Below are 56,898 nucleotides of genomic sequence, written 5' to 3'. Positions count from 1 at the left end.
GGGGAGAGTTCCGCCAAGTACCTGCGTGGTGAGTCCATGACGGACGTTATCTTCAATGGCTCCAGCGCCCGCAAGCCAGTGGGCCAGGCGTCCATCGAGCTGATCTTTGACAACTCTGACGGCTCGGCCCCCGGGGAGTTTGCCCGCTTCAATGAAATCTCGGTGCGTCGCCGTGTCTCCCGGGAAGGGCAGTCTGATTACTTCATGAATGGCGCCAAGTGCCGCCGGCGGGATATTACCGATCTTTTCCTGGGTACCGGTCTGGGCCCTCGCAGCTACGCCATTATCGAGCAGGGCATGATCTCCCGCCTGATCGAAGCCAAGCCGGAAGAGTTGCGGGTCTATATCGAAGAAGCCGCCGGGATATCCAGGTACAAGGAGCGGCGACGGGAGACGGAGAATCGCATTCGTCGGACCCAGGAAAACCTGGAGCGGCTGACTGACCTGCGGGACGAACTCGGCCGCCAGCTACAGCACCTGCAACGCCAGGCGCAGTCTGCCGAACGTTACAAGGAACTCAAGGCCAGCGAACGGCAGTACCGGGCGGAGCTGGCGGCGTTGAAATGGCAGGGGCTGGACCAGGAACTTGCCCAGCGGCGGGAGCAGTTGCGGGAGACCGAGCTGGAGCTGGAAAAACACCTGACCGATCGGGTCAACCTTGAAACAGCGCTTGAGCGCTTGCGGGATGACCACCAGCAGCGTACCGATGACTTCAACCGTAACCAGGCCCGTTATTACGAGGCGGGCGCGGACATTGCCCGGGTAGAGCAGAGCCTGGAGCACCAGCGGGAACGCAGTCGCCAGGTGGCCACCGAGCTTGACCAGGCCCTGGCCAGCCGCTCGGAGATCTCCCGGGAACTGGCCCAGGACGAAGACAAGCTGGAGGCCATCAACGACGAGCTGGCGGCCATCGAACCCGAACAGGAAAGCCTTGCTGCCCAGGCTGAAGAGTCTGCCTTGCAGCTACAGGCTGCCGAAGAGGCTATGGGTGACTGGCAGCACCAGTGGGAGGCTTTCAGCGCACGTTCCTCCGACACCAAGCGGGAAGCTGAGCTGGCTCAGAACCGCATCCGTAACCTGGAGCAGGAGATCGAAAGCCTGATTGCCCGTCAACGACGCCTCCAGGATGAACGGGATTTGCTGGACGGGCAGCTGGACCGGGACGAGCTCGACGAATTACTGGCAAGGCAAGAGGAGCTGAACCTGCGCCGGGAGGAGGCCGTAGAAGCGATCGAAGACGCCGGTGACCGGCTCCAGGATATCCGGGGCGACCTTCGCGAACATGAGCAACAGGTCAATGAATTGAGCCAGCGGGACCAGTCCCTCAGGGCTTCGCTGGAGTCTCAGCAGGCCATGCTCGATGAGCAGCTGGGGGCGGATGACGAAGCCCTGCAGCAATGGCTCGGCCAATCAGACCTCCACCAGGCACCTCGTATAGCGCGCCAGCTGCAGACGGAGCCCGGGTGGGAATTCGCCGTAGAGGAAGTGCTGGGGAACCTGCTGCAGGCGGTGCAGGTTAACAGCCTGGAGGCCCTGACCCGCGAGCTGGCAGAGGCCCCGAAGGGCCTTGCGCTGGTACAGGCTGGCTCTGAATCGGCCAGCCCTGTGGCAGGCAGCCTCGCCGCCAGGGTAAGCAATGCCGGTGGGCTGACCCACTGGCTGGGACAAATTCGTACCGCCGGGAGCCTCGCTGAGGCCCTGGCGATGCAGGACAGCCTCGCGGAGCAGCATTCCGTCATCACTCCGGATGGCATCTGGCTGGGCCGGGGCTGGCTGAGAATGCCGGCGTCAGATCGCTCCCGCACCGGGGTTATCGAACGCCAACAAAAGGTGGAAGAGCTTGCGGCAGCCCTGGATGACGCCGAAACACGACTGGCAGAAGGTCGGGAGAGGCTTGCAGAGTTGCAGGAGCGGACCTCGGAAGCAGAGCTCCGGCGGGATCAGGCACAACAGGCCGCCAGTGATGTCCAGGGAGAGCTGTCGTCCCTGACTTCCCGAGTCAGCGGCCTGAAAGCCCGGGCTGATCAGATCAATGAGCGCCTGCAGCGGATTGAGGAAGATACCGGTGACCTGCGCGAGCAGCTGGCCATGAAGCAGGAAGAGCTGGAAGAGGCGCGCATGCAGTGGGACCAGTCCCTGGCGGAGAACGAGGGTGCGGAAGATGAACGAGAGCGCCTCCTGGGTCAGCGGGACGAGCTGCGTGGACGTCTCGACCATCTGCGCCACCAGGCCCGCAGCGATCGCGACCATGCTCACCAGCTGCAACTGCAGATTCAGTCCCTGACCAGCCAGCAGGATGGCCTGCGCCAGACCCTTGATCGCACCCGGCTGCAGGACCAGCGGCTGGAGGAACGGCTCGAAATCCTCCGCGAAAACCGGGAAGGCGCCGAAGCGCCTATCGAAGACCTGGAAATGCAGCTTGAGGGATTGCTGGATCGGCGCCTGGCAGAGGAGGAAAAGCTCTCGATGGCGCGGGATGCCCTGGAAGACATCGATCGCCAGGTCAGGGAGAAGGAGCAGTTCCGCAGCCAGGCTGAGCACCGTGCCCAGGAAATCCGTGGTCAGCTGGAGAAGCTTCGGATGGAATCCCAGGCCCTGGAGATCCGTTCCACCAACCATCTGGAGCAGCTTGAAGAGCTGGAGGTGAAACTTGCCGATATCCTCGGGCAGTTGCCAGAGGAAGCGACCGAGCAGGCGTGGTCAGAGGAGCTGGAACGGATCGGCAACCGGATCCAGCGACTTGGTGCCATCAACCTGGCTGCGATCGAGGAATACCAGGTCCAGAGCGAACGAAAGACCTACCTGGACAGCCAGCACGAAGACCTGATGGAAGCCCTGGAAACCCTGGACAGTGCGATTCGCCGAATCGACCGGGAGACACGCCAGCGCTTCAAGGAAACCTTCGACAAGGTCAACGGTGGTCTGCAGGCGCTGTTCCCGAAAGTATTCGGTGGTGGTACCGCCTATCTTGAGCTTACTGGTGAGGACCTGCTGGAAACCGGGGTTGCCATCATGGCTCGCCCACCAGGCAAGAAGAACAGCACCATTCACCTGTTGTCCGGGGGCGAAAAGGCGCTCACCGCCATTGCCCTGGTATTCTCCATTTTCCAGCTGAATCCTGCGCCGTTTTGTATGCTGGACGAAGTGGATGCGCCACTGGACGATGCCAACGTGGGCCGTTACGCCAATATGGTGAAAGAGATGTCATCTCAGGTTCAGTTCATCTACATTACCCATAACAAGATAGCCATGGAAATGGCCGACCAGTTGATGGGCGTCACCATGCATGAGCCGGGTTGCTCGCGACTGGTGTCGGTGGATGTGGATGAAGCCGCCGCCCTTGCGGAAGCGTAATCACGGGTCTGATTTGTCGCGCGACATGAAAAATCCGCCACCTGGTCGTCCATTGCGTTGTATTCACGCCGGTCTTTTCATAGAGTTACCGCTTTAAGGACCACAGACAGGATCAGGTTGTTATGTCGCTTCGGGAATGGTTGATTGCCATTGGTGCCCTGATTATCATCGCCATCGTTGTTGATGGCCTGCGCCGGATGCGGCGTGCCCGCAAGGACGCCATCACTATTTCGAAGGGGATGGGTGCCGACGATATTGAGGGCACTCCCCTGGATGACGACTTCAATCCTGAGCTCCCCAACGGCGGCGCTCGCCCGGTGTCCCGTAACACCCTTGAGGAGAGGGGATACTTTACCTCCGCCCCGGCCGCCGATGAACCATCTGCGGAAGCAGGGGATGAACCGAGCGACCACGACCTGCGTCCTGCAGCGGGGCAAAAGGCCCATGACACCGAGTCCGAGCCGGACATTCCCTCGTTCACTGCCGACCCGGAGCCCGAGCCGGAACCGGAGCCCTTCCGGGAGCCCGACCCCGAATTCCATACCAGCGACCTCCCGGGTCAGCATCACGAAGAGTTGCCCGGGGAGGCCCGAACCGTCCGTGCACCACGCCGGCCGGAAAAGAAAAAGCCCTTCTTCCGCAAGAAGCCTGAGCCTCCGACTGTCACAGAAGTAGAGGAAGACACGGCAAGCAGGGGAGACCGTGCCGAGCCGCCCGCAGCCGATCAGCCCAAAGCCGGTGCCAATCGCCCTCCGGCCGAAGAAGTGGTTGTCATTAATGTACTGGCCTCCTCAGAGCAGGGGGATTTTTCCGGTGCAGCCCTGAAGAAACTGTTTGAGGCCTGTGGCCTGGAACATGGTGACCTGGATATCTACCACCGCCACGAGACAGAGGAAACCACCAGTCCGGTCCAGTTCAGCGTAGCCAGCGCGGTCGAGCCTGGCACCTTTGTTCCCGGTGAGATGGAAAAAATGTCGACGCCAGGGATCAGCTTTTTTATGAGCCTTCCCGGGCCCACCAATTCCATGCAGGCGTTCGACTTTATGCTGGAAACCGCCCAGACGGTGGTACGCAACCTCGGGGGTGAGCTCAAGGATGAACGCCGCAGTGTGATGACGGCCCAGACCATTGAGCACTGCCGCCAGCGCATCCGTGAATACGAGCGCAAGCGCCGCTTCAAACGCTGACTGCAGGTCCGGTTTTCTGCCCGTTCGCGCCCGGGGCGGAACATCGGCGCCTTGAGTCCCGGAACCAGAGACCATGAGCCAGAACTCATCCCCTGAACGTCGCATCCAGGAACTTCGCCAGGTCATTGACGACCACAATTATCGTTACTACGTGCTGGACGAGCCCGCCATTCCTGATGCGGAATACGATCGTCTGATGCGGGAACTGCAAACCCTGGAATCCGCACATCCCGAGCTCGTGACACCGGATTCCCCCACCCAGCGTGTGGGTGCCAGCGGTGACAACACCTTTGCCGAGGTGGTCCATCGCCTGCCCATGCTTTCGCTGGATAACGCCTTTTCTGACGATGAACTGCGGGATTTTGACCGACGGGTACGGGACCGACTGGGGCGTGATGAATCGGTGGAATACGTTTGTGAGCCCAAACTCGACGGCCTTGCGGTCAGTCTGCATTACGAAAAGGGTGTGCTAACCCAGGCAGCAACTCGTGGCGACGGCTATTCCGGCGAGGACATCACTGCCAATATCCGTACCATCGAGTCCGTACCTTTACGGCTACGAGGTAAGGATCTGCCGGAGGTGGTAGAAATTCGCGGTGAGGTGTACATGCCCAGCGCCGGCTTTGAAGCCCTGAACCGGAGACTGGCCGACCAGGGTGAAAAAACCTTCGTTAACCCACGCAACGCCGCCGCCGGCAGCCTTAGGCAGAAGAATCCCCGTATAACCGCCAGGCGGCCGCTGGAAATGTGTGCCTACAGCGTTGCGGTTCCGGACGAGGGCATACTGCCCGATAGCCATTACGAGGCCTTGCAGATGGTTCACGAATGGGGCTTCCGTATCAACCCGGAAATGAGCCTGGCTACCGGCCCGGAAGAATGCCTGAAGGCCTATCAGGATCTGTTGGAAAAGCGGGACAGCCTGCCCTATGAAATTGATGGCATCGTGTTCAAGGTCAATCAGATCGACCTGCAGCAGCAACTTGGCTTTGTCTCTCGCGCCCCCCGCTGGGCCATCGCCCACAAGTTTCCGGCCCAGGAAGAACTGACGGTGCTTGAGGCGGTAGAGTGGCAGGTTGGTCGAACCGGCGCGGTCACCCCGGTTGCGCGCCTGAAACCGGTGTTCGTCGGCGGGGTGACCGTCAGCAACGCCACACTGCACAACATGGACGAGATACGGCGGCTGGATGTCCGCATCGGTGACACGGTATTCGTGCGCAGGGCGGGAGACGTCATCCCACAGGTGGTCAAGGTGGTCAGGGACAAGCGACCGGAACAGGCTCCCGAGGTGAAGTTGCCGGCGCATTGCCCGGTGTGTGGCTCTGATGTTATCCAGATTGAAGGCGAGGCGGTGGCCCGTTGCAGCGGTGGGCTTTATTGTCCGGCCCAGCGCAAGGAGGCCATTCGCCACTATGCTTCCCGCAAGGCCATGGACATCGAGGGGCTGGGTGAAAAGTGGATTGATATGCTGGTGGAGCGGGAGATGGTCCGCACTGTGGCGGACCTGTACCAATTGCGTAAGGCCGACCTGGTGCGGCTCGACCGGATGGGGGACAAGTCAGCGGACAACCTGCTGAAGGCCATCAACGACTCCCGTGAGCCTGAGCTCTGGCGCTTTCTCTATGCCCTGGGTATCCGGGAAGTAGGTGAGGCCACGGCCAAGGCGCTGGCGATGCACTTCGGGACCCTTGAGAAGATCACTGAAGCGTCGGAAGAGGAACTGCAGGAGGTTCCAGATGTGGGGCCCATAGTGGCGGGCCATATCTACAGCTTCTTCCGGCAGTCCCATAACCAGGAGACCATCGATGCGTTGTCGAAGCAGGGCGTTCGCTGGCAGTCGGTGGACGTCCCCGAGCCTGAGCAGATGCCTCTGAAGGGAGAAACCTGGGTATTGACGGGCACCCTGTCCGACATGACCCGGGACGAAGCCAGGGACAAGCTGGAGCGACTTGGGGCGAAGGTGGCCGGTAGCGTTTCGAAAAAGACCAGCTGTGTGGTGGCCGGAGAGGCTGCGGGGTCTAAGTTGGCGAAGGCTGAATCGCTGGGTATTCGGGTTATGAACGAAGAAGAGTTTAACTCTTTTCTAAGTAAAGCAGGAAGTTAGTATTAAGTGCTGTGACGCGGCTCTACTAGCGGGCACCTCTGAAGGTAGAAGCACGTGGGGTGGGGACCTTTTCCGGGACCTTCAAAAACAGGGACGTTTTTGAAGAGCCTCCATGGAAGGATTCACGGCGTGTCCCGGAAAAGGTTCCCGCCTCGCGTGCCAGGCAGTGAGTCTGGGTCTTACAGGACTGTGACAACGGAGTAGGGCCCGGAAGGCGATAGCTTTTTCCAGGACACGCCCGCGAGTACATCCCTGTAGGGCTCGACGAGCGCCGTCCCTGGCGCTCGACGGTCCTGGAAAAAGCTCTCATCCCCCGTGCCGGAACCTGGTTGCATCTCGCTTAAGAGAGCCTTGTTTGGCCGAGTTTCCTAGACTTCGCCTTCCTGGCGACTAAGACTCGCATAAAGCCTCAGATAGTCCGTACTCGTGATAATGCCGGACGGAGTACCGTCTGCCTCCACCACCAATGCCGCATCAAGCTGGTGGGCCAGCATCAGCCGGGCCAGTTGGTGGGCATCCGTTTCCGGGGATGCGGTCAGAAAGGCTGGCAACTCGATGTTCAGGAAGCTCCGTGAGGCATCCTGGTCCTGGTTTTCATGGAGCCAGTTCAGGATCCAGCGCATATCCACCAGGCCTCCGACAACCCCGCCCGAGGTAATAACCAGGTGATGAACACCATGTTCATCCATCACCGCCAGGCCCTCCGCCAGGGAAGATTCGGCCGCGAGGGTGTGAATCCATGGACTGCAGACGCGGCTGACCGGCAGGTAGACCCGTTCTGGCTCTGGCCGTGCGTCCTCTGCCTGGCTGTACCGGGCAACTGCACGACGAGCGGTTACCTCCCGCGCCTGCTGGTACTCGCCGTCAGAAATTTCTTCACTGCTTTCTCGTAAAGCGTGGGATTCTGCCATCTCGTCGAGGCTGCCTACGCGGCGGTTCCGGAATATTTCCGGTAGCCGGGTTCCGGTCGGGCGTCCGGGTTCACTTACGTGTATCGACATGGCTGCTCCGGGGCTCAGGGACAACGAAAAACGGTTGGGCGCCCATTGGAAATTGCTGGTATTGGCAGGCGTCCGTTAGATAGTTATACCTGTTTATCGGCTACCCGTGCCAGAACTGGAGCCCATATCAGGCCGGGGACTCACTTGTTCTGGCTGCAGCAAGGCACCGTGCCGGGTGGACACGACGGGTCAGGGAGTGGGGAAGGGCCAGCGGCTCACCGGTAATAAGGTCGGCCAGGTATTCAGCCATCAGTGGCGTCCACATCAGCCCCTTGCTGCCAAGGCCGGTGAAGAGCCACGCGCCACCCAGGGTGTTACCCTCGCCGTTAACAAGCGGTCCGACAATGGGTTGGTAATCGTGGGTGGTGCAGCGGAAGGAAACCCGGCCAGTGATATCGTCTGTCGGCTTAATGCGCGGGGCCAGCAGGCCCGGTAGCATCGAGTCCAGGCCTTCAAGGTTTTCCTGGTGGCTGTTGGTTCGGACCAGGGGATCATTGTCCCTCAGATCGAAGGTGGCGCCGGTAACCAACTGTCCGTCAGCAGGCGGGTTAAGGTATCGGGCGCCGGTGACCACGGCCCTGGGGGCTGCGGTAAGCCTGTCCGAAGGAATCCCGGTGATCTGCCCACGAATGGCCTTTATCCGGAACTCGCCGGTGACCGGCATGAGCTGGCGGGTAAGGTGTCCGGCGGCGAGTATAACGGTATCCGCCACCAGGTCCTGGCGGCCTTCACCGGACAGGCACCAGCGGTTGTTGCACGGAAGCAGCCGGGTTGCGCGGAACTGGAACTCGGTGCGGATGTTGGGGTGCTCGAGCAGTGACTGGCATACCCTGGCCGGCTCCAGCCAGCCGGAGCGGGGAAACCACAGCCCGCCCTGAGGACAGGCTATGCCGGTCAGGTCGCTGGCTTTTTGGTCGTCAACCGGGTACAGCACGGTCCGTGGGTAGGTATTGGCTCGAAGGAATTTTTGCTGGCGCTCCCGCTCGTGCTCGGAGTAGCCCATCATCAGCAGGCCGGTCGGGTGCCATTGCTCGGGGGTTTCCGCAGGGTAGAAGCGCTGGGCGTGGAGCAGGGCGGCCAGTGCCAGCCGGACCTGGTCGTTCAGCTGTACTCCGAGCTTTGCGTAAAGGGCGCCCTGGGGGTTTCCGGAGGCCCCGGCACCGGGGCTTTCACCCTGGTCAGCTACCGTCACCTGGTAGCCGCGCACGGCCAGGTTGCGCGCAACCATGGCACCGGCGATGCCGGCTCCCACCACCAGTATCTGCCCGGTTGGTTCGGCACTGCGGTGCGAACCCTGTTCCAGGACACCCCGTAGCATATCCCGTTTTGGGCCGAACCCGGCCACGCGTTCCATCCGGAAACCGACGTCAGACAGTGCTCGCCGGACCCTGCCTACGGCGGTGAAGGTTGCCAGTGTGGTTCCCCGGTGGCTGTGTTCGCGCACCTGGCGGATCAGCCGGTCCTGCCACAGGCCGGGGTTGCAGGCGGGGGCAAACCCGTCAAGGAACCAGGCGTCGGCGCTGAACTCCAGCGAGTCAAAGGCTTCCACGGCGTCACCGAAATAAAGGGTCAGACGCACCCGTGCCTGGTCCATTACCAGCCGGTGGCAGCCGGATAACGGCTGCGGGTAGTTATGGGCCAGCTCCCGGGCAAGGGGCGCAAGCTCGGGCCAGAGTGCCAGGGCCCGTTCCAGGTCTGCCGAGCCAAGGGGGTATCGTTCTACCGAAACAAAGTGCAACCGGGCGCTTGCCGGCGCGTACTGGCGGAATGCCTGCCAGGCCGCAAGAAAGTTGAGGCCGGTGCCAAATCCGGTTTCTGCAATGACAAAGGTATCTTTGTCGCTCAGTTCACGGAATCGCTCTGGGAGATGATTGTGGTGCAGGAAAACGTAGCGGGTCTCCTCCAGGCCGTTTTCGCGGCTGAAATAGACGTCGCCGAACTGTTCGGACACGGGCTGTCCGTCCCGCCAGGCTAACCGGGCGGTTTCAATCAGTGGTCCACCAGTCGTTCCGTCCATGGATCATTGGCCGTTATCAATACGCCTGACCGATTCGATCACGACCGGTTCGACGGGTACGTCACCCATGCCATTGCGACGGGTGGTGGAGACCTTGCCGATGGCATCGACAACGCCCATGCCTTCAGTCACTGAACCAAACACCGTATAGCCAGGCCTGGCCCGGGTAGCATCTAGGTGGGGGTTGTCCACCAGGTTGATGAAAAACTGGGCAGTGGCCGAGTCCGGGTTTGCTGTGCGCGCCATGGCAATCGTACCCCGCAGGTTTTTGGCGGTCTGGCGGGACTCGTTTTCCACCGGGTCACGGGTGTCCTTGCGGTTCATGTCCTGGTCAAAACCGCCAGCCTGCACCATGAAGCCGGGAATTACCCGGTGGAACAGGGTGCCATCGTAAAATCCGTCGTCCACGTACTGGAGGAAGTTAGCCACGGTTTTCGGCGCGAAATCTGGGCGCAGGCGGATGTTGAAGGCACCCTCAGTGGTCGAAACACGGACCTCCGGCAGCGCTTTGTCGCTGACACCGGACTGCTGGGCGTGGGCGGGAAACGTTGTCACCAGGGCGACCATCGCAGCAAAGACCAGGTACAGGGCGCTGGAAAACAAGGGGAAACACTTGGGGCGCGGGCAGAAATCCATGACAGGCTCCGGTTCGTGAGAGGTTGCACGGGAGTCTAACAGAACCTGCCGGGAAGAGGGTCGTCAACTGCTCCGAATTAGTACTCGGTGGTAACAACGGTACCGGACTGCGCCAGGGGACGGTGCCGTCCGGATAACCTGGACTACAGGTGCGTTGCCCCGCCTGGTGTCCCATGAAGGGATACCGGGTCGGGACTCTAGGCACTGGCCAGTATATTCCGTTGGCCAACGGAGGTTTGTTGGCCGGTGGCACCGTACAGTTTTTGCTGTCCGGAGCTGCCCCGGAAAATGTCAGTGAGACGGGACAGGCGGCTCTGCAGGTGGGCTACAACCTTGCTGTTCTGCTGGTTCAGGGAGTGACACCGGGCCAGGACCGACTGGGCGGCCTCCCAGCTCTGATAGAGCTCGGTCAGTCCGGCACTGCGGATAAAACGGGAGGGGTGGCCCTGATCCGGGCGGAACCCCATCTCCACCAGCAGGTGGACTTTCTGGCGGGCCCGTTCGCGGATGTCCCCGAGCAGGGCGTTCTTGCGGCTGGTCACTGGCTCTATAGCCCGAACGTCGGCATCGCCCAGCAGGGCTTGTTCTTCTTCCAGCAGGGTTTCAAGCTGCCGGAGCTGCTCCAGGTCCTGGTTCAGCAACGCCTGGAGTTTGTCTGTGGTGGACATGGTCTACCTCACCCAAAAATGCTTTCATCCATCTCAAGCATTTTCTGGGCCACTTTTTCGGCATCCACTTTGTAAGAACCATCGGCCAGGGCAGCACGGATCTGTTCAACCCGGCTGTCGTCCACTTCCGGGGTGCTCTCCAGCCTTTCACCCATCTGGCGAATTTCCCTGGCCTGCTTGCTCAGGTTGACGTTTTCGCCCCGGGCCGCTGGCGCCTGGGCCTTGGCCTGTTCTGCGGGCGCTGGCTGAGCAGGCTGCTTGGCTGCACCTTTATCCGCAGAGGTGCGCGGGCTGTTAACCTGACTGTTGCCGATTCCGTTGAAGTCAACTGTCATGACGATTACCTTCTTTGTCTCATGCCGCTCCATGGCGGTCGAAATGTGTCTCTGACCCTTTATCGGCCGGGCTTACTGCAACTTTAGTTAAAACTTTCTTCATGTTTGGCCAGTCAGAAAGCGCACTGTGGCATGACGCTGCCGCTGGCCGGCAATGCACTGCCGGTACGTCACATGGTGATTTCAACCTGCCCAGGCCCCGTAACCCTGGCGCGGATTTTTCGGGCAGAGGAAAGATTTTCCACCAGTACCTGCTCACCCACCCGGGCGTTCGCGAGGGCCTTCCCCCGGGTTTTAACCGCGAACGAACCGCTTCTGGCGGTAATCATAACATGGTCCCCCCGGGCCACCGCATCCGGTGAGGTCACCAGGTCCGGGGTAAAGGGGGTGCCCGCATTAACCGAGCGTTTCAGTTCCAGGCCCAGCAGCTGTTCACGGTCCGTAATGGTGCCACGGCGAATGGCATTAACCACAACCCGATCGGTCGCCACCATCGCTGCCGTCAGCCGGTCACCACGGCTCAGTGGTCGGGCGGCGATCAGGGCATCGCCGTAGATATCGAGTGAAACCGACAGATACATGCGCCATGGACGTTTGCCCTGGCAGGACACCATCAGGGAAGGCTGCGTGGTTTGCCAGGGATCGCTGCTGAACGAGACATCAATGCCGTCTTCCGGGCAGGGTGCCAGCGCCAGTCGCGGGTCCAGGTTGCCGAGGGTGTACTCTGCGTCAAAGCCTTGGCTGGCATGGGTCTCCACGAACTCCTCCATAAACAGCTGACCCGCTGCCAGGATGTCACTGGCCTCGGTCTTTTCAGAGCCGAGGGTGGTGGCGCTGTAAAACAGGATGAGCGTAAGCGTTATCAGAATGCGCATTTACCCGGCATTGTCCTATGCTGTTGAAGGGCAGGGGAATATGTGACCTGCCTGACACGAATGATGTGATCGTTTGCGCAGCCCGTTAAACTAATCCGGATACCAGCCGTTACATACGCCATGGGAAAGCGGCGTTACAATGCCCCAACTGCGGGTGGAAAGCAGTCACCGGCACCGCGGCGGAATTCCGTCACTGGCTTGTTCAAACTGCTGCTTGACGACAATAAAGCAACTACCGTGCCCAGCTGGCAATCCGACATTCCGGAAGCCGTGGGTCTCAGTACAGGTTTCGGAGACTATTTCGATGGCAGGCGTCCTTGACAGTGTTAACCAACGCACCCAGCTGGTAGGGGAAAACCGTCTGGAGCTGTTGCTTTTCCGCCTACGTGGGCGGCAGATGTATGGCATCAATGTCTTCAAGGTCAAGGAAGTGCTGCAGTGCCCGAGGCTGACATCCATTCCCAACAGTCGGTCAGTGGTTCGTGGCGTGGCCCATATCCGGGGCGAGACCATTCCGATCATCGACCTTTCCATGGCGATCAGGGGGCCGGGCATCCCTGCCGAGGAGCTTGCTACCAGTTTCGTGATTATCACCGAGTATAACCGGCGTACCCAGGGCTTTCTGGTGACCGGGGTGGACCGAATCGTAAACATGAACTGGGAAGACATTATGCCGCCGCCCAAGGGCGCAGGTAAGGATGTCTACCTCACTGCGGTTACCCGCATGGACGACGCCCTGGTGGAAGTGATCGATGTGGAGAAGATCCTGTCGGAGGTTTCACCACTGAGCGAGGACGTGACCGAGGCGGTTCTCTCGAAGAACACCCGGGATCGCAGTGCTTCAAGGCCGGTGCTTGTCGTGGATGACTCTTCCGTTGCCCGTCGTCAGATGATTCGGTGCCTTACGGCTATCGGGCTTGAGGTGGAGTCAAGGAACGATGGCAAACAGGCGTTGGAGTATCTTCAGGGGCTGGTGGCGGACGGCAGCAGCATTACTGACCATGTTTCCCTGGTGATCTCGGATGTTGAGATGCCCGAGATGGATGGTTACACGCTGGTGGCGCGCCTGAAGAATGACCCTGCCCTGAAAGACCTGTACATTATGCTTCACACGTCCCTTAGCGGCATATTCAACCGTGCCATGGTACAGAAGGTGGGTGCTGACGATTTCATGGCCAAGTTCAGCCCGGACGAACTCGCTGAGCGGGTCATGGAAATTCTGGATCGTGGGTAAGACAGTCGGCAAATCCCATGGTTTGACCTATAGGGCAACTGCAGAGATTCGATGAAAGCTGATATCACGCCACAGGAATATGAGGCCTTCAAGAAGTTCCTGCAGGATGCCTCTGGCATTTTGTTGGGCGATAACAAACAGTACCTGGTCAAGAGCCGGCTGCGTCGTCTGCTGGAGGATAATGGGATGGGTTCGCTGGGGGACCTGCTCGGTCGCCTGCAGCGTCCCGGATCGGCCCAGCTCAGGGAAACCGTCATCGATGCGATGACCACCAACGAAACCCTGTGGTTTCGGGATACCCACCCGTTTCGCATCCTTTCCGAAAAACTCATGCCGGAGTTGGCTGCACGTAACAGCACCCAGCCCCTGAGAATCTGGTCCGCTGCCTGTTCCACAGGGCAGGAACCCTATTCCATCGCCATGGTCATCGAGGAATACAAGCGTTTCCAGCCCGGGCGGTTGAAAAGCGACGTACGAATCGTTGCCACGGATATTTCACGGCCGGTACTGGAAACGGCCAAGCGGGGTGAATACGAAATGCTCGCGTTGGGCAGGGGGTTGTCGCCGGAACGCCAGAGGCATTTTTTCTCCTCCCTGCCCAGCGGGGGCTGGAAGGTCAAGCCACAGGTCCAGCGCATGGTCGAGTTTCGTGAAATGAACCTGCTGGAGCGGTACCTGCTCGGGAAGTTCGACCTGGTTTTCTGTCGGAACGTATTGATCTATTTCTCTGCTGACCACAAGAAAGACATCCTCACCCGTATGCACGCCTGCCTGAACCCGGGTGGTTACCTTATCCTGGGCGCTTCCGAATCATTGAACGGGCTTTCCCACCTCTACGAAATGGTGCAGTGCCATCCGGGTATTATTTACCGCAAAAAGTGATCCGGATAGCGAGTCAGAAATCAGCTGGCACCTCAGCCTCAGTAAGGGAATCCTGCCCAGGCAGGATAAAACGACAGGTGTTTCTTCCGGCCACCTTGCTTTCATACAGCGCTTTATCCGCAAGGGAGTACACCTGCTCGGCTGACAGCTGTTCATCCGGAGGGATAATGGCAACCCCCGCGGACACTGTCAGTCCCCTCTCGCCAGCCGGACCCGTAAGTGACTCTGACAGACTGGAACTCAGTGAGCTCAGCTTATCCCTGAGGTACGCCGCCGGGGTCTTACTGACGACAATGCCAAACTCTTCACCGCCAAGCCGATAGAGCTGGTCTGTGGTGCGCTGCCAGTGTTTACGGATAAGGGTCGCAACCTGTTGGAGCACGCGGTCGCCTTCCGGATGTCCATAGAGGTCGTTTACTTTCTTGAAATGGTCAATATCCAGAACGATTAACGCCGTTTTGCATCCAGTGCGATTGCCATGTTTCAGCTGATTGCCCAGCGATTCGAGAAATGTCCGGCGATTGAGCAGGCCAGTGAGTGAATCCGTGACGGAGTCCTGTGCCAGTCGGCGATTGACTTCACGGAGCTCCCTTGTCTGTTGGTCAACCTGCTTTTGGAGTTCCTCTTTCAGTTCCCGTTCCCTGCGGATGAGGGAGGTTTTGTCTTCAAGCTGCTGTCGTTCCAATTGTTTGATTCGGTCAGCCAGTGCAAGGGCCAGTACAAGCATCTCGACCAGCGACCCGATGTTGAGCGCATTCTCGGTAAGCCACGTGGATGGCAGCAGGTCCAGTACCCTGGCGTAGTAAGCAAATGCAGAGAGAATCAAGAGTGTCCATGCGAGCAGGAATATTCTTGCACTGCGATTCCCTTGCAGGGAGAGGCGTGTAGCCGCGAGGAGGATCAGCACCATGTTGATCATGGCAATTGGAATCAGGACTGCGAAGGTGGTGCTGTAGACTCCGATTATCGCCAGCCAAAGCGGGTACAACATGAGTCCGCACGCGAGAAGCAGACCTTTCCGAAGCCAGGGCGCATTGTGTGTGAGCTGGAGAAAACGCAGGGTGAACGCGTTCAGGGTTAGGAATAGACAAACGGAGAACACACCAACCGCTGCGTTATTCCACCAGGTGCCGCCCGGCAGGCTGAAATACGACGCGTAACCCCGGAACGGAAGATTCCACAGCAGAAACATCGCGAGGTAAAGGCTATAACTCAGGAAGTTGCCTGAACGGGTGACGAGCCCAATGATGAGGTTGTAGAGCAGCAGAACCACGATGGCTCCGTAACAGAATCCGAACCAGAGATTCTCGATTTGCCGCTTGTTATGGAATTCAAGGTAGGACGTTAATGAGAGCGGAAGAGAGTCGTAGAGCCCGTCGTGGGTATCAAGGCCCAGGTAAAGTGTGCGAGCGTCGTGCCCCGGAATCTGCAGGGGAAAGGCGAATCCACGATAAGCTAGCGGTCGGGCTTCGGCTGGACGACGGTCGCCGGTTTGCCAATAGTCAAGCACGTCGCCGGCTGACGAGATATACCAGGCGTCAATATAGTCCTGCAGCGGCTGCTCCAGGTCCAGCACCAGTTGCCGTGGTTCCTCACCCTTGTTGGTGAGCTCAAGTTTTATCCAGTAACGACTGTTACTGAAACTGAAGTTGGGTGCCAGATTGACCAGAGGTTGCCAGTCTGCAACTGGCCTTTGTCTGACCTGCTGTATCGTCAGATCCTGGCCCGGGTCTTCCAGCAGATAATAACTGGCCTCAATTGGCGGGTTGCCCGAGGTGCCATGACTGGCCGCAGGAACTAGCAACAACAGAATGCACACCGGTATCAGTTTCGACAGCAATGACATTATGAATACTTTATGGATCAGGTTGGTTTGATGCTCTCTGAGGCCGGGCCATGGAGGCAGGTTCCCGGTTAAATCCGGTTGCCTGGGGTGGGCAGATGGCCGCTGGTCGAGAGTATAGCCGGATATAGGCCAGTTAGGACTGGACATTGCAAAGTATTACAATCCTGCTCCACTGGAGCCGTTGTTATTTGACCGGGTAGCGCTATGAAAGACCTTAACTTCCGCCATCTCTATCATTTCTGGATGATTGCCCGGGAAGGTGGGTTGAACCGCGCTGCGGAGCAACTGGACCTTACGGCCCAGACCCTGAGCGGACAGCTGGCTTCATTGGAAAACCAGCTAGGCGGGGCCCTGTTCCACCGTCGCAATCGTCGCCTGGTGTTAACGGACTTTGGTGAAACCATCTTCCGGTACGCTGACGAGATGTTCACCACTGCGGAGTCTTTGTCGGAACTGCTGCAGCAGCCACCGGAGCATCGACCGCTGACACTGTCAGCGGGGCTTTCTGCGTCCATTCACAAACTGATCGGTTATCACCTCCTCGCGCCGGCGCTTGGCCTGAGCCGGGAAGTGCGTCTGCATTGCCAGACCGGTGATACCGATAACCTCCTGGACCGGCTCGCTCGCAAGGAGCTGGATGTGGTGCTGACGGACAGGCAGCCCCCCTCGGAGCGGGCCGGGGCGTTCCAGGCCCATCGCCTGGCGAGTTCATCGATTTCGCTTTTTGCCGAGCCAGCACTGGCCAGTGAGTTGCGTGACGGCTTCCCTGGCAGCCTCGACGGTGCGCCTTTCCTGGCCACCTCCCTGGACGCTCCGTACTTTACTGAATTGATGAACTGGTTCGCCGGTAACCGGGTTCGGGTGCGGGTGACCGCACAGGTGGATGACAGTGCCCTGATCAAGGTCTTTGGCCGGCAGGGGGTGGGGTATTTCGCCGCCCCTACCGCCATTTCCTCCGAGGTTTGCCGACAGTACCAGGTGGAAGCCATCGCCAGTATTGAAGAAGTCCGTGATGTGCTCTTTGCGGTCACCCGCGCTGGACAGATCCACCATCCGGCGGTTGACGCGATCATCAAGCCGAGGGGGTCTATCGGCCAGGAATGAGCCGGGAACCGCTGGCGAGGTCTGCGCGGAACCAAATAGTTCGATAAAACCGAACTTTCAATCTTGTTAAATATGATTTATTGAGGTGCCTGGCCACGGGATACTGGCAGCGTGTTCCACAGAGGAGGACCTGCCATGAAAACCATTCACAAGTTCCGTATCGACCTCTCCCGGGAGCCGACCCGGCTGACACTGAAGCAGGGCTTCCGGGTTGTCCGCTGCGAGTACCTGGTGCCGGACAAGGGGGTTTACCTGTGGGTCGAGCAGCCCCTGAACATTACGACCCCTACCGTGGAGCGCCAGTTTGCCCTGGCCTTCTCCGGTGACCCGGTACCAGACAGTTATGGTTACCTCGATACCGCCCTGGATCCCTTCGGGCCCGAGGCTTACCACGTGTTCGAGGTGCCGGTGGAATCAGAAGCGCCGTTACTCCGGGGCGCAGCCCAGAGCCAAGTGGATTCCCCATTGCTTGGCGAGGCCAGGTATCAACGAGCTACAGCCAACTGACCAGATAGTTGTGCACTCTCTTGGGCCCTTCGGGGCCCTTTTTTGTTTGGATTCCCGGATCCATCAATGATTGTGTCGAAAATGGACAGTAGCTGTGTCAGGCTCTGTTCCTGCTTTGGTGCTTATCGGCATCGTGATTTGCCAAACCAGGCGGGGCAGGATTGAATAGGTAAAGGCAGCGCTTTGGGCCTGCGGCCAAGGCGCTGCACGAGACCTTGCCACCAGGAGATGTTATGACAGGACTCATACTGCTCGGACTGGCACTTTTACTGGTGACTGTTACTGTTCTCGGCAAGGTACCGGTGCATGATTGGTGGGTGAGGGCCTGCGAGTTCCCCAGGATACAGATTGCGGTCTTTGCGCTGCTCCTTGCAGTGGTCTCACCGTTGGCTGGTGAGTGGTTTGCCTGGGTCCTTCCGGCATCGGTGCTGGTTCTGGTCGTCCAGTTCTTTCGCATCCTGCCCTGGACCCGTCTGTGGCCGCTGCAGGTTCAGTCCGCTGAATCGGGGCAGGACGAACGGTGCTTCACCCTGATGGTGGCCAATGTGCTAACCCCGAACCGGGACAGCGACGGACTGATCCGCCAGGTTAAAGACCAGCAACCGGACCTGCTGTTGACGCTTGAATCGGATCAGTGGTGGGGAGATCGCCTGGACGAGGCCTTCGGAGAATGGCCCTGCATAATCCGCATCCCCCTGGATAACCTGTACGGTATGCACCTGTACTCCCGGCTGCCGCTGGAAGACGCCGAGGTTAAATACCTGATCCAGGACGATATTCCGTCTATTCACGGCTGGCTGCGCCTGCCTCAGGGGAGCCGTTTCCGGTTTCACGCGTTGCACCCTCGGCCGCCGGCCCCCAGCGAGAGTGAAGAATCGTTGTGGCGGGATGCGGAGTTGTTACTGGTCGGGCAGGAAATCCGTGAATCGGGCTTGCCCTCGGTTGTGGCAGGCGACCTGAATGATGTGGCCTGGTCAAGGACCACCCGCCTGTTCTGCAAGGTCAGCGGAATGCTGGATCCACGACGGGGCCGGGGCATGTTCAGCACATTCCACGCTGGCCACTGGTTTCTCCGTTGGCCTCTGGACCACGTGTTCACCAGTGAGCATTTCACCGTAAAGCAGGTTCGACGCCTGGCGTACTTCGGTTCCGACCATTTCCCGATGCTGGTTACCCTGTGCTACCGCCCGGCCCGCGCGGGCGAGCATGAAACACCAGAGGCGGATGCGGAGGAACACCAGGAAGCGCGGGAGACCATCCGGGAAGGTAAGATCCGGGACCAGGAAACCTGATGGGAAAAGTCGTCGTATTTGCCAGCATTCACTTTGTCAGCAGGGTATAGATATGGGTATCAGAACTGTCATTGTAAGTGTACTCGGCCTGTCCCTGGCGGGGTGTACCAGCCTGCCCGAGGGCATAGAGCCGGTGCAGGGATTTGATGTGGACCGCTATCTGGGCACCTGGTACGAGATCGCCCGGTATGACCATTCCTTCGAGGAGGGGCTTGAAAGCGTCACCGCCGAATACGAACTGAACGAGGATGGCAGCATTAAGGTTATCAACCGGGGCTATTCACCAGAAGATGGCGAATGGCAGGAAGCCGAAGGCAAGGCCCGGTTCGTGGAGGGCGAGACAACAGCTCACCTTAAGGTATCGTTTTTCGGTCCTTTCTACGCATCTTACGTAGTGTTTGGCCTGGACCATGACAATTACCGGTACGCCTATGTCACCGGATATGACCGGGACTACCTCTGGTTCCTGTCGCGAACGCCCACGGTAAGCGACCAGGCCATGGAAAGGTTTCGAGAGGCCGCCCGTGCCAATGGCTTTGACCTGGACGAACTCATTATGGTGGATCAGGGCCGTAATGAGTGATCGAGGCTGAGTATGGCACGCTGGTTTGTTATTGCAGGCATTATCCTGCTGGTTATCGGCCTGGTGCTCCACTTTGCTCCCGGACTGGTTCAATGGTTCGGCAAGCTGCCCGGCGATCTGCACTGGCGCTCGGAGCGAACCCAGGTATTTGTGCCGATTACCTCCATGATCATTATCAGCATCGTGCTGACTATCCTGCTTAACCTGTTTAACCGGTAACCCTATGACCTCAGAGTGGCAGATTGGCGTAGATCTGGGTGGGACCAAGACCGAAGTTATCCTGCTGGACTCCGCCAGTCGTGAGCACTTCAGGATGCGCCTGCCTACCCCACACGGAGATTATCAGGGAACCCTCGCGACCATTGAGCGGCTGGTGCACGAGGCTGAATTCCATGCGGGCTGTTCCGGATTGCCGGTGGGGGTGGGGATCCCCGGTTCAGTCTCCCGGCTGACGGGAAGGGTAAAGAACGGCAATTCCACGTGGCTGAACGGTCAGCCCATGGCGGAGGACCTTGCCCGGATACTGTGCCGCCCGGTGACCCTGACCAATGATGCCAACTGCCTTGCCCTCTCGGAAGCGACCGATGGTGCTGGTGCAGATTCTCCGGTCGTTTTCGCGGCCATTCTGGGGACAGGGTGTGGTTCGGGGATCAGTATCGGGGGGCAGCTACTTACCGGGCCCAATGGGTTAGCGGGGGAGTGGGGCCACAATCCCTTGCCATGGACCAGTCAGCGGGAACTGGACGAGCGCCCCTGTTTCTGTGGGCGTCGGGGTTGTAACGAAACCTTCCTCTCCGGTACCGGCATGGCGCTGACCCATCAGTTGCGATGGCAAGAAACGTGCACCAGCCAGCAGGTCGTCGCTGCTGCGGCCAAGGGCGATATCCGGGCACAGGAAACCCTCGACCTATACCTGGACCACCTGGCCCGGGGGCTCGCATCCGTTATCAACCTGCTGGATCCGGATGTCATTGTGCTCGGTGGCGGGTTGTCCAATCTTGAAGCCGTTTATCAGCAATTACCCCGCCGTCTTCCGGACTACGTGTTTGGTGGCGAGTGCGATACGCCTGTGGTTCGAGCGATTCATGGCGATTCGAGTGGGGTGAGGGGGGCCGCCTGGCTGGCTGTGAAACCGGCCTGAGCAATCCCCTGTCAGATCAAGCCTGCGCTCTGCAGGATAAAGACGCCAAGGGTTACCGTCACACTGGCCAGCAGCGTGGTGATGGCGACGATATTGGCCGCCATCCGTGCATTCCCTCCCAGAGCCTTGACCATCACAAAGCTGGCGGCTGCCGTTGGGCTGGCAAAATACAGGAACATCAGCCCCAGCTCACGGCCCTCAAATTCTGCCGCCCAGGCCGCCAGCGTGCACAGTGCGGGCAGCGTAACCATCTTGAACATACTGGCGCCCATCGCCGGCCCGCTTTCTTTACGGATCGCACTCACCGAGACGGTTGCACCGATACACAGCAGTGCGAGGGGCAGGGTTAGGGAGGCGAAATAGTCCCCGCTGGTCATCACCCATTCGGGGAAGGATACCTCCCACCACGCAAAGGGTATCGATATCAGTACTGACAGAATCAGTGGGTTGCGTGCGATATCTCCAAGAATTTTCCCCCAGCGGAGCTTCTGTTCGGACTGGTAGGTCAGCAATACCAGTACTGACAGAATGTTGTAGCAGATAATCACCAGCCCCAGCAGGATCCCGCCCGCCGACAGGCCATAGTCGCCGTAGAGACTGGCTGCCAGTGCGAGGCCAACAATGCCGCAGTTGCCACGGAAAGCCCCCTGCACATAGACGCCACGGTCGGCACGAGGGACGCGCCAGAGCGCCCAGGTCCACACCAGGGCGAAGCTGCCTGTGGTGGCCAGGGCGAAGAAACCCAGCAGCTGGGGGTTGAAAGCGGTATCCAGGTCCGCTCGCAGGATGCTCAGGAAGATGAGAGTGGGCAGCGTTGCTTTAAAGACCAGTGCTGAGGCGGTATTCACAAAGGCCGCGTCTATCCAGCCGAGCTTCCTCAGCCCCAGCCCGATAAACACCATGGCGAACACCGGAAGGGTGGTAGCCAGTGTTTGCAGAAAAACCTCAATAACTGTATACAAACTGAACATTCCTTAACTTCTCCCTGCGTGGAACAGGGAGTTAAATAGGTCAGGTAATAAGCAGGGATCGTTGAATGCTATCACGCTTTACGCTCCGGGATTGCCGTAGCATGTGTCCCTGACAAGTCGGAACTCAGCCAGTCATTGGATGTCATGTCTGCTAGCAGGCGTCCCGGGAACAGGGGGGGTTGTGTATACCAAGAGGAATGAAACCGGTTATGCCGACGCCCTGATCCGAGAGGCGGAGGGGCTTGAGTTGCTTCGCAACGCCCTCGAGATCGCGGGTGTATCTACCGTGCGGGTGCCCCAGGTCTATTCGGTCAATGAAGAACGGATGGAAATGGCCGCCATAGTTCCAAAACGCCAGACCGATGACCTGCTGGCAAAGCTGGGAGAGGGGCTGGCCGCCGTACACAGCCTGCCCCAGGCCTGTTACGGTTTTGGCCGGGATAACTATATTGGCCTTAACCCCCAGAAAAACCGGGAAACCGACAACTGGGGTGAATTTTTCCTGGACTACCGACTGGGCTACCAGGTAAGGCTGGTCTCCGACGCTTCCATCCGTAGGCAGTTTACAGAAGTACTTGAAAGCCGGCGCCAGGTATTGGTGGACTGGCTAAACGACCACAGCCTGGGTCCCAGCCTTTTACACGGCGATCTCTGGTCCGGTAACGCCCTGTTCGATGAAGAGACCGCCTGGCTGATTGATCCTGCGGTCTATTACGGCGACAGCGAAGCCGACCTGTCGATGACCGAAATGTTCGGCGGCTTCGGCCCGGCTTTCTATGATGCCTATAACGCCAGGCGACCGTTGAGTGGGGAGTACCAGCGGAAGCGGGTGATTTATAATCTCTACCACTTTCTCAACCACTATAACCTGTTTGGTGGCTGGTACCTGGGGCCGTGTGAAAAGGGGTTTGAGGTTATCAGGCGGCTCTAAGGCGAGAGGGAGGGATTATTCGGCACTTCGTGCCTCACCCCCTTCGGGGGCCGTCGTCGCGTTGCTCCGACGTTCCTTCCGCTGCGTTGCAGCCTCCGGTCGAACCCACGAGGCTTCTCACCCGCCCTCACGGCCAATAAAAAAAACCCCAGCATTTCTGCTGGGGTTTCGTATTGGCGGAGAGGGAGGGATTCGAACCCTCGATACGCTATTAACGTATACACACTTTCCAGGCGTGCGCCTTCAGCCACTCGGCCACCTCTCCAAAACGGTATAACTGTGCCTGATTTATCGCGCGGCGCTTGCTCTGCAAGCGAACTTTCCAGGCGTGCGCGTTATTCGGCCCTGCGGGCCTCACCCCCTTCGGGGGCCGTCGTCGCTTTGCTCCGACGTTCAGTCGGCCTGGCGGCCTTGGTGTCAGCCACTCGGCCACCTCTCCAATAAACTGTTCCAAATCAGCGACATTGTCGCTCATTTGAGGGCGCAAACTGTAATGGTTTTTTTTGGGCTTGGCAACCGTTGGAGGAAAAAATTATTGGGCGGGTTACAGGGTGAACACACTCGTTTGCTGGATAGCCATGTAGACGGCAGTGCCTGCGACGATGGAGAGCAGGGCATTTCTGCGCCAAAGGTGAAGGAGGATCACTACCAGGCTGGGGATCAGGGCGTCGGCTCCGAAGGCCGGGGCTGTCCAGTTGGCTGATCGTAGCAGAAACACCAGCACCAGCAGGGCCATCACGGCGGCTGGCAGATAGCGCCCAATGTGCAGCAGTAATGGGTGCTCATGGTGCCTGGACAGGAACAGGAACGGGATCACCCGGGTCATGAACGTCGCCACGGTCGCCACCGCGATAAAGGCGAGTATATAGGTGGTGTTATCCATGGGCAGGCCCCTCGCGCCGGCTCTTGCGCCAGCGATATTGCAGCAACAGTGTGCCCGTAGCGATAACCACGGCACCGATCAATTGATGGGCGGTCGGCAGCAGTGTCACGGCTATGGCCGCCGCCAGGGCACCTGTCCACAGGGGGAATTGCTCGCCCAGGGCCTTGTATTGCTCGATGGTCAGCACAATGAAGAGCGCCACAAGGGCGAACTCGATGCCTGTACTGTCAAAGGCCATGTTGTCGCCCAGAAGTGCCCCCACGGCGCATCCCACTACCCAGTAGAGCTGATTGAACAGGGTAATGAGGAAGTCATTACGCTGTTCCTCGCTCCTCGTGCCCGGCCTGGGCCGGCTGGTCAGCAGGGAGTAGGTTTCATCGGTCAGCCCGAAAATCAGGTAGAGCTTGCGCCAGCCGGCACCCCGAAACTGGCCCAGCAGGGACAGGCCATAGAACAGGTGGCGGGCGTTAAGCACGAACATGGCCACGAAGACTTCAAGCAGGCCCGCACTGGCGGCGATCAGGCTCACGGCCAGTATCTGACCGGCACCGGCAAAGATGGTGATCCCCATCAGAGGAGCGTACCACCAGGCATAGTCCAGCTGTGCGGTAAACAGCACCCCGAAAGCCATACCCAGGGGCAGGTAACCGAAGAGGATGGGGAGGGTTTGTCGAAAGAGTACGGCGCTCATGGGTGTCAGGAGGATCCTCGGAGCGTGGAAAAACCGCCAATCATACCGCGGCCGCCTGTGCCTGCCTACTGTTGTTTGGTACCTACTGGTTTTTACAATTTTTCACCGTAAACCGCACTGTTGCGTTATTTCTGAAACCGGACTGTCATATAGGCGACTTAGGGTGCGTGCATTGCATCTGATCCGGAGTTGCCATGTTCGCCACTGTTCGCGCCCGTATATTCACCTTCGCCTTTCTCGCCCTGGCCGCATTGGCGGCGCTGGGCGCCGTCAGCTGGTCGATCATTGCCCAGTCGTCGCGCGCGACTGACTCCCTGATCAACGACGACCTGGAACAGAGCTGGCAGTTGTCGGCACTGGATGAGTCGCTGCGCCAGCTTCAGGATCTTTCCTACAAGACCAAGGCCCAGTTGCTGCTGTGGGATGAGATTGAGCCGGCCTTCAGCCAGCTTGAGGTGACGCTGCCCGGGCACTGGCAGACACTAACCGCGAACCCGGGGCTTTCCGATTGGGCACAAGGGCATCAGGACGACTTCGGCAGGGTTCAGGAACTTCTTGGGGCCATGTCGGAAGGAATCGGGGCTCGCTCATACTACCAGGTGGGCCAAGTGGTCGATTTCCGCTTGATGCCGGCCGTGGAACCACTTTTGCTGGCCATCCGCGGGGAGCAGCTCAAGCGTCGTGAAACTATCCAGGCCAGTGCTACCCGGTTGCTTGCCTTTATGGATCGGCAGGGAGGGTACCTCCTGGCCGGATCACTGGTATTTCTTTTGTTAGTAATGGGAATGACCCTTTGGCTCCGTCACTCAGTGATTCTGCGCCTGCGCCGCACCGAGCTGACCCTGCGTGAAATGGAGGCCAATTCGGACCTGCGACAGCCCCCCGAGATATCAGGGCGGGACGAAGTTGCCGGTGTGGCAGCCGCCATCAATAGTCTGGTAACCCGGTTCGGCCGGTTCATCCATGACATACGCCATGCCGCAGCCTCCCTGGATGATCGTGCTCGTACCCTGGAAGAGCAGGCGGAAACCGTGCAGCAGGCCTCAGCCAGGACGCGCAGCCAGATAGACGAGGTGTCAGGCTCCATGGAGGAGATTGGCGCCCAGGCAAATCGTGTAGAAGAGTCGGCGAGGGACTCCCGGGCAACCATTGCCACCGCACTTGAGGGAAACCAGGGTGTGCAGGATGGGTTGCAGCGTTCGGAGCGGGCGGCCGAACATACGGTGGCGGTCATTGGTGAGGTATCGGCCGCCATACAGGTGCTGGCGAATTCTGCAGGCAAGGTAGAGCAGGTGGTCAGTGTGATCGCCGATATTGCCGAGCAGACCAACCTGCTGGCTTTGAACGCGGCCATCGAGGCTGCCAGGGCGGGGGAGCATGGCCGTGGTTTTGCGGTCGTTGCGGATGAAGTTCGCACTCTGTCCCGGCGTACTTCGGACTCAACCGGGGAAATCCGCCAGTGGGTGAATGACCTGGTGGAAAACGTTCAAAGCATTGAGGATCGACTGCTGGAAATGCGTTCGGCAGGAGATGAAAACCGGAATGAACTTATACAGTTACGGGACCATCTTGAAAGCCTTGATAAGCATTTTGACCGCCTGGCCACCCTCAGCGAGACTATCGACAGTGCTGTCTTTGCCCAGCGTGAGAATATCGAACGGGTTGGCAGACGAAGCCGCACCCTCTCCGACAGCGCTGACCTGCTGGTGCGATCGGTGGAGCAGACCCGAAACGTTAGTGATGCGCTGCGACTGGAGTCTGGGGTCATTCGTGAGATCGGGGCCCGCTTCGAGGTTCAGGAGGCCTGACCTGCGACTGCAACGCCTGGTTCCGTTATCATGGCCGCCGACCTTTGCTGATGGAGCTGAATCCGTGGAAGAGACCGAGAAGACCCCGCAACAGGACCCTCGCGAGGAACCCTTTGTCGTTGATACGGCACTGCTGACAGAGGATCAGCTGGAAGGCCTGGTCCAGGAGTATTGCACCCGGTACCACGGCCTGAACGATCAGGAGAGCCCCTTGCAGGAGCATAGCCGGGTACTGTCCGCAGTTCGTCGCGGTGACCTGGTCGTCTGGTTTGATCCGGTGGAAAACGCCGCCGGTCTGGGGCATCCGCCAGGCCAATAAATTCCATGCATGGAAGGTTATAACCATTAGCCGGTTCAGTTGATGGGGTTTCCCCTTTATCATGACTCTCCCGAAAACCCGGTTGCCTTCCTTTACACGAAGTGTGCCGGCGGCTGATCAACAATAAATGGAAACATGCTCATGGCCAGTTTTCGCAGTGTCCTGATTGCCAACCGTGGTGAGATCGCCATCCGTATCGCCCGTAGCCTTTCCGAGGCCGGAATACGCTCTGTCGGCGTGTATGCGCCTGATGATGCTCAGTCCCTCCATGTCCGTCGGGTGGACCATGCAGTGGTGCTGAGCGGGCAGGGCGTAGAGGCCTATCTGGATGCTGTCCAGTTGGTAAAGCTGGCCCGCGCCGAAGGCTGTGATGCCATCCACCCGGGGTACGGTTTTCTTAGCGAAAACCCCGACTTTGCACGTCGTTGCGAGGAAGCCGGCCTGGTCTTTATCGGTCCATCCGCCGGTTGCCTTTCGCTGCTCGGCGACAAGGCCCGGGCGCGAGACCTGGCCCGGGAGTGCCGGGTGCCCCTGGCGACGGGTACTGATGGCGACCTTACCCTGGACAAGGCGAGCGTGTTCCTCGGGCAGCTTAAAGCTGACCATGGCGATTCCGCCGGTATGATGCTCAAGGCTGTGGCCGGCGGTGGCGGTCGCGGAATGCGCCCCGTGTTCAACGCCGGGGAACTGGAATCCGCCTGGCAGGCCTGTCAGCGCGAGGCGCAGCGAGCCTTCGGTAATGACTCACTGTATGCCGAGCGATTGCTGGCTAGCGCCCGCCATATTGAAGTCCAGGTTCTGGGTGACCAAACCGGTGCGGTAACCCACCTGTGGGACCGTGATTGCAGTCTGCAGCGTCGGCGCCAGAAGCTGGTTGAGCTGGCTCCGGCCCCTCACCTTACCCCGGGGCAGCGCCAGGGGATGATTGATGCGGCCCTCGCCATGTCTCGCGCGGCTGGGTTGCAGGGACTGGCGACCATCGAATTCCTGCTGGATATTGGTTCCGGTGATTTTGTGTTTATGGAAGCCAATCCGCGCCTGCAGGTTGAGCATACGGTTACTGAGATGATCAGTGGCCAGGACCTGGTTGCCTTGCAGTTGGCACTTGCTTCCGGCAAGACCCTGGCCGAGCTTGGACTGGCCGGTACTCCCGCCGAACCGGGCGCAGCCAGCGCGGTTCAGGTAAGAATCAATATGGAGACCCAGGGCCCGGACGGCCAGGCCATGCCGGCATCGGGTACCCTTTCGGTCTACGAGCCGCCGGGCGGACCGGGAATTCGCGTCGATGGCGCCGGCTATGCTGGCTACCAGAACACCGGTGGCTATGACTCGCTGCTTGCAAAGCTGGTGGTGTCCGGCCAGGGCCCACTCAATGAACTGATGCGCAAGGCCTACCGGTCGCTGTGCGAATTCCGTGTTGAAGGCATCGATACCAACCTGGAGTTTCTCCGCAACCTTGCCCGCCTGCCTGAAATGGCCGACTGGTCAGTGACCACCGCCCTGGTGGAAGAACGGATGGCTCAGCTGAGCGATGCCCGGGAGGATGCTCATCCACGTTACTTTTTCGAGCAGGCGCAGCAACCGGCGACGAACAGCATTCAAAAAACCGGGAGTCAGGCCCCGGAGTTGCCTGAAGGCCAGGCCGCCGTTAACACTCCGGTGCAGGGCACGGTGGTTCGCATTGCCGTGTCTTCCGGTGAGACCGTTACCCCCGGGCAGGTGCTGGCCATCATCGAATCCATGAAAATGGAGTTCGAGGTGAAAGCCACCTCAGCGGGTCAGGTCAGGGAAGTCCTGGCAGGGGAGGGTACAACCCTGCGGGAGGGCGAGGCACTGTTCCACCTCGCGATGGATGGCACGGTCGCCGAAGACATACTGACTGAGGAGAGCTGGGACCTGGAAAAGATTCGCGAGGACCTGGCGGATGTCCTGGAGCGCCATGACCGGTTGCAGGATCACCGGCGGCCGGCGGCTGTCGCCAGGCGACGCAAGACCGGTCAGCGTACGGCCCGGGAGAATATCCTTGACCTGATGGATGAGGGCAGTTTCACGGAATACGGGGCGCTTGCCCTGGCAGCCCGCCGTCGGCGGGTTCCCATGGACGAATTGATGGAATCGAGCCCGGCGGATGGCCTGATCGCCGGAATCGGCACGGTCAACCGGGACCAGGTAGGGCCCGAAGCCGCTCGCTGCATGGTGATGTCCTACGATTATACGGTTTTCGCCGGCACCCAGGGCATGATGAACCACAAGAAAACCGATCGTATGCTGCAACTGGCTGATCGCTGGCAGTTGCCCCTGGTGCTGTTTGCCGAGGGTGGTGGTGGCCGACCCGGGGACACCGACCACGTTGGGGTGGCAGGGCTGGATTGTCACACCTTCACGGCCATGGCAAACCTGTCTGGCCGGGTCCCGCTTGTTGGTATCGTTTCCGGGCGGTGTTTTGCCGGGAATGCCGCGTTGCTTGGCTGTTGCGATGTCATCATTGCCACCCGGGATGCCACGGTCGGCATGGCGGGCCCGGCCATGATCGAGGGTGGCGGCCTGGGCCGCTTCACTCCCGAAGAGGTGGGCCCGGTGTCGGTGCAGGGGCCGAACGGGGTGGTCGACATCATTGTAGAGGATGAGGCTGAGGCAGTGGCTGTGGCGAAACAGTACCTGTCTTACCTGCAAGGAGGTACGCCGGACTGGAGTGCGGAAGACCAGCGCCTGCTCCGTCACCTGATTCCGGAAAACCGGTTGCGGGTCTATGATATCCGCCGGGTTATCCGGGCGCTGGCGGACCAAGCTTCGGTAACCGAGCTCCGCCAGGAGTTTGCACCGGGCCTGGTCACTGCACTGGTACGCATCGAGGGACACCCGTTTGGACTGATGGCCAACAACCCGGCGGTACTCGGTGGCGCAATCGACGCTGCTTCCGGTGACAAGGCTGCACGCTTCATGCAGTTATGTGACATCGCCGGGCTGCCCATTCTGTCATTGTGCGATACCCCAGGCTTTATGGTGGGGCCGGACGCCGAGCGGGAAGCCACCGTGCGTCACGTGTCCAGAATGTTTGTCACCGCCGCCAAGCTTCGGGTACCGTTCTTTACAGTGGTGTTGCGCAAGGGTTACGGGCTGGGGGCCCAGGCTATGGCGGCTGGCAGCTTCCATTCGCCCATGTTTACCATTGGCTGGCCGAGCAGCGAGTTCGGCGCCATGGGGCTGGAAGGCGCAGTAAGGCTCGGGTACCGCAAGGAACTCGAGGCGATTGCAGACCCCGACGAACGGCAGGCAGCCTTTGAGAAAATGGTGGCCAAGGCCTATGAGCACGGCAAGGGCATGAACATGGCCAGCTTCCTGGAAATCGACGCGGTCATAGACCCAGCAGAAACCCGGCGCTGGGTTATCCGTGGCCTTGAGTCTTCACCGCCGGACAGTCGGCAGGGGTATAACCGGAGTGACCGCTTCATTGATGCCTGGTGATCCTCGGGAAATGGAGCGGTTGGTGACCCGCGAAGATATTGATGTGCAGGCTATTCGTTGATTCTGGTAGGCGGTACAATCGCCGAAACACTATTGTTGTATATCCAGGCATTGTTCCGGTGTTCCGCTACGCGGGACAGGTAGCGAGAGGTGAACATTGATCAGCGTACTCGTTGTAGACGACCATGACCTGGTGCGTTCGGGAATTACCCGGATGCTGGCCGATAACCCGGACATTGATGTGGTTGGCGAGGCCTCGTCGGGGGAAGCCGCCATCGAGGCCGTCCGCCAGCGCCGGCCAGACATTGTGCTGATGGACATCCGCATGCCCGGTATTGGTGGCCTTGAAGCGACCCGCAAGATTCTTCGCCTGGATGACTCCATTCGGGTCATTGTTGTTACTGCCTGCGCCGACGACCCGTACCCCACCCGTGTGATGCAGGCCGGGGCCACGGCTTATATCACCAAGGGTGCTGACCTGGACGAAATGGTCCGGGCTATCCGCAAGGCGCACTCTGGCCAACGCTACATCAGCCCGGAAATTGCCCAGAAGATGGCGCTCAAGCAACTGGGTGGCGACTCCGAAGACCAGGACGAATCCCTGTTTGACCGCCTTTCGGAACGTGAGTTGCAGATCGCCATGATGGTGGTCGATTGCCAGAAGGTGCAGGATATTTCCGACAAGCTTTGCCTGAGCCCGAAAACGGTCAACAGTTACCGTTACCGCATTTTCGAGAAGCTGGAAATCTCCAGCGATGTGGAGCTGGCGCTTATGGCGGTTCGATTCGGGTTGCTTGATGCCGACAAGGTCTGACACCCCGCCCCGGGAGAGCAACGACCAGGGATTTGACAGCAAGGCATTCCTCAAACGGCTGACGGAACGGCCTGGCGTTTACCGCATGTACGATGATGGCGGTAACATTCTCTACGTGGGCAAGGCCCGCAACCTTAAAAAACGGGTAGGCAGCTATTTCCGCAAGTCCGGCCTGGCGCCCAAGACGGCCGCCCTGGTTACCCGTATCCACCACATCGAAGTGACGGTGACCGGCAGCGAGACAGAAGCGCTGCTGCTGGAACAAAACCTGATCAAGTCCGAACGGCCGCCATATAATATCCTGCTGAGGGATGACAAATCCTACCCCTATATCTACCTCTCCGGGCATGACGACTATCCGTCACTGACCTTCCGCCGGGGTCGAACCCGGAAGGGGCAGGGCACCTGGTTCGGGCCTTATCCCAGCTCGGGAGCGGTCAAGGAAAGCCTTAACATCCTGCAGAAGATATTCCGCATAAGAGATTGTTCTGAAAGTTATTTCAGAAATCGAACCCGTCCATGCCTTCAGTACCAGATCAATCGTTGTACCGCACCGTGTGTCGGGTATATCACTCCGGAGGATTACCAGGCGGATGTGCGTCACGCCACCATGTTCCTGGAAGGTAAGAACCCCGCCATTATCCGTGACCTGATGGACAGCATGGAGCAGGCGGCGGCTAACCTGGAGTTTGAAAAGGCTGCAGCCTGTCGTGACCAGATCAACCACTTGCGCCATGTTCAGGAGCAGCAGGCTATCGACAGCGAGAGTGGCGATGCGGATGTGATTGCCATGGCCCAGGACGCCGGTATTGTCTGCGTGGTGGTGATCATAGTGCGGGGCGGTCGGGTGCTGGGAACCAAAGATTACTTCCCGCGTTTCTCGCTGGAACAGACCGACGCTGAACTGCTGGCGGCGTTCCTCGGCCAGTTCTATTTTGGTAGCGCCACCCGGCGAGAGATACCCCGGGACGTACTTGTAACCGCCATGCCGGACGAGCATGAACTCCTCTCCGAGGCCCTCAGTGACCAGGCTGGCCGTGAAACCCGCATCCGGCAGAACGTCCGTGGGGAGCGCCGCAAATGGCTCGAACTCGCCCAGACCAACGCCCGCCAGACCCTCATGACCCACCTTGCCAGCAAGGAAACCGTGTACCGGCGCTTACTGGCCCTGCGTGACTTGCTGGACCTGGCGGAAACCCCGTCCCGTATGGAATGTTTCGACATCAGTCATAGCCATGGGGAAAACACGGTCGCATCCTGCGTGGTTTTCGACGAGAATGGCCCGCTCAAGAGCGATTACCGACTCTATAATATTGAAGGGATTACCGGCGGCGATGATTACGCTGCCATGAAACAGGTGCTGACACGCCGTTACCGCCGGATGGTCAACGGCGAAGGCAAACGCCCTGACCTTGTGCTGATTGATGGCGGTAAGGGTCAGTTGAGAATGGCCAGGGAAGTGTTCGAGGAACTGGGCATACGGGATATTCCATTGATTGGTGTCGCCAAGGGCGTTACCCGGCGGGCGGGTATGGAGCAGTTGATTGACGCCCTGACCGGTCGGGTCTTCCGGGTGCCACCGGATTCGCCGGCCCTGCACCTGATCCAGCACATCCGGGATGAGAGCCACCGCTTTGCCATTACCGGGCATCGCGCACGACGGGACAAGAAACGTCGGCAGTCGACACTGGAAGGTATCGAGGGGGTAGGGCCCAAACGCCGTCGGGACCTGATCCGCTATTTCGGCAGCGTAAAGACGCTGCGTGATGCCGGAGTCGATGAAATTGCCAAGGTACAGGGCATCAGCAAGACCCTGGCTGAATCCATTTATGCCGCATTACACGATGAGTAAGGAATCCATGAACCTGCCAAACATCCTCACCCTGTCCCGTATCGTGATGATTCCGGTCTTCGTGGCAATCTTCTACCTGCCGGCGCAATGGAGCTATGTGGTCAGTGCAGCCATTTTCGCCATTGCCGGGGCCACTGACTGGCTGGACGGTTACCTGGCCCGCAAGCTTGATCAGTCCACCCCGTTTGGCGCATTCCTGGATCCGGTGGCGGACAAGCTGATGGTGGCCGTGGCGCTGACGGTACTCATCGAGGAGCACGCCAGCTTTATTCTCACGGTTCCGGCCATGGTTATCATCGGTCGTGAGATCGTCATTTCGGCCCTGAGGGAGTGGATGGCAGAGATCGGTAGCCGTGCCAGTGTTGCCGTTTCCTATATTGGCAAGATCAAGACCACCGCGCAGATGGTATCCATCATCATGCTGCTTGCGGTTCCGCCCGGGGGGACGATTGCGTGGTTTGGCACTGCACTGCTGTACCTTGCTGCCGTACTCACGCTCTGGTCCATGGTGTTGTATCTGCAGGCAGCCTGGCCGGACCTGTTTCCGGAAACGGAACAGCGTCAGTAATTCTCCAGGACCCCGGCCACCCAGTCTGCTACTTCGGCGGAAAGCCGGTCCGCGGCGCGGCCGAAAGCGGTTACAGCGTCTTCTATCGAGCCCCCCGTTACATCGCTTTGCAGGGGTATGTTGATACGGAAGTCCCGGGTTGCAAGGACGGCGCGGCTGCCGTTCTCCACCAGCTGGGCCTGGAGGAAGAGGCGAACCCGGCGCGGGTCTCCTGCGCGGTCTTCCTGGAACTCCAGCATCGAGGAATTCAGGGTAATTTGACTGGCGGCACCGCTGTCGTCGGAAACCACCGTGCCTATTCGAGGATCCTCCCGAAGTGCCCGTAGCAGGTGGTCGCGGAGCAGTTCAGGAGCTTCCGTTACCCAGCGCACACTGCCATAGGCCGCCAGTTCGTTGGGGCGAGTCTCAAGTACGATGCGTTTACTCCCAATCAACCCACTTGCTCGCGGCCGGTCAATTCTGAGCACCGGGACACCACCTTGTGCCAGGGGGGATGATGAATCCGCCTGGAAATGGTAGGGCAGGCTGAATTGCCGCTGAGGTTGTTTCTCGGGAAACAGTGAAACGCTGCAGGCGGTCAGGGCCAAAACCAGGGCAGCGGTGCCGGCGGCTTTTAAGATACCGGGACGAAAAAGACGACAGGGCTTCATGGTGATACCTCCTGAATCGGGTCCTGACCCAGCAGCGCCTTGCCCGGATCCTCTTCCAGGCGCTGGGTAAGCCGTCGCAGGTTGCGCAGGGTAGTTTCCAGCTCCTGCATGACTGGCGCCAGTTCCCCCAGGCTTTGCAGTCCCTGGCCGACCGAGCCTTCGTTATCGGCCACCAGGGTATCGATACGGATGGTCGCCTGTTCCAGGGATTCGGCTGCCGAGCGGGCTGAGGCGAGCATCGGCTGGCCTTCCTGCTCAAGCAGCTCGTCCAGGTAGTTTCCCAGCCGCTCGTATCGCTCAAAGGTCTGTTCGGCCCGCGCTGCCGCTTCGTAAACCGCCACCAGGGCACGGTTGAGGTTTTCCCTCTCACCCACCAGCGAATCCGAGGCGGTACGCAGGTTTTCGAGCGCTGCGGTGAGGTTGTCGGCGTTTTCCTCAGACAGGAACTGGTTGGCATTGGTGAGGAAATCATCGGCCCGCTGGAAAAGGCTCTCGCTATTGCTCATCAATGCGCTGAGCTGGGAGGGTTCTGCCTGTATATAGGGCGGGTTGCGCCGGTCGCCTTTGAGTATCTTACTGTCCGCTGTGCCTCCGGACAGCTGGATGGTCATGGCGCCGGTAATATTGGCCAGGCTCAGGGAAGCCTTGGTATTCTCTCTGACCGGTACATCCTCGTACACGCGCACCAGCGCCAATACATGGCTGGGATTCTCCGGGTCCAGCCGAAGTTCCGCCACGTTCCCCACCTCGATCCCGCTGTATTGCACCGGGCTGCCTTCGGACAGTCCGCTGACACCCTGGCGGAAGCCGATTTCGTACCAGGTGTATTCCCGGTTGCCTTGCGAGTCACCCAGCCAGAGTGCAAACAACAGGATGGCGGCAATGGTGACAACGGTAAACAGGCCGATCAGTACATGGTGGGCCCTGGGTTCCACGTTAGTGGTCCTCCCTGCTCAGGCGTTTGTGGGCGTCTGCGGCGGCACGGCCACGGGGACCGTGGAAGTAGTCCTGTATCCATGGGTCCGGGTTGTCTTCAACCTGGCCAAGCGAGTCGGCAACAAGTACCTTGCCCCTGGCCAGCACTGCCACCCGGCCACAGGTAGTGTAGAGGGTGTCCAGGTCGTGGGTAACCAGGAAAACGCTAAAACCAAGGGCATCGCGAAGGGTCCGGAGCAAGCGGTCAAACCCGGCCGCACTGATCGGATCCAGGCCAGCGGTAGGCTCGTCGAGGAAAAGCACCTCCGGGTCCAGGGCCAGCGCCCGGGCCAGGGATGCGCGCTTTACCATGCCACCCGAGAGTTCTGAAGGATAGTTCTGTGCGGCCTGTGCTGGCAAACCGGTAAGGGCCAGTTTCATCCGCGCCAGGTGTTCGGCATCGTCACGGCTCAGACCGGAGTGTTCGACCAGGGGCAGGGCGACGTTCTCCTGCAGGGTCAACGAAGTGAACAGGGCCCCGGTCTGGAACAGGACACCGAAGCGTTGTTCGGTTTGTGAGCGCTCCCGGGGCGACAGCGTTGCCAGATCCTGGTCAAACACCCGGATGGTGCCGGCGGTGGCCTGTCGTAATCCGATAATACTGCGCAGTAACACCGACTTGCCGGTGCCGGACCCACCCACAACACCAAGGATCTCGCCCCGATAAAGGTCAAGGTCCAGGCCTTCGTGAACGGTATGGTCGCCAAACCGGTTAACCAGGCCCCGTACTTCAATCAACGGTTGCCTCACCATCCCATCTCCATAAAAAACAGTGCAGCAATGGCGTCCAGCAGGATTACCATGAATATCGACTGCACGACGCTTGAAGTGGTGTGTTCACCAACGGACTGGGCGCTGCCGCTGACCTTCAGGCCTTCAAGGCAGCCTATGACGGCGACCACAAAGGCGAAAATCGGCGCCTTCCCCAGCCCGACAAGAAAGTGGGTCAGGGCGATGTCCCGCTCGAGAATCGTCAGGAACTGGGTGACAGATATATCCAGGCTGTACAGGCACACCAGCATACCGCCGAAAATGCCGGAGAGCATGCCGGCAAAGGTGAGGAAGGGGAGGCTGATAACCATTGCCAGTACCCTGGGGAGCACGAGCATTTCCATCGGGTCCAGCCCGCCTGCCCTCAGTGCGTCTATCTCCTGGTTAGCCTTCATCGAGCCCAGTTGGGCAGTGTAGGCACTGGCTGTCCTGCCGGCGAGCAGTATGGCTGCCAGCACCACGCCGAATTCCCGCAAAAACGCGTAGGAGACCAGGTGAACCGTATAGATGGTGGCACCAAAGTCATCGAGCACTGTGGCCCCGAGCCACGCAACGACAGCGCCGACCAGAAAGGTCAGCAGTGCCACGATGGGGAGTGCGTTAAGCCCCGTTGACTGGATATGGGATACCAGTGAAGTGATCCGCCAGCGACCAGGCCGGGGCAGTACAAACATTAAGGCGGTCAGGGTCTGACCGATGAACCCGGCCAACAGCTTTTGGCCCTGGTAGAACCCCGCTACTCCGCGACCAACCAACGCCAGTGCGTGACGTAGTCCGGTGGGCGGTTTTATCTCTTCCGCCTCAAGTTCTGCGGTAGCCCTGGCCACCGCCACCATAAGTTCCCGGCGTTCCGGAGCCAGTGACGCATCTGCCTCGGCCAGGGCAATGAGGCGTTCGCTACCCACCAGTTCCGCAATCAGCGTTGCGCCAGCGCTGTCCAGGCGCCCGAGTCCTGACCAGTCCACAGACGGCTTACCGCCTCCCTGATGACCGGCGAGGGCTTTATGCACCTGTTGACGGAGTTCGCTGAAATGACCAAGAACCCAGTCCTCGGTGAGGACCAGGCTATCCCTCTCAATGATCAGGTTGCCGGCTGTCGGCATCCGTCACTCCCTAACTGAAAAAAAGACTTGTGCCTCAATGATAGCGGATAGCAAGCCAGAGGTAATGTCGTGATCGTTGCGAGCGGGCAATGAGGGTGGCAAACCGGTTGGCCTGAGGTTTGTCTGAATTTTCACCACAAAACCTGACAAAACAGAAACTTGTTAAAAAGGTGTTGACGGCGGAACCGGAATCCGTAGAATACCCAGCCGTTGACGAGGCAATGCCTCCAGACGAAGAGCGGGAATAGCTCAGTTGGTAGAGCACAACCTTGCCAAGGTTGGGGTCGCGAGTTCGAATCTCGTTTCCCGCTCCAATTTCTCTCCGGTTCCGCCGGTTGGAAAGCACGATCCAAGTCTCTCAACGCCCACCTGAGAGCAGAAAGCCCCTTCGAATGGCTTTTCCGGCGCGGTGGCAGAGTGGTTATGCAGCGGACTGCAACTCCGTGTACGCCGGTTCGATTCCGACCCGCGCCTCCATTTTTACCCTTTAAAATCAACAAATTAACTAACCCTCATTTAGTTGATTTTCTCACCCAAAAAATATCCAAATTAAACCAAAAATATTATCCGCTTCAATCCGTGGCAGAAGAGCGGACGATTGAATGTGCAGGGCATCTTGAGCAAGCGTGATTAGCTGTCTGTTGCGACCAAAAACACAGCCTCTTGCTCTAACGCCTTACCGCTCAGCTTAAGGGCCGCAATAAGCTCCAGCACCTCATCGGGTTCCTGATCCAAATTTAAACTTGCCTCGGCATTGGCGACATATTTGAGATTATTTCGCCATACCTCTGAATTGCCATAGCGCTCCAATTTGGTTGTCCAGTCAGGCATTAGCCAAAGTTCGACATCGTCACCCAGCGCTTTGCGTAGGCGGGCGTAGTTCTCAAGTCCGACGCCATCGTAGTCTGGAAACATGAGAATCCGTGGACTGCGTTTTTTCTCGCATAGCCACTCTATCAGCCGTTCACTGACTTGGCCCTGATAATAGAGTACGGATCCGTGCAAGCCCTCAGGTACCCAGCTGGTGTCATCCAGCAACCCCTGGTTTTCCACCAGCCATAAGGGACTGTCGGTGGCCAGAGGCGTTTCATTCCGACTGATATCGATGGCGAGGGCTCCGGCGATGGATGTCAGCTGCCATAGGTCGAGCAACTCTCCATCACGATTCCAGCTTACGCCCGGCATTGTTGCCTTCAGCAGGCGGTAAGAAGCGGCGTGTAAACTCTTTCGACCTTTGGTGGACCGAGTAAACGCGAGGTTTTGTGCCCGGACTGGATGAGCTCGGTTGGCTGAATCTGCATCGGGCCGCAACTCCCGAAGGTGTTGCTCAAACACCGGTGAGTTGCTGATGCGATAAACGAAGCCATTGCCCTGGCGCAGCTTGGCGACACATGCCGTTCTGCGGAGGAACTCATCAAGCACCCGCTTCTGTGTGGGCGTGAACCGTGATCCATGACATTCTCCGCCGGAATCCTCAAGCTTAACCAATGCTTCTCTGAGCGATCTTTTCATTACGGGGAGCTCATACCTCGACAGCCTCAAGCGGCTGCAGAATCTGCCAGTGCTTGCGGCTGATGTGGTTTTTTCCGTTGCTCAACTGTTGGATAGGGACGCAGTAATGAGCGGTAATCAACGGTGAAGGGGAAGCGAACATAAGAGCGAATCCGAATTCGGAAGCGGTTTTGATCAAACTTCTCTGGTTTGCAGCATCCAGCGCCAGGGCTTCGTCCAGGTAGCAAAGGGCTTGAACATTACGGCTCTTATCCTGCATCAGGTGGAGCATGGCCAGGCCGGTCACCAACTTGGCCATGAGCACGGTTCCGTTGGAAGCTGCGCTGTCGATGTCGTCAAAGCTTTCTACGTCTTGGTTTTCTTTGCCCAGCTCGAAAGTGAGGCGAAACAAATCGGCAACCTTCAGCCCTTGTCGAGCGCTACCTTCGTCGATCAGTAACTGGCGGGCTTGGTCCAGCTGTCGGTCGTCCAGTACGCTGGATTGGTTGAAGAGCTCGAAGGATTCGCCAGACTCCACTTTTTCTGCCGTTTGGATCAACAAGTCGATCGCTTCGACAAGGTGATTCTCGTGAACCGGCTGAATGCGGAAGACCTTGAGATCCGACAGTTTCCTGCGGCTGATCAGACGGTTGAATTCATGCATGGCGTTTTCGAATGACTGCAGGTTGTCCCGAAGATCCCTGAGGCTGGCCGTCACAGTGACCACGGCACTGCGGGCTTTCTTTTCCAGGGCTTCTGCCTCTCGGGCCAGATGATGGCGGAACTCTACCATCAACCGGATTTCCTCTTCCGGGTTGGGGGCATACTGGAATTTCGTCAGGCCACCGCTATGCAGCGTGATGCGTCGGTGCTGCAGATCCCGGTCCAGTTCTTTTAACTGATAGCAGTCCTGCTGATAGTTACGCAGCGTTTGCGCCAGTTGGTCGAGCGGTAGCTCCGGGTCGCCAACCCAGGGGGTATAGGGCAGGTCAGCAAGCCAGTTGAACTGCTCGTCGGTGTCGCCACGGTTCTGGCGGATACGATCTATCTCCTGGTGAGCGGTATCCAGTGCTTGCCGCTGCTTGGCGACTTCCTGGATCTGCTCCCTGAGCGTTTGTTGCTGGGCACCCGCCTGTTTCTGAGCGTGCTCTATCTCTGCCAGCTCTTGATTGGTTGCCTCCATTGCTTTCAGGCGATCCGGGCGCGATTTCTGAAGTTGAGCCAGTTCGTCAAACTGTTCCAGGTCCTTTTCCAGGCGTTTTACTTCCTGCTCCAGTTCTACCTTGCGCTTCTTCTGAGTGTCCAATTCGTCGGTAGCGGCCTTTTGTTCCTGCAATTGCCGGTGCCGGTCTTGGCAATCCTCAATCAGTTGGGCAATCTCTTCGTCTGATCGTTGTTCATACTGCGGCGCTTGGTGTTCAACAGACAGATTCAGCCCGGGTAGTTGAAACCGATCTTCGCGCATTTCCTGCAGCCATTGGCGCAGCTGGCCCGAATCCAGTTGATAGTCCCCAGGCGGCAAGGTAAGCAGTTGGCGGTTGAGCCCTCGGTTGAGAATACTGATCTGCTCTTCGGAGAGGTGCTGTTTAAGTGTGAGATAAAGATTGTCCGAGAGTGTTTCCTGTTCCTTGCGCAGTGCTGATAGCTCCTGCTCCTCCCGCCGCAATTGATGATCAGTGGCGGTCGCAGACTGCCCATGGGCATTGGCGAGTAAAGCAATCTGACGGTCGCGTTCTGCGGTGGCACTAGCAAGTTGCTGCTCAAGCTGGCTGCGGTCATTGACCAGCGCGAACCGGTTCTCCAGTTCGTCACGGCGCTGCTCGTCCTTGTTCAGTGCCTCCAACTGCTGATTGAGCTCACTCTGGCGGCGGGTCTGCTCCCTGTCCCTCTGAAGCAATTCTGCTTCCTGCTTGTGCAATTTCCCATGCTGATGCTGGAGGCTTTCGCTTTCTTTCTGGTAATGGTTCTGCCAGCGTTGCAGGCCATCGTCGATGAGCGGTCGGCGGGCAATGATTCGGCCTCTGGTGGCGAGTCGTTCGTCCTGCTGGCGTTCCAGATCGTCAATCTGAGTTTGCTGGTTTTTGGCGGCCCGGTATTGTTCCCGATCCTGGTTCACCTCGGCAAAAGCCTTATCCCATTCCTGTTTGAAATCCACCACGGAGTCCGGCAACAAACGGCTGAAGATCTGCAGCAGGTGGCGTTTTACTTCGCCGGAACTGAGTTTGTCGAGACGTAGGGTGCGGGTAAGAACCTGACGGTAGGCGTTTGCATCCTTGCGGTTCTCTAGCCGGAAAATGGTAAATTCGGAGCTGGACTGTCCCCGCTTTCGGGCACCGCCGTAGACCATTTCGGCAAACTCAGTCGATGAGTAGAAATTGGCCGTTCGCCCATGATGAGCCAGCTGCTCCAACAGCTGTGGCTGCGTCACCAGCTTGCCATTGGCCAGCCTGTACTCCTCAATTTTCAGAGGGCCCCGATAGGCAAAATAGGCGTAGTCATGACTAAAGCCCTTGCCCACACACCCCAGCACCACAGAGCCAGCTTCAGGTAAAGTGACTTCTAGCAGGATATAGCTGCTATTGGATGGGAAGTAGAAACGTCTCGCTTTGTCTTTGTCGTGGGCACCAAAATCCAGGTGCCGCTTGTCGATAATCAGCAGATATTGCAGGGCATTAATCAGGCTGGTCTTGCCAGTATTGTTGGGGGCAATGAGAGAAACTGACTCATCCAGAGGGAGCTCTGCGCGCTCATAGCCGGCGCTGTTGAGAAGTACCAGCTGCTGGAAGCCGTAATCGGAACTCATAGGGAATTATCCTCGTCATCCTGATCGCTAGCCCAGGAAACATCTTCATCCTGATCCACCTGGCTGGCCAGTTCTTCGTAATGATCCAGGTAACGACACACAGCAGGCAACAGCTGCCAGGCTCCGCTATCGTAACGGGCAAAGCCGAAGTTTTCTGCGGTTCTCATCAGGCTCGCCAGGCCGGACAGATCCAGCTCTTCTGCCTTCAGCAAGTCCTGGTGTTGCTCGAAAACCGTTGTCAGCAGGGTTTGATCGATTCGCCAATGCTCGAATTTCATCAGCGGAATGCCGGCATCCGCTTGAGTATCAAAGATGACCATGAACAACAGGGCCAGTTGCCGGGTGGCTTTGTTTGTATTGCTGCTGCCGTCGTCCTGATGGAACCAGGCGAAGCCCCGGCCATCAAGGCGAAGGTCAAAACCCAGTGCGGTAAAAATGGCCACATAATCGTCGAGGTTGCGTTCAAGCTCTTCCCACAATACTGGTTCTGAGATCCGGTTGAGATGCCGGCCCCGGTTGAACCACCGAAAAAGATGGGCCAGGTTTGGCAGGTTGCTAGCGATTTGTTGGAATTGGCTGGTATTACTCACGAGTTTTATTCACCGGTTGTGTCAGACGGTAGGGCCAGTAGTGCACTGAAATCAGGGAAAGGGCGGATATTGTAGGCTGCGCTTCCAGCTCCATCTCCCATAGGTCCTCTCGTGCCAGGTCATGATAGAGCCGCAGAAGAACCTGGTCAGGCAGGGAGGGGTAGTGGTGCTTCAGCCACTCCAAAAGGTTGCCGACCGGGAGGTCCTTTAACAACTGTTGCCGGAGCTGTTCTTCGTTAATCCACTCAGCAATGGTTATGGGTGCCGCATCGACTTCGCCCGGGAACTCCCGTTCAGAAGGCTCAAAGTTCCTCGCTTCCGCCATGATTGTTTTTATTTCGTCGCCTACAGACACACTGCGGCTTTGATTCACGCGCCACACCGGCAGCCAAGACTGATCCTGGCGTTTGCGAAAGGTGCGGTTGAGCCCTTTTTTGCGAACCTGTCCCAACAACCGGCTGATAGCTGAGGAAAGATTGTTGTGTTGGCGTGCCTCTTCTCGGAGGGGCAACAGAATTTCAGCACATTGCTGAGCCGTGATTCGCCCCAGTCGTCGCAGTTCCTTGGCCTGATAACCAACGTGCCGGAGACGGTTGAGGTGGCTGTAGAGTGCGCCTTTGGTATTCAGGCGATTGTATCCGAGGTCGAGGGCGTCTTCCGCTGCGGCGAGGTGATGGTAGAAAATGCCGGAAGGTCCGGAATCCATCATCTCGTTCATCGGTTCTACATATTGGTCGTACGCGTCGAGGACGGACTTGTAGCGTTTTGCAATGGGAGCCCGGGTGTCTGCTGATTTTGCTTGCTCGGCCAGCTCGGCAATCGCATGGCGGTCCTGCTCGAGCTGGCGGGCAATATCTCTGAACAGGGTAGATAGTTGGTTAATGGCTTGAGTCTGCTGACCGGTATCTCCGGCTTCGATACCCGCGGTGAGGGTCTCTGTCGCGCCACGAATTGCTTCGATGCGCGCCTGAATGACTGATGACAGTCCTAGTTCGTGTTCATGCGTCAGGCCACGGACAAACTCAAGTACATGGGCATTGACCACGAAGCTTTCAGAGCGGCTTTGAGTCTCCATTACGCCACTTCCCAAAAGCCTACGTAGGGCCTCCCTGACTTGAACGTCGTCCAGGGCCGGTTGAGCCTGGCGAATGGCAGCAAGAACCTGTTCCTCGGAGAACGCCGGCATCTCCCGGGTGGCCCGAACCAGTGCCTCGACAGTTTCCCATTGCTCATAAAGTGTTCGAGTGAGGTGTTTTGGGCTAGCCATGGTGTTAGTCGCCCTTCGAAGCAAGGCGGGCGTCGATGCCAAAGAAAACCGCCGCGTTCACCAACGCTTCATCCTCACTGATAAGTTGAGCCTGGTGATGTTCTGCGCATGCCAAATGAAGTGCATCCAACGTTCTCAAGCTTGTCTTCCTGGTGCCAATCCAGTGGCTGGCCCGTTTATAGTGGGCCGTTTCAATGGGGCACAGGCTGAAGCGCCCATGGCTGACATCATCGTGGAATGCACTTTCGATCCGGTTCGCCTGGGGTTCGCTGAGCTCTCCCATCCGAACCCACCGGGCCAATGCGCTTGCCACCTCAACTTCAGTCAGATGACTGATAAGAACCGGCTCGGTCTGTGATTCAAGCAATACCTGAACACGATCGCTGGCGTGCTCTTGTCGGTAGTAGGGGAGAACGGCGCTGGTATCGAAGTACAACATTAATAGCGCTCTTCGTCTCTGAGTTCCCGCACCGCCTGAGCAGAGCTTTCCCGGACGGGGGGCAGAGATGCCCTGAGTTCCGAACGGTTTGGAAACTGAATCTTTTCGGGCAAGGCCGCGGTTAGGCGTGCAGCAGGTTTACCGTGACGCAGAATTACAACCTCTTCTCCTGCGGCCACAGCGTCCAGAAGATTTGAGAGCTTTTCCCGAGTTTCTCGAACATTGATCGTTTGCATAATTCTCACCATATCCGTGTACACAATGAGTGTACTCTCAGTAGAAGTTCTATAGCAATCAGGTCCGTTGGAGATTTTTCGGTTTTATCTAACTCACTCAGAAAGTTTCTGTTCCCGCTCAAATCTGATCGTTGTCCTCGCCCGCTTAGGCGGCTTGATCAACCGATAATGATTCCGCATGGCCTGCGTTTCATGTCCGCCTTTGTCGTTTTCTCCTTGGCTCAGGAATTCTTCGGTCAGTCCTTTCTTGCGGAGGTCTCTGAGGTGGTACATGCCTCCATAGCCTGCTGTCTTGCAGGCATCTCGCCAGGCGGCCTGCATAGTTCTGTGTTTTACTTGTTGAGCTCTGGAGCGCTTATCGAAGTAGCGTTGGTATACTAGGAGGTATTCGCTTATGATGGCCTCCTTCCGCTTGAACGCCACAAACCACTTCCACAGATCGGCAAGATCCTCGTTCATCTCGAGTTCGATGCCGATTTTAGTTTTGTGGCGAGCAAAGCGGATCACTCCGTAGACGAAATAGTCCCCGCGATCGATGGGTTTGTCATAGAGCTCACCTTGGCTTTCCTTCAAATTGAAAACATCAATTGGCTGCTGACTCATCATGTAAATGAGATCGCAAATCTTCGCACGCCACGTGCCGTCCATGTCTCGCTCGTTATGACGATGGACGCACAGGTGTTCAGTTATCTTCCGGTAGGCCTCATCAGGGATGAGAACTTGGCGTTTTTCTTCGGCGGCTTTACGTATATCGATCATCGGATTTCGGTCAATGAGACCTTCCTGAACCGCATGGAGGAACACCCGGTTCAACGTGTTTTTGAGACCGTTGTAATGGGTCGGCATCGGCAGCCATGGGGAAAGCAGCTTGCGAATCTTGCGAAGGATTTGCGGATCAGAAAGCGGGAATTTTGCATCGTCGCTCTGCTCCAATTGCCGGGCATCGCTCGCGTAATCAACACGGGTTGGTTTAGCGATAGGGGCGCCTTTATTCGGTCCTCGTAGGGATAAGACTCGGCACTCCGACCAAACTATGCTCTTGCCCTTTATTTGATGACCGAGGACCTCCGTTCTCCATTTCTTCAGGTAGTCCTGGAGCAGGATGTGATCCCCCTTGCTTGCTGGTATCGAGAGGCTATCCAATTTTTCAGCCAGGGCGTTGGTTTTCCGTTCTTGGACTTCGGCCTCCCACCTATGGTTAAGCATTGACCACAGTCGGATCGCTTGATTCCTGTCCCTGGTGTCCAGGGTGCCGCGTTTTTTCGTAATGGGATGGATAACGAAGTAGACACCGTCCTCGCTCTGATAGAGGCCAGGGTATCTGTGCAGCGATGAGTGTTTTTCAGAGCGGTATCTTGGTGCCATGTTAGGAAGCTAGTTTGTTTGCCAAGTCATGGATAAAGGCGTCTTCTGCAGCGTCCGATCCGGACACCCGACGCTCCATCTCCCGAAAATACCCGTCCAGGTCAATTTTCCAGGCTTTCCCCAATTTAAAGGCACCCGGGATAACTGCCAGTCCGAACTCGTCTTTCGCAGCACAAAGCCGACGAATAGTTGATGGGGCAGGTGGCGTGCTGTCGTATTCAAAAACGACCTTTATAAAATCCTCAATCGATACCGGACGCATGGCAATCTCCCGAACTTACTGGTTTGGACGCATCTGATCCCCAAAAGCGTACTGTTTCAGAGGCACTTCTGATCAGACATTGAGATTACTCTACGTTTTTTTTGGGAGGAGCAAGTGCAAAACGACCGCGGAAAATTGCCGTCGTTTTGCACAAGTACTAGCGGTTTGTTGTGTCAGGGCATGGATTTTGGCGATGAGCCTATAGCGCGACAATTAACTTGGCCGGTCCAGCGACAACTATGTTGGCCGGTTGATCTGATAGGGTCCGACACAGCAGAACGGAGGAGTCGCTGTGTCGGGCAAACACATTACAGATCAACAGGTCAGGTTATTCATGCACCACCGCAAAAGCCAGACACAGACCGTCGCCGCGGCCAAGGCCGGTATCTCAGAGCGGTCCGCCCGTCGCATAGACCAGCAATTGCACCAGCCCCAGAAGCGAGAGCGCAACTGGCGTACTCGTAAAGACCCGTTGGCAGAAGTCTGGGATAGCATCGTGTTACCGCTGCTGGAGTCATCGCCTGACCTCACACCAGTGGGTATTTTTGATCACCTCTGTGAGTACCATACAGATCAGTTCGATCCCCGTGCACGACGCACATTGGAACGGCGTATTGGCCGCTGGCGACAATTACACGGGCCAGCCCAACCGGTCATGTTCGTCCAGAGCCACGAGCCTGGAGAACTGGGCATTGCCGACTTCACCTGGGTTAAAGAGCCGGTGACCATTGCGGGTGAGGCCTTACCGCACAAGCTGTTCCATTACCGCCTGGTTGCCAGCGGCTGGGCCTACGCTCAGGTCACCTATGGTGGCGAGAGCTTCAGTGCGCTGTCGGATGGCCTGCAAAAGGCCTTCCGGAACAGTGGCGGAGTGCCGCGACAATTACGCACCGACAGTCTGAGTGCCGCCTATAAGAACCGGCAGGAGCAGGAGGATTTTACCGAGCGATTTGCCGAATTCTGTCACCACTACGATGTCCGAGCTACCCGCAACAATCGGGGCGTGGCTCACGAGAACGGTGCCATCGAATCGCCCAACAACCACATCAAGCAGCAACTCAAACAAGCCCTGTTACTGCGCGGAAGCCATGACTTTACCACCCGTGATGCCTACGAAGCCTTCGTTCAGGCAGTGGTGACACGGCGCAACCGCCGGATCAGCACCGTGTTCAAGGCAGAGCAGCAACGTCTCCAACCACTGCCTGCTCATGACAGCAATACCTACAGTGAGCATACCTTGCGGGTCAGCCGCACCAGCACCATCGCGCTTAAGCGGGTGACCTACTCGGTGCCCTCACGACTGATCGGTAGCCGGCTGACGGTACGCCTGTTCGATGCCCGCCTGGAGCTGTGGTGCGCCGGTGTGCATACGCTGACACTGCCCCGCATCCACGCCCGGGGACAGCAACGCCGGCGCAGCGTCAATTACTGCCATGTGATCGAATCCCTGGTTAAAAAGCCCCGCGCCTTCCGGCACTCTCAGTGGCGCGATGACCTGCTACCCGGCGACGATTACCGGCGTATCTGGCAGCATGTCGACGAAACCTTGAACGCAGACAAGGCCTGCCACTACATCGTAAGACTGCTGCACCTGGCCAAGAAGAGCGACCGCGAAAGCGCCCTGGGTCGTTACGTGCTGGCCGGCATTGAGCGCGGCAAACTCCCCAGTCTGCTGGAATGCGAAGACCGCTTCCTGAGCCTCAATCCGGCTCTGCCGGCTATGGTGGTTCATCAGCATGCGCTGGGCGACTACCAGGCGCTGCTGCACATGGGAGGCTGCCATGAGTGACGTGACGGCTTCACTACCCTTGATGTTGAAACACCTGCGCCTGGGCAGCATCAAGGATCACTGGCAACCCCTGGCGGCTAAGGCCGTGACGGAACACTGGCGTCCGGAACAGTACCTGAGCGAGCTGTGTGCCCTGGAGCTTGCCTCACGGGAAGACAAGCGCTTACAGCGCTATCTGAAGGACGCTACATTACCACCGGGCAAGCAGTTGGGCAGCTTTAACTTCGACGCGGTGACGGGGGTGACCAAGCCTCACATCAGCCAGCTGATCAACCAGCCAGACTGGGTGAAACGTGGTGACAACCTGTTGCTGTTCGGTGCCAGCGGGATCGGTAAAACCCACCTGGCCAGCAGCATCGGTTACGGCCTGATAGAGGCCGGCATCCGGGTCAAGTTCGTGGCCGCCACGGCGCTCGTACAAAGCCTACAACGCGCCAAGGAAGCCCTGCGTCTTAGCGATGCTCTGGCCCGTCTCGACAAGTATGCTGTGCTCATCATCGATGACCTGGGCTACGTTCGGAAAACCGAGCAGGAAAGCACTGTGTTGTTCGAGCTGATCGCCCATCGCTACGAGCGCCACAGCCTGATCATCACTTCCAATCAGGACTTCGAGCACTGGGACAAGCTGTTTGAGGACACCATCATGACCGTCGCCGCCATCGACCGACTGGTCCATCACGCCACCATCCTTCAATGCACGGGGGAAAGCTACCGGAGAAAAGCCTCACTCAAGAAGCAGACAACATAGGTTCACCGTCAACCGGCCAACTTAATCGACGCTGGACCGGCCAAGATAGTTGACGCCGTACAACCAGTCGACTTAGCTCTGACATTAGGTGTTCTTCTGACACTTCAGGCGGCGGCTGGTTGAGCCCGGACACCAGAGAGCAAAAAACCAGGCTCTCCTCGTATTCCTCCTCTCCACAAACTACATAAAAACTTTCCGATAAGGATTTTTGACAGTAGTGGCAGTATCCAACGGGCACCTTCGTCGACAGATAAGGCTGAGACTCAAGGCAGTGATGGCAGAAATCCCTCAACTTGCATTTATGCTCTGAGCAATGCGACACCCGCTCCAGGCTCCACGCCAGTCGATCGAACCTCTCTCCCGATGAATCGTCTTCGTGATAACACTTCGGACACCATTGCTTTTTCTTTCTGATCAAACCTCGAGCACTGTGATCGACATAATCATGAAGATGCATCAGTGTCATCGCAGCAACAGTCTCAACAGGTAGGCCAACCAGTTCGGAGACCTTCTGCACAATGGCCCCAGACTTGCTCGTCAACGAATTGAAACAGGTCGCAACCTCAGATTTGAGAAACCCTGAAGACTTGCCAACATCAATCGTTGAACTGATTAGCAACGCCGGTTTCAACGAGTGGTGCCAGGCGACGCGTCCCACGTAAGAAGTCAGGGATTCTGTCATTTCGCCCTCGCCTCTGGGCGCTATGGCGCGGAAGGTACTCCTTGGATGAGCGCATAGGTACTCTTCATGATACATGGACTGGATCCCTCCCTGGCTTCCGAACACCTGGCAGCTGCCGCTTCGGACGACCACGTTTCGATTTCTGTTCCGCTACGCCAGACATCTGAGAAGCACCGAGCAATTCGCGCCGAACCTCCTCTAGGTCAGGTTGACAGAAACAGTCTTCACCCTCCCTGATTTCCTCAACCATCCTCTTTATCGCTTTAAGCGGATGCATCGTGGCCTCAAAATGAGCCTGACTGAGGCTGTTAGCATCGAAGGCAAGCGCTCGCTTCATTGCTCGGTAGACCCAATCTTTCAAAATACCCACGCAGCCACAGCAGCCGATATAAAAATACTCGAGATCGGGCCTCAGCAACCTCTCATCAAGATTCATCGGCACATGGGCCAAAAGGCCGCTGTAGGCGTTGAAAAAAGACTGCTGATCGAGCTCAGAGCTGAAATCATATCTGGGGAACTGTATGTAACTGGTGACCCGATTCATCTGGGCGCTCCAATCCATCATGAAGCAGAGCTCATAGGTCCCAATGCCGACCAGCGTGCAGCCGGTGCGCGAAGAAATGGATTTTAAAACGTCATAGTACTGCTCGACCTTCCCAGTGCCGTGTTTAAAGAGATGCTGCAATTCATCCAGGATCAGTACTTGAGTCTTTCGGTCCTTGATGGCCTGTTCCATTTCGGTTCGTAGCCGAGCCACCGACATGTGCCCACCGGTCATGACATGACCTAGTTGGTGGTCTGTCGACGTTTTAATTTTCGATTTATGATCGACCAAGGGTTCTCTCAGAGCAACCAGAACTTGCCGGTACAATTCTTTCCAATCGAAAGCGGCCTGCGATTCCATCCGAAGTTCAACACAAACGCAGGGAATGCATCCGGGATCTTCGTGCCACTGCGGTACCAGCTCGCGGTATACATAGTCAGTCAAGCGCTTTGCGAGCGTTGTCTTTCCAACACCGGTGGGACCCGCCGCGATAATCATGTGTTTGCCCGTTCTTTCCTGCAGTGCAGTCACGGAGTCCTGAAACACACCACTCAACTTGTCATGCCGAAGCACGAAGCCTGAGTCAAAATAAGCGCAACGAACCTCATCACTCGCCTCGAATAAATCTGGTCGCACCTTTGTCTGGGGATGCCTCATCAAAAATCCTCCGGAATTGCCGCTGAATAGTCGATCTGAAAGGACAAAAGCTCTGAATCCAAGTCTGGTTCACTGGCGTGTTCATCGGGTTTAGGCGCACTTTTTAAATCAGCTCTGGCCACTCCTTTTTTGTGATCGTGGAGTTGCTCCTGATCACGCGCCAGCTGGCTTATCGAGAGACTTTCTTCTGTCGACTGAACTCGCTCGAACAAGCCGGCGATCTGGCGCATGGTCTGGTTTCTTGACTGGGCAAAGTTGGCGGCTGTTTTCCGATGCTCTTCCAGAAGCGCGTGTAACTCTCTTTCGGTTCGCCCCCGGAAGACTTCGTAATGACTGATTACACGACACTTGTGCCAGGTCTTATTTGCAAAGGCATAAACATGGCCAACATCAAAAGGGTCGTACCGAACATCCACCTTTTGCTTATTAAGGCTCGGCGATCGGAAGATGCTGTGCCAGTAATCCAGATGGTTAACTCGAATACCTGCTTTCGGATTGATAGAAACCTTGCCTCTTCTGGGCGGCGGAAAAGTTGAAATGATGAACTCCTGGTTGTACTCCATGGCTCTGACCTTGCGGCTGCCATGCAAAGCGAAGCTCTGGCTGTACTGATAGCTTGGACTGCAGCCCAGTGAGGGATGGTCTCGCTCCACGAAGCCTTCCAGATAATCTTCTAGAACAGAGCTCAAAGCTTCGAGGGTCCAGATCGCGTTTTTCTTCGGATTCATCTCGGCCGACATTTGACGCACATTCTTGGTTGGCTGGGTATTGCCTTTCAGTCGGTCGATCAACTGGGTATTGAGTGAACCGAAATAGCGCTCGATAAGCGCCCCATGTCGGGGCTTCCCCGTCCGGTGCTGTATGTTGCTCCCACCACGCGCCACCAGGGATTCGAAATAAACGCTGTGAAATTCCTTTCCGCCATCGACAACGAACGAGGCAGGGAAATACCCTGTTTTTTCCACCATGCGCCGAACACCGGTCATCAGGCTCCGGTAACTGGGAGGATCAAACATCAGCACAAAGCTCACTGGCATTCGGCTGTAGCCGTCCAAGAAAATGGTCAACCATGGCCTCCCCATGCTTCTGCCCGTGCGGCTGGAGACCAATTCAATATCCAGTTGAGTGTGGTCGGTGTGGACAACATCCATCGCAAACTTTCCGCCCAAGTCCCAACCCATCGATTGTGACATGTTGCTACCACTTTCTTGCTGGTAGGCAGCTTTACTACCCTCACGCGAACGGACCCTTCTAACAGGATCAATGCGCTTGGCGTAGCCGTAAAAGGTTTTCTCGGATGTTGAGGATGTCTGCGTGTCGTCACAGGCTTTCAAGAACATCGCGTAGGCATGCGATAAGGGGGGAGCGTTTTTGTTGAGGAAATGCTCTTCAAGAACTCGATTGATCAGAGAGATCGTTGCAGGTGAAAGCCTGCTAGACCGATTTCCACGGCCTGCAGTTTTGGGAAGCAGACCAACATAACCATCGCCAAGATTCCTCTGTGCAGCACGAAAACGAGATAGCCAGCTACGAATGGTTCTGTCCGACACCTGATTATCGGCAGCGACTTCCTCGATTGGACATCCATTTTCCAGAGCCCTGAGTGCCGAATATCGCTGATTTGCCTTTGCAAGATCGTCTGGCCCCGCATGTCGTAACAGCTCAAAAACCTGACCGTTTTCCTCCGACTCTGTGTAAGCAATCCCTTGCAGAATTTGTTGTTCTACCAGGGCCTTCGGAACGCATTTGATATAACCGCCATCTTCCTCGAGCTCGACTGACTCTGATTCCAAGCTCAGTACACGGTGCTTTTTGCCAAAAACATGTAACAGAGAACCCGGAGCAAGCTCCGCCGACCTCTTTTCAAGAAATGACTGGTCGAGCGCCTTAGCATCTTCTTTCGATCTAAAAACTTTGCAGTATTGCGGCTGACTGAGCAGATCTTTTTCGAGATTAACGTACACCACCTGACTCACAATAAGCGCATACAACTCGTCCGCCTCAATCAATCCTGTGTTAAGGATTTCGGCCAGGCGGAGCCACCGTGACTTACCGAACATTTCCTCTGGGACGGGCGTCTGATCCAGCGGCGCGGCGCTCCAGAAATCACCCAAAAACCTGAGATTCTCGACCAACCGAAGATTCAGATCCTGCTCAGTGCAAAGCCTGAAGTTGAGGCCCAAAGCTTCCGCATAAGCCTCAGCCGGAGGGCATCGATACCGCCCCGAAGTCTCATCGAAAACAATCCGCCCTGGGTGAGATTCGGCGAGTTTTATCAACCGCTCCAAAGGCTTCCACTCTTCCCACCCTATAAAGTCGTCGGCGATGACAAAGAAATCCGCCGTGCTTGCCGCCTTTACTCTACGTCCTGTTTTGCTGAGGTATTCAAGAAAAATCTTCTCACTGGGCTGGTCATAGTATTCAAGAACCGACCGATCGAACTCATGCTTATAGATGGCAGGAAGTTCTATCGAGAGACTCTCCGCCTGGACGGTATGCCTCATCTTCTTGCTGGCGAAAATATAAGTGGATGACCGCAGGGCCGCAGAATTCTTTACCCTCCTTGCGGGTGGGGAGCTCCTTATGGAGAGTGCGATACCAGTTCCCTCCTCAGACACACCGGCCTGAGCACACCTTTCAACGACGTCTTCTTCGGAGAGCATTTGACCACTCCTGCTTGATGGCCGATGATGTAACTTATAAGTTACTATTTGAAATTAGACCAAGGAGTTCGTATGTCAAACAAGCAGGAAAAACTTTTGGTCGATTTCGGCAAAAAGGTTCGAGCACTTAGAAAAGAAAAGGGGCTGACTCAGGAAAAGGTCGCGCAGATGTGCGGGTTCCAGCGCCCCTATTTGAGCGATGTTGAAAGAGGAAAAAGGAACATTTCAGCAAAGAACATGAGCACTCTCGCAGCTCAACTTGGCGCCGACCTTCAAGTGGATTTAGTGGAGTAGGTCAATACGATGCCGGGGCGTTTCTCGAGAACCGTTTCATCTGTCGCCGTGCCTGCACGTACAAGATCAGACTTCTCAAACAAAGTCTCACTTGATGAAAGCTACTAGGCATTGGAGAGCGTAGATTGCGGTTCGACCAATCCAGAACGCTTCATTCGCGAGTGGCTCCCCTTCTTCCAGCAGCCAGTCTCAGCTTGCGGTCGTACTTTCACGGGCACTTTTTTTCACTTTTGACCTGGCAGGCGAATTGGCTCATCCATTTGTCGACGACTTGCAACCCAGTCGCCTAAAACTCAGAGGGGTGATATGGGACTAACCCACTCACCCAGCCGGACGATACTCACTTTCATTTAGACGGCGATCTGAGAGTGTCCCAGTGATTGGATACTGACTTTACTACCCGCCACTCAGACTGACGCTGACCGGATTTTGCGAACCATATCTGACAGGGCTTCAATGCTCGGATCATCAAGAAGGTGCGCCCGGATAGAACTATTCTTCAGTCCCCACATGGCGATGGGCTTTTTGAACCACTCTGCCGCCAGCGACTCATGGCCTGAGGGCGTCAGATAAAACAGACCTCGATGCAGGCCCAGCAGCAAGCCAACCCGCTCTAAGACATCAGGTGGCAACCTTAGCAGCTCGCTGGACGCAACCTGCTCTTTCCAGCCGAGCAACCGTTCGATCGACACGCCCAGCAAAGAAGCCAACTCGGAGTGAGTGAGCCCCCAACCCTCCCGACGCTCCAGCAGCCAGCGAAGACCGGCATCGCCGTGCTGGTCAGTAAGTTTTGGTTGTTCATCCCCAATCATTGAAAGGCTCCATTTTCTGGGTCTGTATCACCGCCTAATCTGCCGCAAGGACTTCGGCTTCCGCAACTGGCGCCAGGTCCTTGGTGCTCCTGACCGGCTCACACACCAGTGGCGCCGGTATATGCGTTTTCATCAAATGGGCAAAGGCGTCCGTGTGATGAAAATCCGGATCCAGCCACAGATCAAAGTCCCTCGGCCTCAGCATCAAAGGAATGCTCTTCGGATGGATGTGACTGAACTGTGGGTGAGGCGGCAGCGTGATCACAGTGAAGGAGCTTACCTGTTCCTCCCCAAAGTGCCAGGATTGCCATAACCCGGCCAGAGCCGTGGCCTCTCCCTGAGGGTGAATATTATAGACCTGCTTTCCCTGCCACTCGTGAAACGCGCTGACCGGGACAATACAGCGATGGAAGGGATAGACTTTCTTCCAGAGCGGGCTGGAAGTGAGCCGGTCACTGCGTGCGTTGAATGTGTGGAATTTCGGGTTTGGCCGGTAGCCATGCCCCTCCGGACGGGGCTCGATCAGCAATGACCAGATACCGGGTTCCAGATAACGGTCACCGCCAGCCTCCATCACGAATTCGCCGATACCGCCAGGTGGCACATTCAGCTGAGGGCGCGGCGCAATACCTGGCAGACCAAGTTGCCCCATTAGCTCCTGGACCTCAGGTGAATCAGTCACATTGTAGCGCCCGCACATGACAAGCCTCCCAAACGCTATGTACCAAACGATCCTACGCCTGATAGGTATGAAAAGGCCATCCGCCGCCGACAGAAGCTGCTAGGATGGCATTTATACAGTTGCCGTGCCTGCTGCCATGCCTGTTCATCCGACAGTTTCTGCGCGGCAGACTTCGCGTAATCCCAAGCCATGGTTTCATCATGACTACCAATCAGACCAGAACCACTCGCGTGTGCGCCCGTGTCGACCCTGAGACGCACGAACGCATTACGCGTGCGGCGGAGTTTTCCGGACGGAGTATGAACCAATTTCTGGTCGACGCCGCGACCAAAATGGCCAAGGAAGTCGTTGGGGAAGCCACAACGATTAGGCTTACGAACGAAGAGGCTGACCGTATGATGGAGGTACTCAATAACTCCCATCCGGCTAATACTCGGCTGCGCGAGGCAGCACGTCGACATGCTGACCGAAAACATCGTCATAAGCCTCAAAAATCGGGGTAATTGATTCCCTTTTTGCTGGTACGACTGTGACCCAGCCATTTCAGTGCACGACGGGCAACTGCCGCCAATTTGTAGTGTAGGCCGGTGAGAGATGTGAACGTCGCATTGCATAGGCATTGTTACCTGCCTGCCTTGCGGTGGTCAGGGCACCCCGGGATCGTCGATTGATCTGATCCATCAAAGCCATAAGCCTTTCGGAGCGGGTGCCACCCCCGGTCTCAACCGGTTCTGCTTCAAACAGATCCGCTTGTCGTACCGACGTCGTTACCAGTTCGCTGACAAGAACGCCCGCTTTGGCGTACTGGTATCCTTGACGGTAGATGGATCTCAATAGCTCCAACGCCTTATCCACTATGACCCGCGAATCCTGGCTCGGGGTGATGAGCCTGGTCGTGACACTCTTGGAATACTGAGGTACCTCAGGCCTGAATGGATTGGTCCGAATAAACACCATGATCTCGCCAGCGAACTGATCGCCGCCCCTGAGCTTCTCGCATACCCGGGTGGCAAAATGCGCGAGAGCTTCTTCCAGGTCCTTCAGTTGTGTCAGTGGCTGACCGAAGGATCGGGAGCACATGATCTGTTTTTTCGGTTGAGGCGCCTCTTCCCAGGGTAAACAGGGGATGCCGTTCAACTCGCGGGCCGTGCGCTCCAGTACTACAGAGAACTGGTTTCGCAATGTGGCAGGGTCTGCCTCGGCCAGTTGCAACGCAGTGGTGATACCCATGTTTTCCAGGCGAGCCGTTATCCGGCGCCCGACACCCCACACCTCCTCGACTGGCACTCTTTCCATGAGGCGCCTTTGCCTGACTGCATCGGTCAGGTCCACAACCCCACCGGTTGCGGGGTACTTCTTGGCGGCGTAGTTCGCCAGTTTGGCCAGGGTTCGGGTCGGCGCAATCCCGACACAGACGGGCAGCCCGACGTTCTGGTAGACGGTGTCTTTCACCTGCCGCCCGAAGTCTCCAAAAGGAACTACCCGGTTGATTCCGGTGAGATCCAGGAAGGCCTCGTCGATTGAGTACACATCCACCCGGGGCGCCAGCGCTTCCAATGTGGTCATTACCCGTCGGCTCATATCGCCGTAGAGCGTGTAGTTGGAGGAAAAGACCTCAATGCCGTAGCGACGAATCTCGGCTTTGATGTGGTGTATCGGCACGCCCATTTTGATACCAAGCGCTTTGGCTTCCTTCGAGCGGGCGACCACGCAGCCGTCGTTGTTGGATAAGACCACGACCGGCGTGTACCGGAGATCCGGACGGAACAGCTTCTCGCAAGAGGCATAGAAATTATTGCAGTCCACCAACGCAAATACCGATGGCTTCATCCGGCTTTGGCCTGCTGACGATAGAGCGCCTCGCCCAACGCCTGGAAATACGCATCAAAGGCTGCATTAATTCGCTGGCGCTGAGCGCCCTGGGGATACAGTCCCGACCGGGCTTCATCCGAATGAACGGTGCCGTTGACCAGAAATTGGTTGTGCGGCTCGCGGTCTTCCACAAAGGCTTCGAACGCTCGAGCGCAGAGTTCCTCCGGCCGGGCGTAGTAGAGCACCTTCAACTTCTTGTCCGCTTGTCGGGACGTCTGGAACAGCTCGCTCGGTTGCGTCCCCTCTTCGTTCAGCAAAATGGCTTGGAAACACTCACCCAGAAGATCGTTTAATGGATGCGGTTTGCGCTGAACGCTGTCCAGCCAGGCACTCGATGCAAACGCGGTGCTCTGGGACGACCGAAAAGCCTTGGCCCCCATATAGTGATCGAAGGCATGGAACCATTCGTGGGCCAGACTGCCGGCACCGGCATTCTTGGCGAGGGCCAGTTGACGGGTGGCTGGGATGTAGTGAGCCGCCACGCCAGGACGACCGCCAATGCCATATTGGAGACCGAGGGTGCCGCGCAGGGAGATGAGCGATTCTGGGCCGTTCAATACCGTCATCAGATCGCACAAGGCCTGGTAGAAGCGAACGGCGGCACGATCTCTCTCCGGCTCTGTTACCCAACGGCCCACTTCGATACTGCGGAATTCAAATCGACGCCGGACGGTGACGAAGGACACAGGCTGTCTGCTTGTCATGACTTACCGCCACGACGCAGCGAGCGGACCACGTTGGTTACCACGCCAAAGACCTCCAGCACGTCGTCCTCACCCAGAACAATGGGGGCAAAGGCGGAGTTACGGGGTAATAAACGAACGGGTGGCGGGCTCAGGTGCAGCTGCTTGACGGTCATTTCCGAACGCAGACTGGCGATGATGATGTCTCCATGCCCTGCCCGAAGGGAGCGGTCGACCACGAGTACGTCGTCCGGAAAGATCCCGGCCTCAATCATCGATTCGCCCTGGACGCGTACAAAGAACGTCGCTGCCGGATGCTCAATGCACAGCTCATTCAAGTCCAGGGTTTTCTCGATGTAGTCTTCCGCCGGCGATGGAAATCCAGCGGAGATGCGCTCCAGGAACAGCGGAATCGAGAGCGCGTATAGGGAATGGTAATCACCTAGCAGAATGCA

General features: G+C 57.7%; 52 protein-coding genes, 3 tRNA genes and 1 other RNA gene (1 of these 56 only partly in view). 24 read left to right on the top strand and 32 right to left on the bottom strand.

Features of this window, described 5'->3' with window-relative positions:
• The 3 genes from smc to ligA form a co-directional block, all read left to right on the top strand.
• Window positions 1-3,354 carry the 3' portion of a chromosome segregation protein SMC gene (gene smc, locus BM036_RS00280; RefSeq protein ID WP_091848236.1) on the top strand. The gene continues 144 nt to the left of window position 1, outside the view, so 3,354 of the gene's 3,498 nt are visible here — the last part of the coding sequence; its start codon lies beyond the left edge, outside the window; the stop codon is at window positions 3,352-3,354.
• A 122-nt stretch (window positions 3,355-3,476) separates the two neighbouring features.
• Window positions 3,477-4,541, top strand: a complete 1,065-nt coding sequence (gene zipA, locus BM036_RS00275; RefSeq protein WP_091848235.1) for a cell division protein ZipA — start codon at window positions 3,477-3,479, stop codon at window positions 4,539-4,541.
• A 73-nt stretch (window positions 4,542-4,614) separates the two neighbouring features.
• On the top strand, window positions 4,615-6,642 hold the full coding sequence (gene ligA, locus BM036_RS00270; RefSeq protein WP_091848234.1) for an NAD-dependent DNA ligase LigA: 2,028 nt from the start codon (window positions 4,615-4,617) through the stop codon (window positions 6,640-6,642).
• A 368-nt stretch (window positions 6,643-7,010) separates the two neighbouring features.
• Here ligA and BM036_RS00265 read toward each other — a convergent pair whose 3' ends face one another.
• The 6 genes from BM036_RS00265 to flgA all read right to left on the bottom strand — a co-directional run bounded on the left by BM036_RS00265 (window position 7,011) and on the right by flgA (window position 12,174).
• Entirely contained in the window at window positions 7,011-7,643 is a 633-nt protein-coding gene (locus tag BM036_RS00265; RefSeq protein WP_091848233.1) for a CBS domain-containing protein, read from the bottom strand.
• Between the two features lie 127 nt (window positions 7,644-7,770).
• A complete protein-coding gene (gene mnmC / locus BM036_RS00260; RefSeq protein ID WP_091848232.1) occupies window positions 7,771-9,660 on the bottom strand; it encodes a bifunctional tRNA (5-methylaminomethyl-2-thiouridine)(34)-methyltransferase MnmC2/FAD-dependent 5-carboxymethylaminomethyl-2-thiouridine(34) oxidoreductase MnmC1 in 1,890 nt (629 codons plus the stop codon).
• 3 nt (window positions 9,661-9,663) lie between these two features.
• Entirely contained in the window at window positions 9,664-10,296 is a 633-nt protein-coding gene (locus BM036_RS00255) for a peptidylprolyl isomerase (RefSeq protein WP_091848231.1), read from the bottom strand.
• A gap of 197 nt (window positions 10,297-10,493) precedes the next feature.
• Entirely contained in the window at window positions 10,494-10,964 is a 471-nt protein-coding gene (locus BM036_RS00250; protein WP_091848230.1) for a flagella synthesis protein FlgN, read from the bottom strand.
• An 8-nt stretch (window positions 10,965-10,972) separates the two neighbouring features.
• On the bottom strand, window positions 10,973-11,299 hold the full coding sequence (gene flgM, locus BM036_RS00245; protein WP_091848229.1) for a flagellar biosynthesis anti-sigma factor FlgM: 327 nt from the start codon (window positions 11,297-11,299) through the stop codon (window positions 10,973-10,975).
• 170 nt (window positions 11,300-11,469) lie between these two features.
• Window positions 11,470-12,174 carry a flagellar basal body P-ring formation chaperone FlgA gene (flgA, locus tag BM036_RS00240; protein WP_091848228.1) on the bottom strand — a complete coding sequence of 235 codons (705 nt, stop codon included), beginning with the start codon at window positions 12,172-12,174 and terminating at the stop codon, window positions 11,470-11,472.
• Between the two features lie 304 nt (window positions 12,175-12,478).
• On the opposite strand from flgA, the gene BM036_RS00235 reads away from it, so the two are divergent.
• A complete protein-coding gene (locus BM036_RS00235) occupies window positions 12,479-13,408 on the top strand; it encodes a chemotaxis protein CheV (RefSeq protein WP_091848227.1) in 930 nt (309 codons plus the stop codon).
• A gap of 51 nt (window positions 13,409-13,459) precedes the next feature.
• Window positions 13,460-14,290, top strand: coding sequence for a CheR family methyltransferase (locus BM036_RS00230; RefSeq protein WP_091848226.1), 831 nt, complete (start codon window positions 13,460-13,462; stop codon window positions 14,288-14,290).
• Between the two features lie 13 nt (window positions 14,291-14,303).
• On the opposite strand, the gene BM036_RS00225 is transcribed toward BM036_RS00230, so the two are convergent.
• Window positions 14,304-16,136, bottom strand: a complete 1,833-nt coding sequence (locus BM036_RS00225; RefSeq protein ID WP_177185952.1) for a sensor domain-containing diguanylate cyclase — start codon at window positions 16,134-16,136, stop codon at window positions 14,304-14,306.
• Window positions 16,137-16,340: 204 nt separating this feature from the next.
• On the opposite strand from BM036_RS00225, the gene BM036_RS00220 reads away from it, so the two are divergent.
• From BM036_RS00220 to BM036_RS00195, 6 genes are all read left to right on the top strand, one after another.
• A complete protein-coding gene (locus BM036_RS00220) occupies window positions 16,341-17,240 on the top strand; it encodes a LysR family transcriptional regulator (RefSeq protein WP_091848224.1) in 900 nt (299 codons plus the stop codon).
• 135 nt (window positions 17,241-17,375) lie between these two features.
• Window positions 17,376-17,747 carry a DUF7352 domain-containing protein gene (locus BM036_RS00215; RefSeq protein ID WP_245742381.1) on the top strand — a complete coding sequence of 124 codons (372 nt, stop codon included), beginning with the start codon at window positions 17,376-17,378 and terminating at the stop codon, window positions 17,745-17,747.
• A 233-nt stretch (window positions 17,748-17,980) separates the two neighbouring features.
• Window positions 17,981-19,039: an endonuclease/exonuclease/phosphatase family protein gene (locus BM036_RS00210; protein WP_091848223.1), complete on the top strand. Its 1,059-nt coding sequence runs from the start codon at window positions 17,981-17,983 to the stop codon at window positions 19,037-19,039.
• 52 nt (window positions 19,040-19,091) lie between these two features.
• Window positions 19,092-19,622, top strand: a complete 531-nt coding sequence (locus BM036_RS00205) for a lipocalin family protein (RefSeq protein WP_091848222.1) — start codon at window positions 19,092-19,094, stop codon at window positions 19,620-19,622.
• 12 nt (window positions 19,623-19,634) lie between these two features.
• A complete protein-coding gene (locus BM036_RS00200) occupies window positions 19,635-19,841 on the top strand; it encodes a DUF2905 domain-containing protein (protein ID WP_091848221.1) in 207 nt (68 codons plus the stop codon).
• Between the two features lie 4 nt (window positions 19,842-19,845).
• On the top strand, window positions 19,846-20,763 hold the full coding sequence (locus BM036_RS00195; protein WP_091848220.1) for an ROK family protein: 918 nt from the start codon (window positions 19,846-19,848) through the stop codon (window positions 20,761-20,763).
• Between the two features lie 11 nt (window positions 20,764-20,774).
• On the opposite strand, the gene BM036_RS00190 is transcribed toward BM036_RS00195, so the two are convergent.
• On the bottom strand, window positions 20,775-21,725 hold the full coding sequence (locus tag BM036_RS00190; RefSeq protein ID WP_281246997.1) for an AEC family transporter: 951 nt from the start codon (window positions 21,723-21,725) through the stop codon (window positions 20,775-20,777).
• 190 nt (window positions 21,726-21,915) lie between these two features.
• Here BM036_RS00190 and BM036_RS00185 point away from each other — a divergent pair, with 190 nt between their 5' ends.
• Complete coding sequence (locus BM036_RS00185; protein ID WP_245742379.1) at window positions 21,916-22,665, top strand: fructosamine kinase family protein; 750 nt, start codon at window positions 21,916-21,918, stop codon at window positions 22,663-22,665.
• Here the strand turns inward: BM036_RS00185 and BM036_RS00180 are convergent.
• From BM036_RS00180 to BM036_RS00165, 4 genes are all read right to left on the bottom strand, one after another.
• Window positions 22,664-22,806: non-coding RNA, RtT sRNA (locus BM036_RS00180), on the bottom strand. The two genes, BM036_RS00185 and BM036_RS00180, sit on opposite strands and share 2 nt — an antisense overlap.
• Before the next feature lie 33 nt (window positions 22,807-22,839).
• Window positions 22,840-22,930: transfer RNA gene (locus BM036_RS00175), tRNA-Ser, on the bottom strand.
• A 279-nt stretch (window positions 22,931-23,209) separates the two neighbouring features.
• Window positions 23,210-23,548 (bottom strand): branched-chain amino acid transporter permease, encoded by a 339-nt coding sequence (locus tag BM036_RS00170; protein WP_091848217.1) that lies wholly within the window; start codon window positions 23,546-23,548, stop codon window positions 23,210-23,212.
• The gene (locus BM036_RS00165; RefSeq protein ID WP_091848216.1) at window positions 23,541-24,239 is read right to left on the bottom strand and encodes an AzlC family ABC transporter permease; all 699 of its coding nucleotides are present in this window, start codon (window positions 24,237-24,239) and stop codon (window positions 23,541-23,543) included. The genes BM036_RS00170 and BM036_RS00165 overlap by 8 nt, the downstream gene beginning before the upstream one ends.
• 194 nt (window positions 24,240-24,433) lie before the next feature.
• Between BM036_RS00165 and BM036_RS20415 the strand changes: the two genes are divergently transcribed.
• The 6 genes from BM036_RS20415 (at window position 24,434) to pgsA (ending at window position 33,065) form a co-directional block, all read left to right on the top strand.
• Window positions 24,434-26,047 carry a methyl-accepting chemotaxis protein gene (locus tag BM036_RS20415; protein WP_091848215.1) on the top strand — a complete coding sequence of 538 codons (1,614 nt, stop codon included), beginning with the start codon at window positions 24,434-24,436 and terminating at the stop codon, window positions 26,045-26,047.
• 64 nt (window positions 26,048-26,111) lie between these two features.
• Entirely contained in the window at window positions 26,112-26,366 is a 255-nt protein-coding gene (locus BM036_RS00155; RefSeq protein ID WP_091848214.1) for a hypothetical protein, read from the top strand.
• Between the two features lie 135 nt (window positions 26,367-26,501).
• Window positions 26,502-29,831: a carboxyl transferase domain-containing protein gene (locus BM036_RS00150; RefSeq protein ID WP_091848213.1), complete on the top strand. Its 3,330-nt coding sequence runs from the start codon at window positions 26,502-26,504 to the stop codon at window positions 29,829-29,831.
• Window positions 29,832-29,988: 157 nt separating this feature from the next.
• Window positions 29,989-30,645 (top strand): UvrY/SirA/GacA family response regulator transcription factor, encoded by a 657-nt coding sequence (uvrY, locus tag BM036_RS00145; protein ID WP_091848212.1) that lies wholly within the window; start codon window positions 29,989-29,991, stop codon window positions 30,643-30,645.
• On the top strand, window positions 30,629-32,497 hold the full coding sequence (uvrC, locus tag BM036_RS00140) for an excinuclease ABC subunit UvrC (RefSeq protein ID WP_091848211.1): 1,869 nt from the start codon (window positions 30,629-30,631) through the stop codon (window positions 32,495-32,497). Before uvrY ends, uvrC begins: the two co-directional genes overlap by 17 nt.
• 7 nt (window positions 32,498-32,504) lie before the next feature.
• Window positions 32,505-33,065, top strand: coding sequence for a CDP-diacylglycerol--glycerol-3-phosphate 3-phosphatidyltransferase (pgsA, locus tag BM036_RS00135; RefSeq protein WP_091848210.1), 561 nt, complete (start codon window positions 32,505-32,507; stop codon window positions 33,063-33,065).
• Here the strand turns inward: pgsA and BM036_RS00130 are convergent.
• The 4 genes from BM036_RS00130 to BM036_RS00115 are packed head-to-tail and all read right to left on the bottom strand — an operon-like array spanning window position 33,059 to window position 36,564.
• Window positions 33,059-33,715 carry an ABC-type transport auxiliary lipoprotein family protein gene (locus tag BM036_RS00130; protein ID WP_091848209.1) on the bottom strand — a complete coding sequence of 219 codons (657 nt, stop codon included), beginning with the start codon at window positions 33,713-33,715 and terminating at the stop codon, window positions 33,059-33,061. The two genes, pgsA and BM036_RS00130, sit on opposite strands and share 7 nt — an antisense overlap.
• Window positions 33,712-34,650 (bottom strand): MlaD family protein, encoded by a 939-nt coding sequence (locus BM036_RS00125; protein ID WP_091848208.1) that lies wholly within the window; start codon window positions 34,648-34,650, stop codon window positions 33,712-33,714. The genes BM036_RS00130 and BM036_RS00125 overlap by 4 nt, the downstream gene beginning before the upstream one ends.
• Before the next feature lies 1 nt (window position 34,651).
• Window positions 34,652-35,443, bottom strand: a complete 792-nt coding sequence (locus tag BM036_RS00120) for an ABC transporter ATP-binding protein (RefSeq protein ID WP_091848207.1) — start codon at window positions 35,441-35,443, stop codon at window positions 34,652-34,654.
• Window positions 35,437-36,564: an MlaE family ABC transporter permease gene (locus BM036_RS00115; protein WP_091848206.1), complete on the bottom strand. Its 1,128-nt coding sequence runs from the start codon at window positions 36,562-36,564 to the stop codon at window positions 35,437-35,439. The genes BM036_RS00120 and BM036_RS00115 overlap by 7 nt, the downstream gene beginning before the upstream one ends.
• A 238-nt stretch (window positions 36,565-36,802) precedes the next feature.
• Here BM036_RS00115 and BM036_RS00110 point away from each other — a divergent pair.
• Together BM036_RS00110 and BM036_RS00105 are read left to right on the top strand one after the other, a co-directional pair.
• Window positions 36,803-36,878: transfer RNA gene (locus BM036_RS00110), tRNA-Gly, on the top strand.
• Window positions 36,879-36,967: 89 nt separating this feature from the next.
• Window positions 36,968-37,041, top strand: a tRNA-Cys gene (locus BM036_RS00105).
• 153 nt (window positions 37,042-37,194) lie between these two features.
• Here the strand turns inward: BM036_RS00105 and BM036_RS00100 are convergent.
• The 8 genes from BM036_RS00100 to BM036_RS00065 all read right to left on the bottom strand — a co-directional run bounded on the left by BM036_RS00100 (window position 37,195) and on the right by BM036_RS00065 (window position 45,017).
• Entirely contained in the window at window positions 37,195-38,076 is an 882-nt protein-coding gene (locus BM036_RS00100) for a DUF7281 domain-containing protein (RefSeq protein ID WP_143066546.1), read from the bottom strand.
• A gap of 10 nt (window positions 38,077-38,086) precedes the next feature.
• Window positions 38,087-40,858 carry a hypothetical protein gene (locus BM036_RS00095; protein WP_091848204.1) on the bottom strand — a complete coding sequence of 924 codons (2,772 nt, stop codon included), beginning with the start codon at window positions 40,856-40,858 and terminating at the stop codon, window positions 38,087-38,089.
• Window positions 40,855-41,448: a condensin complex protein MksE gene (locus tag BM036_RS00090; protein WP_091848202.1), complete on the bottom strand. Its 594-nt coding sequence runs from the start codon at window positions 41,446-41,448 to the stop codon at window positions 40,855-40,857. Before BM036_RS00090 ends, BM036_RS00095 begins: the two co-directional genes overlap by 4 nt.
• Entirely contained in the window at window positions 41,441-42,523 is a 1,083-nt protein-coding gene (locus BM036_RS00085; RefSeq protein ID WP_245742378.1) for a hypothetical protein, read from the bottom strand. The genes BM036_RS00090 and BM036_RS00085 overlap by 8 nt, the downstream gene beginning before the upstream one ends.
• 196 nt (window positions 42,524-42,719) lie before the next feature.
• Window positions 42,720-43,154, bottom strand: coding sequence for a type II toxin-antitoxin system VapC family toxin (locus tag BM036_RS00080; protein ID WP_091848200.1), 435 nt, complete (start codon window positions 43,152-43,154; stop codon window positions 42,720-42,722).
• Window positions 43,154-43,390: a type II toxin-antitoxin system Phd/YefM family antitoxin gene (locus tag BM036_RS00075; protein WP_041333254.1), complete on the bottom strand. Its 237-nt coding sequence runs from the start codon at window positions 43,388-43,390 to the stop codon at window positions 43,154-43,156. The genes BM036_RS00080 and BM036_RS00075 overlap by 1 nt, the downstream gene beginning before the upstream one ends.
• A 93-nt stretch (window positions 43,391-43,483) precedes the next feature.
• The gene (locus BM036_RS00070; protein ID WP_245742377.1) at window positions 43,484-44,755 is read right to left on the bottom strand and encodes a site-specific integrase; all 1,272 of its coding nucleotides are present in this window, start codon (window positions 44,753-44,755) and stop codon (window positions 43,484-43,486) included.
• Window position 44,756: 1 nt separating this feature from the next.
• On the bottom strand, window positions 44,757-45,017 hold the full coding sequence (locus BM036_RS00065) for a hypothetical protein (protein ID WP_091848198.1): 261 nt from the start codon (window positions 45,015-45,017) through the stop codon (window positions 44,757-44,759).
• A gap of 292 nt (window positions 45,018-45,309) precedes the next feature.
• Here BM036_RS00065 and istA point away from each other — a divergent pair, with 292 nt between their 5' ends.
• Window positions 45,310-46,806, top strand: coding sequence for an IS21 family transposase (gene istA / locus BM036_RS00060; protein ID WP_091848196.1), 1,497 nt, complete (start codon window positions 45,310-45,312; stop codon window positions 46,804-46,806).
• Window positions 46,799-47,554, top strand: a complete 756-nt coding sequence (istB, locus tag BM036_RS00055) for an IS21-like element helper ATPase IstB (protein ID WP_091848194.1) — start codon at window positions 46,799-46,801, stop codon at window positions 47,552-47,554. Before istA ends, istB begins: the two co-directional genes overlap by 8 nt.
• On the opposite strand, the gene BM036_RS00050 is transcribed toward istB, so the two are convergent.
• The 3 genes from BM036_RS00050 to BM036_RS00040 form a co-directional block, all read right to left on the bottom strand.
• Complete coding sequence (locus tag BM036_RS00050; RefSeq protein WP_177185951.1) at window positions 47,535-48,236, bottom strand: TniQ family protein; 702 nt, start codon at window positions 48,234-48,236, stop codon at window positions 47,535-47,537. The two genes, istB and BM036_RS00050, sit on opposite strands and share 20 nt — an antisense overlap.
• Window positions 48,237-48,300: 64 nt before the next feature.
• Entirely contained in the window at window positions 48,301-49,437 is a 1,137-nt protein-coding gene (locus BM036_RS00045; RefSeq protein WP_091848190.1) for an ATP-binding protein, read from the bottom strand.
• Window positions 49,437-52,100 (bottom strand): Mu transposase C-terminal domain-containing protein, encoded by a 2,664-nt coding sequence (locus BM036_RS00040; RefSeq protein ID WP_091848188.1) that lies wholly within the window; start codon window positions 52,098-52,100, stop codon window positions 49,437-49,439. Before BM036_RS00040 ends, BM036_RS00045 begins: the two co-directional genes overlap by 1 nt.
• A 72-nt stretch (window positions 52,101-52,172) precedes the next feature.
• Here BM036_RS00040 and BM036_RS00035 point away from each other — a divergent pair, with 72 nt between their 5' ends.
• Window positions 52,173-52,394, top strand: coding sequence for a helix-turn-helix domain-containing protein (locus BM036_RS00035; RefSeq protein ID WP_091848186.1), 222 nt, complete (start codon window positions 52,173-52,175; stop codon window positions 52,392-52,394).
• Window positions 52,395-52,801: 407 nt separating this feature from the next.
• Here the strand turns inward: BM036_RS00035 and BM036_RS00030 are convergent, their stop codons facing one another.
• Both BM036_RS00030 and BM036_RS00025 read right to left on the bottom strand, forming a co-directional pair.
• Complete coding sequence (locus tag BM036_RS00030) at window positions 52,802-53,206, bottom strand: hypothetical protein (protein ID WP_091848184.1); 405 nt, start codon at window positions 53,204-53,206, stop codon at window positions 52,802-52,804.
• Between the two features lie 34 nt (window positions 53,207-53,240).
• Complete coding sequence (locus tag BM036_RS00025; protein WP_091848182.1) at window positions 53,241-53,906, bottom strand: SOS response-associated peptidase; 666 nt, start codon at window positions 53,904-53,906, stop codon at window positions 53,241-53,243.
• An 86-nt stretch (window positions 53,907-53,992) separates the two neighbouring features.
• Here BM036_RS00025 and BM036_RS20490 point away from each other — a divergent pair, with 86 nt between their 5' ends.
• Entirely contained in the window at window positions 53,993-54,391 is a 399-nt protein-coding gene (locus BM036_RS20490) for a type II toxin-antitoxin system TacA family antitoxin (RefSeq protein WP_091848180.1), read from the top strand.
• A 40-nt stretch (window positions 54,392-54,431) separates the two neighbouring features.
• Here BM036_RS20490 and umuC read toward each other — a convergent pair whose 3' ends face one another.
• The 3 genes from umuC to umuD all read right to left on the bottom strand — a co-directional run.
• Window positions 54,432-55,718 (bottom strand): translesion error-prone DNA polymerase V subunit UmuC, encoded by a 1,287-nt coding sequence (umuC, locus tag BM036_RS00015; protein ID WP_091848178.1) that lies wholly within the window; start codon window positions 55,716-55,718, stop codon window positions 54,432-54,434.
• Window positions 55,715-56,464, bottom strand: coding sequence for a CLCA_X family protein (locus BM036_RS00010; RefSeq protein WP_091848176.1), 750 nt, complete (start codon window positions 56,462-56,464; stop codon window positions 55,715-55,717). The genes umuC and BM036_RS00010 overlap by 4 nt, the downstream gene beginning before the upstream one ends.
• Window positions 56,461-56,898, bottom strand: a 438-nt coding sequence (umuD, locus tag BM036_RS00005; RefSeq protein WP_425434060.1) for a translesion error-prone DNA polymerase V autoproteolytic subunit, incomplete at its 5' end; no start/stop codon positions are given. The genes umuD and BM036_RS00010, both read right to left, overlap by 4 nt.

It is taken from the genome of Marinobacter segnicrescens (assembly GCF_900111555.1).
GTDB lineage: Bacteria > Pseudomonadota > Gammaproteobacteria > Pseudomonadales > Oleiphilaceae > Marinobacter > Marinobacter segnicrescens.
This window is presented reverse-complemented; position numbering and strand designations above follow the sequence as displayed.

Excerpts from the sequence above, each read along its gene's own strand:
- zipA (WP_091848235.1), top strand. The coding sequence starts at position 3,477 with ATGTCGCTTCGGGAATGGTTGATTGCCATTGGTGCCCTGATTATCATC.
- ligA (WP_091848234.1), top strand. The coding sequence starts at position 4,615 with ATGAGCCAGAACTCATCCCCTGAACGTCGCATCCAGGAACTTCGCCAG.
- BM036_RS00265 (WP_091848233.1), bottom strand. The coding sequence starts at position 7,643 with ATGTCGATACACGTAAGTGAACCCGGACGCCCGACCGGAACCCGGCTA.
- mnmC (WP_091848232.1), bottom strand. The coding sequence starts at position 9,660 with ATGGACGGAACGACTGGTGGACCACTGATTGAAACCGCCCGGTTAGCC.
- BM036_RS00255 (WP_091848231.1), bottom strand. The coding sequence starts at position 10,296 with ATGGATTTCTGCCCGCGCCCCAAGTGTTTCCCCTTGTTTTCCAGCGCC.
- BM036_RS00250 (WP_091848230.1), bottom strand. The coding sequence starts at position 10,964 with ATGTCCACCACAGACAAACTCCAGGCGTTGCTGAACCAGGACCTGGAG.
- flgM (WP_091848229.1), bottom strand. The coding sequence starts at position 11,299 with ATGACAGTTGACTTCAACGGAATCGGCAACAGTCAGGTTAACAGCCCG.
- flgA (WP_091848228.1), bottom strand. The coding sequence starts at position 12,174 with ATGCGCATTCTGATAACGCTTACGCTCATCCTGTTTTACAGCGCCACC.
- BM036_RS00235 (WP_091848227.1), top strand. The coding sequence starts at position 12,479 with ATGGCAGGCGTCCTTGACAGTGTTAACCAACGCACCCAGCTGGTAGGG.
- BM036_RS00230 (WP_091848226.1), top strand. The coding sequence starts at position 13,460 with ATGAAAGCTGATATCACGCCACAGGAATATGAGGCCTTCAAGAAGTTC.
- BM036_RS00225 (WP_177185952.1), bottom strand. The coding sequence starts at position 16,136 with ATGTCATTGCTGTCGAAACTGATACCGGTGTGCATTCTGTTGTTGCTA.
- BM036_RS00220 (WP_091848224.1), top strand. The coding sequence starts at position 16,341 with ATGAAAGACCTTAACTTCCGCCATCTCTATCATTTCTGGATGATTGCC.
- BM036_RS00215 (WP_245742381.1), top strand. The coding sequence starts at position 17,376 with ATGAAAACCATTCACAAGTTCCGTATCGACCTCTCCCGGGAGCCGACC.
- BM036_RS00210 (WP_091848223.1), top strand. The coding sequence starts at position 17,981 with ATGACAGGACTCATACTGCTCGGACTGGCACTTTTACTGGTGACTGTT.
- BM036_RS00205 (WP_091848222.1), top strand. The coding sequence starts at position 19,092 with ATGGGTATCAGAACTGTCATTGTAAGTGTACTCGGCCTGTCCCTGGCG.
- BM036_RS00200 (WP_091848221.1), top strand. The coding sequence starts at position 19,635 with ATGGCACGCTGGTTTGTTATTGCAGGCATTATCCTGCTGGTTATCGGC.
- BM036_RS00195 (WP_091848220.1), top strand. The coding sequence starts at position 19,846 with ATGACCTCAGAGTGGCAGATTGGCGTAGATCTGGGTGGGACCAAGACC.
- BM036_RS00170 (WP_091848217.1), bottom strand. The coding sequence starts at position 23,548 with ATGGATAACACCACCTATATACTCGCCTTTATCGCGGTGGCGACCGTG.
- BM036_RS00165 (WP_091848216.1), bottom strand. The coding sequence starts at position 24,239 with ATGAGCGCCGTACTCTTTCGACAAACCCTCCCCATCCTCTTCGGTTAC.
- BM036_RS20415 (WP_091848215.1), top strand. The coding sequence starts at position 24,434 with ATGTTCGCCACTGTTCGCGCCCGTATATTCACCTTCGCCTTTCTCGCC.
- BM036_RS00150 (WP_091848213.1), top strand. The coding sequence starts at position 26,502 with ATGCTCATGGCCAGTTTTCGCAGTGTCCTGATTGCCAACCGTGGTGAG.
- uvrC (WP_091848211.1), top strand. The coding sequence starts at position 30,629 with ATGCCGACAAGGTCTGACACCCCGCCCCGGGAGAGCAACGACCAGGGA.
- pgsA (WP_091848210.1), top strand. The coding sequence starts at position 32,505 with ATGAACCTGCCAAACATCCTCACCCTGTCCCGTATCGTGATGATTCCG.
- BM036_RS00130 (WP_091848209.1), bottom strand. The coding sequence starts at position 33,715 with ATGAAGCCCTGTCGTCTTTTTCGTCCCGGTATCTTAAAAGCCGCCGGC.
- BM036_RS00120 (WP_091848207.1), bottom strand. The coding sequence starts at position 35,443 with ATGGTGAGGCAACCGTTGATTGAAGTACGGGGCCTGGTTAACCGGTTT.
- BM036_RS00115 (WP_091848206.1), bottom strand. The coding sequence starts at position 36,564 with ATGCCGACAGCCGGCAACCTGATCATTGAGAGGGATAGCCTGGTCCTC.
- BM036_RS00100 (WP_143066546.1), bottom strand. The coding sequence starts at position 38,076 with ATGAAAAGATCGCTCAGAGAAGCATTGGTTAAGCTTGAGGATTCCGGC.
- BM036_RS00095 (WP_091848204.1), bottom strand. The coding sequence starts at position 40,858 with ATGAGTTCCGATTACGGCTTCCAGCAGCTGGTACTTCTCAACAGCGCC.
- BM036_RS00085 (WP_245742378.1), bottom strand. The coding sequence starts at position 42,523 with ATGGAGACTCAAAGCCGCTCTGAAAGCTTCGTGGTCAATGCCCATGTA.
- BM036_RS00080 (WP_091848200.1), bottom strand. The coding sequence starts at position 43,154 with ATGTTGTACTTCGATACCAGCGCCGTTCTCCCCTACTACCGACAAGAG.
- BM036_RS00075 (WP_041333254.1), bottom strand. The coding sequence starts at position 43,390 with ATGCAAACGATCAATGTTCGAGAAACTCGGGAAAAGCTCTCAAATCTT.
- BM036_RS00070 (WP_245742377.1), bottom strand. The coding sequence starts at position 44,755 with ATGGCACCAAGATACCGCTCTGAAAAACACTCATCGCTGCACAGATAC.
- BM036_RS00065 (WP_091848198.1), bottom strand. The coding sequence starts at position 45,017 with ATGCGTCCGGTATCGATTGAGGATTTTATAAAGGTCGTTTTTGAATAC.
- istB (WP_091848194.1), top strand. The coding sequence starts at position 46,799 with ATGAGTGACGTGACGGCTTCACTACCCTTGATGTTGAAACACCTGCGC.
- BM036_RS00050 (WP_177185951.1), bottom strand. The coding sequence starts at position 48,236 with ATGACAGAATCCCTGACTTCTTACGTGGGACGCGTCGCCTGGCACCAC.
- BM036_RS00045 (WP_091848190.1), bottom strand. The coding sequence starts at position 49,437 with ATGAGGCATCCCCAGACAAAGGTGCGACCAGATTTATTCGAGGCGAGT.
- BM036_RS00040 (WP_091848188.1), bottom strand. The coding sequence starts at position 52,100 with ATGCTCTCCGAAGAAGACGTCGTTGAAAGGTGTGCTCAGGCCGGTGTG.
- BM036_RS00035 (WP_091848186.1), top strand. The coding sequence starts at position 52,173 with ATGTCAAACAAGCAGGAAAAACTTTTGGTCGATTTCGGCAAAAAGGTT.
- BM036_RS00030 (WP_091848184.1), bottom strand. The coding sequence starts at position 53,206 with ATGATTGGGGATGAACAACCAAAACTTACTGACCAGCACGGCGATGCC.
- BM036_RS00025 (WP_091848182.1), bottom strand. The coding sequence starts at position 53,906 with ATGTGCGGGCGCTACAATGTGACTGATTCACCTGAGGTCCAGGAGCTA.
- BM036_RS20490 (WP_091848180.1), top strand. The coding sequence starts at position 53,993 with ATGGCATTTATACAGTTGCCGTGCCTGCTGCCATGCCTGTTCATCCGA.
- umuC (WP_091848178.1), bottom strand. The coding sequence starts at position 55,718 with ATGAAGCCATCGGTATTTGCGTTGGTGGACTGCAATAATTTCTATGCC.
- BM036_RS00010 (WP_091848176.1), bottom strand. The coding sequence starts at position 56,464 with ATGACAAGCAGACAGCCTGTGTCCTTCGTCACCGTCCGGCGTCGATTT.